The organism is Microbispora sp. H13382 (assembly GCF_014161445.1).
Lineage (GTDB): Bacteria > Actinomycetota > Actinomycetes > Streptosporangiales > Streptosporangiaceae > Microbispora.
Map to the genome: position 1 here is coordinate 225,999 of NZ_JABBXA010000007.1, position 57,671 is coordinate 283,669.

The following is a 57,671-nucleotide window of genomic DNA, read 5'->3' on the forward strand; positions in this document are numbered from 1 at the left end:
GACACGGCCCGGCGCCGGAGCCGCCTTCCGCGTCGTGCTGCCGGGCGCCGCGTCGGATGCCCTCACCCGTACGGCCGGGCGCGCTGGCCGCGCGTGACGTCCTTGACGAACACCATCCCGTCGTAGCCGGGCAGGTGGGCCGGGTCCAGCGGGGCGTAGCCGAACCAGGGGGACTCGCGGGGGGCGGGCGGCGCGTCGGCGAGGGCGGCGGCCAGCCGGCGGACGTCGACGACGTAGCGCTCCTGCGGGAGCGCGTACAGGAGCCCTTCGAGCGTGTCCGCCGGCGGGGTGTCCACCCCCTGGTGCCGGATCGTGCCGAGGGCCATGGACAGGAAGGCGTACCCCTCGCCCAGATGCGCGTCCGCGATCGCGCCGGAGCTCCACCACTCGAACGGCACGTCGCCCATCCGCATCGTGCTCCTGTCCCGCTGGAGATGGCTGTTGTGGGCGTACACCAGCACCGGGCCCCGCTCGGCGACGGCGAGGAGGTTGGCGGCGATCATCGAGCTCCGCAGGCCCAGTAGCCGCGGCATGCGGCCCGGTGACGTGTCGGCCATCCAGTAGTGGTAGCGCAGCAGGCCGGTGGCGGCGCGTCCGTACAGGCGCGCCCGGTCCCACTCGTCCTGCGTGGACGTCGCGAGCAGGCGCGGCGTCTCCGCGTCGAGCAGCGCCACGAGATCGTCGGCGAGCAGTCGCAGCTCCCCGGCCTCGGCCGACCGCCCCACGGATCGGGACGGATCCATCATCGTGGCGGGATCGGCCCAGCGGTCGTCGGCGCCGAGCAGGCGGTCGAGCGTTTCCGCATCGCAGGGGAGCATATCCGCGCCCACCCGGGCCGCGAGGTAACCGTGGAGAGCGGTGAGAGCCTGCCGGGGGCTCGCGGCGTGGCTGATCTCCAGCGGGCCGTCGAGACCGGCGAACCGCAGCCGCTCGCCCGCGGGCCGGCCCTCGTTGTACGCGCGCATCCAGCGCACGAGCTCGTGGTTGGCCGAAAACGCACCCCACCCGTGGCTGATGCCGCGCTCCACGACCTCGTCGAGGATGCCCGCGCCCAAGGCGACGTGGTCGTCCACGACCAGGCCCATCAGGCAGTCGCTCTCGAGCGCGATCGTCCGGTAGCCCTCCTGCTCGACGAGCTGCCGGAACAGCTCGTTACGCAGGTCCAGCAGTTCGTTGTCGCCATGGGTGGGCTCGCCGAGGGCGAGCACCCGCGGCCGGGCCGGGAGCAGCCTCATGACGGAGGCGGCGTCGACGGCGTGGACGGTGTCCGTGATGTCGATAGCCATACCTTCAACGGTATCGTTGAACTAATTCGTGAAGACTTCTCCGCCGATCCACCAGGACCAGAGGAAGAAACCCTCAAATCACGGGTTCAAGCCGGTCGGCGGGCGCACGGACCGGTTGGGATGCGAGATGTGCCGGAGTGATCCCTGTGGAGGGGCTCAGGAAAGGTGCGCGGTGTCGTTCAGCGCGCGTACGACCGCGGGCCCGTCGGCGTAGTAGTCGATCACCGACAGGCAGGCCAGGTCGAGGTGCATCCGGTAGAGGGCCTCGGGCGGCGCGCCCAGCGCGAAGCGGACGAGCATCTTGATCGGGGTCACGTGGGAGACCACGACGACGCTGCGGCCCTCGTGGGCCTTCACGATGCGGTCCCTGGCCTGCTCGACCCGCCGCGCGGTCGCCGCGAAGCTCTCCCCGCCGGGCGGGGCGACGTCCGGGTCGGCCAGCCAGTCCGCCAGTTCCCGGGGCCAGCGCTGCTGGATCTCGGCGAACGTGTGCCCCTCCCACGCGCCGAAGTCGGTCTCCCGGAGATCGTCGTCGACAAGCACCGTGAGGCCGGTCCCGGCGGCCACCGCCTCCGCCGTCTGCCGGGCGCGGGTGAGCGGGGAGGTGACGATCACCTCGACCTCGTACGGCTGACGCGACAGGCGCAGGGCCGCGGCCTCGGCCTGGGCGAGCCCGGTGGCGGTGAGCGACGGGTCGCCGAGCCCGGAGAAGCGCTTCTCCACCGACAGCGGCGTCTGCCCGTGCCGGAGCAGGAGCAGGGATGTGGCGACGCGCGTGGCCCGGGGCATCCATCCGTGCCCGCGCCGGTCATGGGAGGTGGCGGTTCCGGCCGCCGTGTCCTCGGTCCTACCGGCTGTGCCCGCGTCCGTCGCGCGTCCGCCGGCGGTCCCCGCAACGGTCGCGCCGGAAGTCACCGTACGCCCATCGGCGACGGCCGGGGCAGGGGCGCCGAAAGCCTCGTCGAACAGCGTGGGCGCGTCGGTGTTGGGCGGCTCGGCCCCGGGCTCGACGGCCGGGACGGCCTCTGGCGCGGAGGTGATCTCGCTCGCCTGCCAGGTCTCCCCCCGGGCCGCGGCGTCCATCGCCTCGTTGGCGAGCCGGTCGGCGTGGCTGTTGCGCTCGCGCGGAATCCACGTCCAGGTGACGCGGAAGCGCCGGGCCAGGCCCGCCGCCTCCAGGGCGAGCGGCCGCAGGCCCTCGTGCTTGACCTTCCAGCGGCCGGCCATCTGTTCGATGACCAGCTTGGAATCCATCCGCACCTCGACCCGCCCGCCCTCGGCGCCGAGTGCGAGCAGTGCCCGGAGCCCGGCGATGAGCCCGCGGTATTCGGCCACGTTGTTGGTCGCGGTGCCGATCGACTCGGCGGCCTCGGCGAGCACCCGCCCGGCGTCGTCCTTGACCACCGCGCCGTACCCGGCCGGGCCGGGGTTGCCCCGCGACCCGCCGTCGGCCTCGACGACGTAACCCCCCGTCGCGCCCATCGCCGCCGTCACAGCCCCGACTCGGCCGTACGCACCAGGATCCGGCGGCACTCCTCGCAGCGGACCACCTCGTCGTGCGCGGCGGCCCGGATGCGGTTGAGGTCGGCGATCGACAGGCTCGTCCGGCAGCCGAGGCACCGGCCGCCGTGCAGCATGGCGGCGCCGACGCCACTCTGCTCGCGCATCTTCTCGTACAGCGCGAGCACGTCGGCCGGGACGTCGGCGGTGATCGCGGACCGGCCGCCGGCCAGCTCGCCGTGCTCCTTGTCGATCTCCGCGAACGCCGCGTCGCGGCGGTCCTCGGCGGCGCGCAACGTGCCGGTCACCTCGTCCCGCTCCGACTTGAGCGTGGCGACCCGGGCGTCGGCCGTCTCCCTGCGTTCCATGATCTCCAGCACGATCTCCTCCAGGTCCGACTGCCTGCGCCGCAGGGAGACGATCTCGGACTGGAGGCTCGCCAGGTCCTTCGGCGAGGAGACCTGCCCGGAGTCGAGGCGCTTGGTGTCCCGGTCCACCCGCACGCGTACGGCGTCGACGTCGGACTCGGCCTTGGCCTGGTCCCGGGCGAGGTCGCCGGCCTCGGTCTCGGCGGCGATGATCTGCGTCGAGACCCGGGCCAGCCTCTTGGACAGCTCGTCGATCTCGGCGAGCTCCGGCAGGCTGCGGCGGCGGTGCCGCAACCGGTCGAGACTCGTGTCGAGCTCCGCGAGATCGAGCAGACGCTTCTGTGCTTCCGGTGCGGCCTTCATCCCAAATCCCTCAAGATGCTCGGGGGTCCAAGTCGGTGATCGTCGCCGTCCAGGCGTCGGTGACGGCGTCGGAGACGCGCGCCTCAACAGTAATGCCCCCGGCCGCCAGCACTGACGTCAGACGCCGGGCGGCGTCCGCGAGCCACGGCCATTCTGTGGCCCAATGGGAGGCGTCGACCAGCGCGGGCCCGTCCGCCTCCAGGTGCTCGCTGGCCGGGTGGTGCCGCAGGTCGGCCGTCAGGAAGACGTCCACGCCCGCGGCCCGTGCCGTCCCCAGCAGCGAGTCGCCCGCGCCGCCGCAGACGGCGACCGTACGCACCGGCCGGTCGAGATCGCCCGCGACCCGCAGTGGGCCGGCCGTACGGGGAAGCCCGGATGCGGCCAGCGCGGCGAACTCCCGCAGCGGCATCGGGGCGGGCAGGTCGCCGACGCGGCCGAGCCCGCGGCGCGGGTCGGCGACGGAGGGCTGGAGGGGCCGCAGGTCCCCGGTCAGGCCGACGGCCCGCGCGAGCGCGTCGGAGACCCCGGGGTCGGCGACGTCGGCGTTGGTGTGCGCGGCGTAGAGCGCGGCGCCGCCGCGGATGAGCCGGTGCACGACCCGGCCCTTGAAGGTCGTGGCGGCGACGCTCGTGGTGCCGCGCAGGTAGAGCGGATGGTGGGTGACGACGAGGTCGGCCCCCCAGTCGAGGGCCTCGTCCACGACCCCGGCGACCGGGTCGACCGCGAACAGGATCTTCCGTACGGCCTGCTCCGGGTCGCCGCAGACGAGGCCCACCGCGTCCCAGGATTCGGCCCACGAGGGGTCGTACAACGCCTCCAGGCGTTCGACCACCTCGGCGAGGGTGCAGGAGATCGATTCCACCCGCGCACACTACAGCCTGCTGGCGGAACGTTCCGGGAAGAGTAACGTCCCCTTTGACGCCCCGCCGCCAGGAAGGATCCCCAGCGTGCCCGTTGATCAGCAGAGCCTGCACGTCAGGTCCGTGGTCGCCGACACCCACAACGACCTGCTCATGGCCGTCTCCGCCCGGCCGCCCGCGGCATGGGCCTCGTTCTTCCGCGAGCAGTGGCTGCCCCAGCTCGTCGAGGGCGGGGTCGACGTGCAGGTGCTGCCCGTGTTCGTGGAGAGCCAGTTCCGCCCGGAGGGCGCGCTGCGCCAGACCCTGCGGATGATCGAGTGCGCCCACGTGCTGGCCGAGGGCAACCCCGACGCGGTGGCGCTGTGCCACGACGGGCAGCAGATCGACGAGGCCCTCGCCCTCGGCAGGATCGCCCTGGTGCTGGCCCTGGAGAGCATGCCGGGGATCGACGAGAGCGTCGAGCTGATCCCGGCCCTGCACCGCCTCGGGGTCCGCGTCGCCTCGATCGCCCACTGGGGCCGTACGGCTCTCGCCGACGGCAGCGGCCAGGACGGCACCGGTTCAAGGCTCACCAGTCACGGAGTCGAGGCGCTGCGCGAGATGGAGCGGCTCGGCATGCTCTTCGACATCTCGCACCTGGGCGCCACGGGCGTCGCGCACGTGCTGGAGATCGCGACCCGGCCCGTCATCGCGACGCACTCCTCCGCGCGCGCCCTGCGCGACCACCACAGGAACCTCACCGACGAGCAGCTCAGGGGCGTCGCCGCGGGCGGCGGCGTCGTCTGCGTGAACTTCCTCGCCGCTTTCCTCATCGAGGACGCCCGCTCGGCCACGGTCGACCATCTCGTGGACCACATCGAGCACATCGCCGGCGTCGCCGGCATCGACCACGTGGGTCTCGGCCCCGACTTCGTACGCGAGGTGTACGCGGACCTCACCCCGCCGTGCTGCGAGGGCTTCAGCTACTCCGGGATCGACGCCAACGCCGCCGTCCCCGGCCTGGAGGGCCCGCGCGGACTTCCGCTGGTGACCGACGCGCTCCTCAAGCGGGGGTTCGCCGACGAGGAGATCCAGAAGATCCTGGGCGCCAACGTGATGCGCCTGTTCCGCGCCGAGCTGGGCCGCACGGCGCGGGAACGGCAGTAGCGGTGGACCCGGAGGCCATGCTGGCCGACCTCGAGGAGCTGGTGCTCTGCGAGTCGTACTCCACGGACCACGAGGCGGTGGCGCGCAGCGCCCGCGTCGTGGGGGCGCTGGGCCGCAGGCTGCTCGGCGCCGAGCCGGACACCCTGGTGATCGACGGGGCCACCCACCTGCGCTGGTCGTTCGGCACCCCGCGGGTCCTGCTGCTGGGCCATCACGACACCGTCTGGCCCGTCGGCACCCTGCGCGAGCACCCCTGGGAGGTGCGGGACGGGGTGGCGCGGGGGCCCGGCGTGTTCGACATGAAGGGCGGTCTCGTGCAGCTCTTCCACGCGGTCGCCTCACTGCCGTCCCCCGAGGGTCTGACCGTGCTCGTCGTCGGGGACGAGGAGCTCGGCTCGCCGACCTCCCGCCCGCTGATCGAGTCGATCGCGTCGCGGTGCGCCGCCGCGTTCGTGCTGGAGGCGAGCGCGGACGGCGGCGCGCTGAAAACGGCCCGCAAGGGCATCTCGCGGTACGAGCTGACCGTGCACGGCCGGGCCGCGCACGCCGGCCTCGAACCCGAGCTGGGGGCCAACGCCGGCGTCGAGCTGGCCCACCAGGTGCTCGCCATCGCGGGCATCGCGGCCCAGGTCGAGTCGTCGTCAAGGGCGGGGGCCACGTCGGTGACGCCCACCATGCTGACCGCCGGGACGAGCACGAACACGGTCCCGGCGCGGGGCCGGGTGGCCGTCGACGTACGCGTGCCCGACCGGGCGGCGCAGCGGCGGGTGGACGAGCTGATACGGGCGCTGACCCCGCGCACTCCGGGTGTCCGGCTGGAACTGCGCGGCGGGCCGAACCGCCCGCCCCTCGATCCCGCCGCCTCCGCCGGGCTCTTCGACGTCGCCGTACGGCTCGCGCGCGAGCTGGGCATGGCGCCGCTGCGCGGGGCGGCCGTCGGCGGCGGCTCGGACGGCAACTTCACCGCCGGCGTCGGCTGCCCGACGCTCGACGGCCTGGGCGCGGTGGGCGGCGGCGCGCACGCCGCCGGGGAGCACGTCGTGGTCGCCGAGATGCCGGGCCGCGCCCGCCTGGTCGCGGCGCTGGCGGCGTACGTGCTGTCGGGCGGGCCGATCGGCCCCGGCGACGACGCGGACCGCGCGGCGCGGGACACGAGGCGGACCGCCCGGGAGACCGCGTGAACCCGGAAGAGCGCGTGAACCGCGTGAACCGCGAGGACCGCGCGGGCGCCGTGGACCCGGGGGACGCCGTCGTCGCCCGGGATCAGGCGGCCGCGGCCGCCGCGGGCCGCGGCCTGCGGATCGCCGAGCTGCGCACGATCGCCGAGTTCGCGCGGGTGGTCCGGCTGTTCGACGGCATCTGGCACCCGGAGCCGTGGAACCCGCCGATCACGGCGGAGTTGATGCGGGCGCTGACCCACGCGGGCGGGTACGTCGCCGGGGCGTTCGACGGTGCGGAACTCGTCGGCGCCGGGGTCGCCTTCCTCGCGGCGCCCGCGGGACGGGCGCTGCACTCGCACGTGACCGGGGCCGTGCGTCCCGGCGCCGGATTCGCGCTCAAGCTGCACCAGCGGGCCTGGGCCCTGGAGCGCGGCCTGAGCCGGATCACCTGGACCTTCGACCCCCTGGTGCGCCGCAACGCCCACTTCAACCTGGCCAAGCTCGCCGCCCTGCCGGAGGAGTACCTGCCCGACTTCTACGGGCCGATGGGCGACGCGGTCAACGCCGGCGACGAGTCCGACCGCCTCCTCGCGGTGTGGCGGCTGGACGACCCGCGGGTGGCGCGGGCGTGCGACGGCCTGCCGTACCGGCCCGCCGGGGCGGACGGCGCGGTGGCCGCGCTCGCCGAGCGGGACGGGCGGCCGGTGGCCCTGGGCACGGACGCCCCGGCGGTGCTCGTCGCCGTGCCCGCGGACGTGGAGTCCCTGCGCCTCGCCGCTCCGGAGACGGCCAAGGCGTGGCGGCACGCCGTACGCGACGTGCTGGGCGGGCTGATGGCGGAGGGCCGTCCGGTGACGGGCTTCGCCGGCGGTTGCTACGTCGTCGGACGGCGCTCCCCCGCGGCGGGGTGAGCCGACACCGCCGCCGCGTACGGGGCGGAGCGGGGAGGGACCGGACAGCGACGTCCCCGGCGACTGCGGCGATCACCGGCAGAGGTAACGTGCCAGATGAGCCGGGTGGGGAGGCCCGGCCGCGGGTCACGAGTCCTTATTGATCATCTGATTACCGGGGGGAATCAGATGAGCGGGTGGCGGGGATCCTCGGTGCGGATCCGCTTGACGGTGCTGGGGAGCGCGGTGATGGCGCTCCTGTGCGCCGTCGCCGTGCTGTTCGTCCTCCTCGTCCTGCGCGGCACCGCCGAGCAGTACAGGACCGACGAGATCACGACCGCCGCCGTACGCCTCGCCTACCAGGCCAAGCGCGACCGGCTGCCTCCGGTGCTCCTCGATCAGGACCTGGCCGGGGTGCAGGTGATCGACCACGGCGGCCGGATCGTCTCCGTCAGCGACAGCCTCGTGGGGCACCCGCGCATAGCCGCGTTCCGGCCGGAGCTGACGAGCCCGGAGACGAGCAAGACGCTCTGCGACTCCCCGGCGTTCCCGGGCCGGTGCGTGGACGTCGTCGCCTTCCGCTTCCACAACAGCGGCGGCCTGTGGACGATCTACGCGGCCGACGACCCCGTGCCGTGGTATGTCAGCGGCCCGCTGCTGGCGGCGCTCCTCGGCGGTTCGCTCCTGCTGGTCGGGGTGACCGCGCTCGGCACCTACCAGACCGTGCGCAGGGCGCTCGGCCCGGTCGAGGCGATCACGAGCAAGCTGGCCAGGATCACCGCCACCGACCTCAGCCAGCGCGTGCCGGTGCCGAAGCACCACGACGAGATACGGCGGCTCGCCGAGACCGCCAACCAGACCCTGGACCGGGCGGAGACGGCCGTCGAGCGGCAGCGGCGCTTCGCCTCCGACGCCTCCCACGACCTGCGCAGCCCGCTCACCGCGATGCGCACGGAGATCGAGGAGGCGCTGCTGCACAGCGAGGACGCGGACTGGCCCGCCACCGGGCGCGCCCTGCTGGGCAGCTGCGACCGCCTGCAGGCGCTCGTGACCGACCTGCTCCAGCTCGCCCGGCTCGACTCCGGCGCCTCACCCCGGCGCGAGCCCGCCGACCTCGGCGGCCTCACCGCCCGTGAGCTCGACCGCAGGCCGCGCAAGGTCGAGATGGTGCGGCACCTGGCGCCCGGCGTCATCGTGGTCGGCAACCGGATGGCCCTGGCGCGCCTGCTCAACAACCTCCTGGACAACGGCGAGCGGCACGCGGCCTCCACGCTGACGGTGACCGTGCGCCGCGAGGACGGCAAGGGCGTGCTGGAGGTGCTCGACGACGGCGCGGGGATTCCGCCGGACAAGCGGGAGCTGGTCTTCCAGCGCTTCACCCGGCTCGACGCCGCCCGGTCGAAGGACGCCGGGGGCACCGGGCTCGGCCTGTCCATCGCCCGCCAGATCGCCCAGGCGCACGGGGGGACGCTCACGATCGAGGACAGCGACCGGGGCGCCCGTTTCGTGTTGCGGCTCCCGCTCGCGCCCGCCCGCTGACCGCCGTCCTAAGTCGTGTCTGGCAAATCAAGCCCTGCTGCGCGTGGCCCAGGCTCGCGACGGGCAGCATTTGTCAGACACTCCCTACTCCTCCTCGGGCACGACGATCACGGTGGGTACCGGAACGCGCAGGGCGTCGGCGACCGCCTCCTCCAGCTCCCCCGGTGTCTTGACGGCGCGGCCCCGCGCGCCGTACGCGGCGGCGAGGGCGGGGAAGTCGGGCGCGTGCAGGTCCACGGCGACCGGCCGCATGCCCCGCTCCCGCATCTCCTCGCGGATCTCCCCGAAGCCGCCGTTGACGGACACGACGACCGGCAGGCTCAGCTCCAGCTGCACCGCCGTGGCCAGCTCCTGCAGGCTGAACTGGAAGGCCCCGTCGCCGGCCAGCGCCACCACGGGGAGGTCGGGCCGGCCGAGCTTGGCGCCGATGGCGGCCGGCAGCGCGAAGCCCAGCGTGCCGAAGCCGGTGGGGAACAGGAACCGCCCGGGCGGGTCCATCGGCATGCCGACGAGCGCCCCGTGGTAGACGAACATCGAGTTGTCGCCCACCACGACGGTCTCCGGCGGCAGGGCCCGGCGCAGCGCCGCGAGCTGGCCGGACCATCTGCGGGTGAGCTCCTCGAGCTCCGCCCTGTGGCCCGTGCCGGGATGCCGCTCCCGGCGCGGCCACGGCACGACGCCCTGCCGGTCGAGCCGCTCGGCCAGCCCGCGCATGGCGAGCTCCGCGTCCGCGACGATCGCCACGTCGGCCACGTGGTCGCCGTGCATCTGCCCGGGGTCGATGTCGATCCGCACGAGGCGGCCGGACAGGGCGAAGGCGTCGTCCCACAGGTCGGCCGGGCCCAGCTCGGTGCCGACGGCCAGCACGACGTCGCACGCGGCGAGCCATCGGCGGACGTCCGCCAGGTGCAGTGTGGCGCCGAGCACCAGCGGGTGGCTCTCCGGCACCGCGCCCTTGCCGTTGACCGTGGTCACGACCCGCGCGCCGAGCCGTTCCGCCAGGCGCATCGCCAGGCTCCCCACCGGCGGGGCCTCGCCGGCCGGGCTCCGCCGGCCCGGGCACTGCGCACCGCCGCCGAGCACGAGACCCGGGTGGCGCGCCGCCTTCAGCAGCCCGGCGGCCGCGTCGAGGGCCCCCGGATCGGGCTCGCGGCGCGTGATCAGGTACGGCGGGACGACCTTGACCTGCCCCTCCAGGTCGAGCAGGTCGAAGGGGATCTCGACGTGGACCGGGCGGGGGCGTCCCTCGGCGAAGCGCCCGAAGGCGCGGGCGACGGCGGCGGGAATCTCCCGCACGGTCGTCACGCGGTGGCTCCAGGCGCACAGCGCGTCGATCGCCCGCGACTGGTCCCTGCTCTCGTGCAGGTAGCCGCGGCCGTCGCGAGGATGGCCGGTCGGGACGCCCGGGGAGACGAGCAGGATCGGGGAGGAGTCGGAGTACGCCTGCCCGAGGGCCGTGGCCGCGTTGACCACGCCGGGGCCGGTGGTGGTGACGACGACGCCCGGCCTGCCGGTCACCCTGGCGTACCCGTCGGCGGCGTATCCCGCGCCCTGCTCGTGCCGTGGCGTCACGCACCGCACGCCCGCCCGGTCGAGCTCCTCGTAGATCGCGAGGTTGTGGGTGCCGGGAATGCCGAAGATCGTGTCGACGCCGTGCAGCCGCAGCGCCTCGACCAGGGCGCGCGCCCCCGTGGGCGTCGTGATCGTCCCCGCCGGGGGGATCGGGTCATGGCCGTCCACGTATCACTTCCCGGGAGAGCGGAGGGGTTTCTCTTGGGTTTCCCAAATGGTTTCCCCTTTTCGCGCGCCGCCCTACCGTTCCGCGTGCCGGATTTTTCCTCCGGTCATCGGAAACGCGGCCGGGGACGCGATCCCACCTCGTGTTCGTCCGATCCGTACGTCAGCACATTCCCGATGGAGTTCACGGCCTGGCGCACCATCCGGTGCATCGCCTCGGCGGTGTGGGAGGCGATGTGCCCGGTGATCAGAAGGCGGTCGGGGAAATCCCGCCGCAATTCGATGGCCTCCTCGCATTCCGGGTCGTAGAAACCGTCGAAGACGGCCATACCGACGCGGCCCTTCTCCAGGCCGGCGTACAGGGCGCCGGGGCTGACGATGGCCGGGCGGGCGGTGTTGACGAGGAGCGCGCCCTCCGGCATCCGGCCGATCACCGTCGAGTCGACCATCGCCCTGGTCTCGCCGGTCTCCGGCACCATGACCACGAGGATGTCGCTGGCCGCGGCCAGGTCGAGCAGGGGCAGGTAGGAGATGCCGAGGTCGCGCTCGGCGTCGGGCCTGCGGGTGCGGCTGAAGTAGGACACGCGGACGCCGAAGCCCCGGCGCAGGATCTCCGCGATCCGCCGGCCGTTCGCGCCCATCCCGATGATGCCGACGCTGCGGGCGGCGAGCTCGTGCGGGAGTTCTTCGGAGCCGTGCCAGCCGGGGACCCGGTCGCCCAGGTGCCGGGGAATGCCGAGGTTGGCGTTGACGATCTGCGCGACCGTGAACGTCGCGACCGCGTCGGTCGCCGCCCCCGGCGTGTTCGTGACGGCGATGCCCAGCCGGTCGGCCGCCGCGACGTCGACGAAGTTCTCGTAGCCCACCCCGAGGAAGGCCACGACCCTCAGCGTCTCGCGCGCCTCGCGCAGCGCCCGCGCCGTCGCCCGCTCCTCGCCGCCGTGCAGGTAGGCGACCGCCCCCACCAGCTCGCGCGCCAGCTGGTCCTCGGTCAGCGGCGACGCGGGCCGCCGTACCGTGAGTCCCTGCCGGGCGAGCGGCTCCAGCAGCGCCGCGTCGATGCCCGTCCCCGTGACCAGGACCGTCCCGCCTTCGCACTCCGCTCCGGCCGCAGGCCGCGGCTGCGCGGGACGACAGTCCGTTATATCCCTTGGAGCCACGATTTGGGACATTTCAAATATCTCTCAGACTTGGGACATATATGTCTGTTTTTCTCTGGGGTATCTCTCCAATCACAACAACCAGGCGGCGTACGAAATACCACGGATGGTCCAGGCGACGGAGCAGGAATCCAATGGTATAAGGGTTGTGGTGGTTCCGTCTCCACCTGAGTCGGAAAAGGAAACCCCTAGGGAGGGTCTGGGGGACCCCGGCCTCGGTCCCGCCCAGCCACACGTGCGTCCGTTTCCGCGCCCACGGCGGTACGGAAAGGGCGCGCGGCAAGGACGGCGCAGCGCAGAGAGGGCCACGAATGAAACTCCAGCCGCGACAACAGCTTCTGGAGCTGTGGGAGGCGGCCGCGCGCGCCTCCTACCGGGACGGCGCCTGGGCGTGGGGAGGCCGGGACGGGTCGAACTCGATCTCCGACGCCGAGCAGCTCCTGTGCTTCATGTATCCGGCCTCCGAACTACCCGGCTTCCGCCTGGACACACCGGACGAGACGGCCGACGACGTGCTGGCCGCGCTGTCCGTCCTCGGCGACGCGGTCGAGATCCCCAAGCTGCTGCTCAAGATCATCGGACAGTACCTGCGCACGTACACCGCGGACGACGGCCGCCCGCTGTTCTCCGGCGGCAGCTACTTCCGCCCGGTGGACGACGAGGCGAAGGTCGCCCCCGAGCAGCTCCAGCTCGACGTGGTCGACTCCTTCTCGATGTCGGTCACGCTCATGCTCGGCACACTCGGCTTCCTGAAGGTCTTCCGGCAGAGCGTGCGGCGCGAGCCCATCCGCCGCGAGATCCGCGAGCTGGAGGACCTGGCCAGCAAGCGGCTGTCGGCCGCGATGGCGGGCCTGCTGCGCAGCTTCACGGTCAACGCGTTCGACCCCGGCTCCACGGCCGGCCGCGCGCTGCTGCGCACCGTCAACCAGACCGGCGCGCCCACCCGCCGGGTGCTCGACGACCTGCGGCGCGAGCTGCGGCCCGTACGGGCCGGTCTGCGGGACCTGACCATCGGCTCGGGCAGCCAGGTCGACCTGGACAACGAGAACCTGCTGTTCGAGTGCGGCTGGACGTGGGGCATCGTGAAGGACGCCCCCGACATCGTCACCCCGCTCGACATCGGGCCCCAGCCCAAGGGCGTGGCCGCCGACACGCCGTTCCTCTACTTCACGGTCAACGCCCTCGTCGGCATCGCCGACCTGTTCACCTCCCGCACCCGCGTCCTGAGCCTGCTCAACGACGACCAGATCACCCTCGCCCAGGCCATCCAGCGCCGCTGGGACCTCACCCAGTCCTACTGGCGCACGATCGCGACGTACGGGCGGGGCACCTGGCCGCTGGAGGACATCCCCTGGCGGACGGTGGACGAGAAGGAGTCGGACTACTACAGCCTCGGCGTCACCGCCATGGTGGTGCAGAGCCTGGTCAACAACCGGGCGGCCGACCTGGACCTCGGCCGGGTCGCCGCCGTGCTGGAGGAGCTGGCCATCCGCGCCAGGATCATCCGCAGGGCCGTGCCGGGCGACCCGCCCGTGCTCATGCACTCCCCCGGCGTCCCGATCAATCTCCACGGCAGCGACGCGCTCGGCCCCCACCTGGTCTGGGTCGTCTCCGACTTCGCCATCACGCTGCTCAAACGCACCATCTGGGCCGCCTCCATCGCGCAGAACACGCGGATGCGCGAGCGGCTGGTCGCCCTCGCCGACCAGATCTGGCGGCACATCATGCTGCGCCGCCACGCGGACGGCCCGGCCGCCGGCCTGTGGGACCAGCCCGGCAACGTCTTCGCCGACATCCAGGCGCGCGACGAGGATCCGTCGTGGTACTTCAGCGAGCGCGTCGTCGAGTTCCTCGTGTCCGCCGCGACGTCCAGCGGGGAGCCGCCGCTGCGCAGCCCCCAGCTCGTCGAGCTGGCCTACCAGATGCTCGGAGAGGCCGAGCACCTGCTGGACCAGGAGCTGGTCACCCGGCCGCTGGTGGCCGGGCAGACGATCCAGCCGAAGCTCCGCACGATCCAGGCCTCGCTGCAGCGGGCCAGGGTCATCGTCAGCGACCGCCCCGCGACCGCGCAGGCCCTGATCAACAGCGCGCTCCTCGACCTCGAACGGCTCGCCGCCGCCCGCGACAGCGCGTCGGAGGCGATCTGAGTTGCTCGTCTTCGCGATCTCGGACAAGGGCGGGACCGGGCGCTCGGTCACCGGCACCAACATCGTGTACCGGCACGCCCTGCAGGGCAACGACGTCTGTTACCTGGACTACGACTTCGGCTCGCCGACCGCCGGAGCCATCTTCAGCGTGAGCGGGGTGGCCCGCGGCACCCGGCAGAACGGCCTGCACGAATACCTGCGGGGCGAGTGCCCGCAGCCGCGGCGTGTGGACGTGTGGGCCGAGTCCGACCGCGAGGGACTGCGCACGCGCCCGCCCGGCGCGGGACGGCTCGTGCTGCTTCCGGGCAGCGAGGGCGGCGGCGAGCTGTCGGCCCTCACCGACGAGATCATCGGCCGCTGCGTCCAGCTGTTCGGGCGGCTGGAGGAGGAGTTCGACCTCTGCATGATCGACGTCAGCGCCGGCCGGTCGTTCACCGCCGAACTGGTCCTGGCGGCGACCGTGCGGATGCCGGCCGTCCCGTTCCGGTGGCTGGTCTTCCATCGCTGGACGCGTCAGCACATCATCGCGGCCGCCGGGCTCGTCACCGGCGCGGACGGGCTGCTCGACGTCGGCACCAGGTTCGGCCACGACGCCGACGACCTGCGCGACCGCATCCGCTACGTGCGCACGGCCGTGCTCGAACCGGACTCGGCGGAGCTCGTCGGGCTGCGCGACGAGCAGCGGGCCTGGCTGAGCGCGTGCGACAGCGAGCTGCGCGAGCTGGCCGGCCGCCACAGCGTCGGCCGTACCGCCATGCTCGGCAAGATCCCGCTGGATCCGGTCCTCCAGTGGCGCGAGCAGCTCATCACCGACGAGGACGTGCTCGCCAGCAAGATCGCGAACGCGGAGACCGCCGCCGCGTTCGACGAGCTGGCCAAGAAGATCGTCGACGACAACGCGTGGGAGGGCCTGTGACGCCGGTGCACGCGACGTTCGGCGAGGTGGCGGCCGAGCGCAGGATCGCCTCCGTCCCCCTCTCCCACGTGTCCGTCGAGCTCGGGCACCTCTACATGGAGGACTTCGAGGCGGGTCCGGCCCGGCTGCGCGAGCAGTTCCGCAAGGTCGCGCCGTGGCTCGCAACGGTCCGCTCCTTATGGCGTGAGCGGGTGCCCGGGGGCCGGGCCCGGGTGAGCACCTGCTTTCTCGTGGACGACTACTTCAGCCGCTTCAGCACTCCCGCCGAGCTGGTGCCGATGGTCCTCGATGCGGCGGCCGAGCACGACCTGACCATCGACTACCTGGCTCGCGAGTCCGCCTGCGCGCAATCCGACGGCGTCGAGCTGGCCCGGCTGGTGGAGGACCGGCTCGTCGACGACCCGCCGCCGGAGACCGACGGGTCGCGCCCGCCGGTGAAGGAGACGGGCTGGCTGTGCAACGGCTCCCGCTCGCCCCGCACCGCGCCCGTGCAGGCGATGGGGAAGGCCCGGCCGTGGGAGCCGCCCGCGCAGAACGCCAAGCGCGGCCACTCGATCTTCGTGGACGTCGAGCTGTGGGACGAGAGGGGGCCGCGGCGCACCTGGTCGTGCCCCTTTCTCGCGGCCGTCTGGCAGCTCCTGCGGCTGGGACTGCTGCGCAGCGACGGCCGGGTGCCGCTCCCTCCGGTGACCCTGGACGGCGGCTGGCCCCGCGACTGGGACGAACTGCCCGCGGTGGTCCGGCTCGACCCCCAGGCCGCGCCGTTCAGCGCGTACACCACGCTGTCCGTCCTCTCCCCCCGGTTCCTGCCCGTCGAGCTGGCCGTACGGACGATCCTGAGCCAGGTCGCGGTGGACGACGAGGTCCTGCGGCAGGTCGCCGGCCGGAGCGAGGGCGAGGGAGTCCGGCTCGAAGAGGAGCTCGTCGACCGCATCTCCTACGTCTTCGTCTGAGGGGCCCGATGCTGGTGATGGGGGAAGTCCACACCGGGCTGCTGCAGAACTCCGGGGAGATCTCCGAGTCGACCTGCCGCCAGGTGCTCGGGATCACGGCCGGGGAGACCGTGCGGGTCTCCCGTCGTCCCATCGTCCACGCTCTGTCGCCCGAGCGGCTGACCGGGGTGGACTGCACGCTGCCCGCCGCCTCCCGTTCCCGTGTCAGGGGCGTGGGCACGGTCGTGTCCCGCTGCGCGGTGACCGGCGGCCGGGTGGCCCAGGGCTCGTCGTACGTCAGGGTGGTGCGCTCTGAGGCCGACCGCAGGCTGCCCTGGTCGCACTACCTCGCGCGGCCGGGCGTCGTGGAGGTCCTGGGGAAGGCGAAGGCGGCCGACCTCGCCGAAGGATTCACCGGCGACCCCACGCCCGGCTCCCCCGACGGCGCCTGCCTCAACCTCGGAGCCGTCAGCGGGCGCTTCCTCGACCTCGTACAGGCCTCCCCGCTGCTGGATCGGCGGGCCCCCTTCAAGATCCCGCGTACGAGTTTGCGGTGGGTGGCCGAGACCGGCGAGCCGTCGATCCGCTTCACCCTGCACACCGAGCAGGAGCGGACCCTGCGCCTGACGCACCCCGGCCCGTTCACCCCCGCCGTGGTCGACCTGTGCGAGGACCTGGCGACGCATGACTGGCTGCTGACGTCGCTGCTGGTCATCGTCGAGCGGGCACGGATCGGGACGACGCCGGGGGCTGCGGCGGTGGCCCGCCTCGCGCCCGCCATCGACCACCTGCTGCACCTGTGGATGCCCGCCGCCCGGGTCGAGGAGTGGCTGACGCCGTTCTGGGACAGCCTGGAGCGGCGGCCGGGGTTCACCCGGCAGTGGCGCTCCCTGGTCGACCGGGTCCGCGACCAGGTCGCGGTGAACACCCTGGCCCTGCTCAGTGCGTCCGCCGAAACCGGACGGAGGTGACCGTGACCGGAGAAACACCCGAGCCGTCGCACGCGCTGGTCCCGAGGATCGTGCGCAAGGTCCTCGTGACTGTGCTCGTGGGCGGCGTGAGCTACCTCGTGAGCAACGCGCTCATCCACGGGCCGAACGAGGACCTGTGGAGCCTGCTGCTCGCGACGTTCATCAGCGGCGTCGTCTTCGTCGTGCAGTTCCTCGCGGACGTGGACGACCAACTCGAGACAGTGCTGCAGGAGCAGCGCAGGCAGCACACGAAGACCCACAATCTGGTGGCCGACAGCTTCTCCAAGATCAACGAGGCGAGCAAGCTGTTCGGCGTCGTGGAGATGTCCGCGCTGGAGACCAGGGGCGTGGCCGAGCTGGTGCAGAACGCCGCCAAGATCCGCGACGACATGCCCGACCTCGTCAAGAGCCTGGTCCACCACGAGGTCACCCGGATGGCGAAGTTCCTCGGCGAGCTGTCCGACGGCAGGTACGCGTTGTACGAGGGCGAGGACCGCGACTGGCTGCTCGCGCTCGCGCGCAACACGCGGATCAGTCTCGACGCGATCAGCCTCACCAGCGTGGACGCCCGCGACACCGAGTTCGGGAGCGGCTTCTGGCACACCGACCTCGGGCAGCGCTACGTCCGGCTCCAGCGCGACCTCGTCCAGCGGGGGGTGCGGGTGCGCCGGCTGTTCGTCGTGGATCGTTCCGAGCGGCTCGACTCCGAGGCGTTCCGCCGGGTGTGGAAGTGGCAGACCACGGTCGGGATCGAGGTGCGCACGCTCCTCCTCACCGACGCGCCGCCCCTGCTGCGCGGCTCGCTGTCGGACTTCATCCTGTTCGACGGGGTCGTCTACTACGAGTCCAACCCCGCCCCTCAGGTCGGCGACGGCATCGCCCCGGTGATCCACAGCACGATCCTCGTACGGGACCAGGAGAGGGTGCGGGAGCGGGTCGAGCGGTTCGGCGAACTGTGGGACGCGGCGACACCCGCGGCCTAGCCGGAAGCAGGCCGGACGCTTCAAACAACGGCGTCAGGCACCGGCGGCGCCGGGGGGAAGGGGCGGTCGGGACGGCAGACGGCGAGCAGTTCCCGCTCCTTCACGCCGGCGGTCCCCGCGACCAGGGCCGCCACCAGCTCCGCCGTGACGGGGGCGAGCGTGATGCCGAGGCCGCTGTGGCCGGTGGCCGCCACGACGCGGCCGTGGTCGTCCACGTGGCCGAGGATGGGCATGTGGTCGGCGCTGCCCGGTCGCAGTCCGGCCCACCGCCGGCCGATCGGCCAGGTTGCCGCGGTGGGCATGAGGGCGGCGACGCCCCGCCGGATCTCCTCGATCGCCTCGGCGGTCACCGTCACGTCCCCCACGTTCTCCTCGTAGGTGACGCCTACCGCCACCCTGCCGTCGTACCGCGGGACGAGATAGGGGAAGTACTCCCGGCCGTCCTGCCTGATCTCCGCGAAGACGTGGTGGCGCAGCGGGTAGGTGACCGCCCCGGGCGGGCGGACGTCGAAGGCCACGCCCTTGATGGGAAACAGGTGCGCGCGATGGCGGGGCAGGAAGACCCCGCTCAGGTGGCCGGCCGCGACCACGGCCGTCTCCGCGGACACCCGGCGGCCGTCGTGGAGGTCCACCTCGACACCGGCGGGCCCGGTCCGCAGGCCGGTGGCGTACACCGCGTTCAGCACCCGGATCGGCGTACGGTCCGACAGCACGGCTCCCGCCAGGGCGGTCATGAGCACCCGCGGGTCGAGCGCGAGCTCCTCCGGCAGTAGAAAGCCGCCGACGACGCGCTCGCTCAGCAGCGGTTCGAGGCGCCTGGCGTCGGCCGCCGTCAGCCGCTCGACGGCGAACGGCGAGTTCTTCCACTGCGGCAGCACCGTGGACTCCAGGCGCTCCATCTCGGCCTCGTCCAGCGCCACCTGGATGTCGCCGCCGTCCAGCACCGGGACCTCGACGCCGGAGGCCGCGTGGAGCTCCTCCAGCCATCCCGTATACATGTCGCGGCTGCGCTTGATGACGTCGCTGAGCGGGCCGAGGCAGGAGGGCTCCGTCTGGGTCAGGATGCCGCCCATCGCGCCGTCGGAGGCGCCGAGCCCGAGACGCTGCCCGGCGTCCACGAGCACCACGCTCGTGCCCCGCGCGGCCAGCCGGTGCGCGATGGCGCAGCCGATCACGCCACCACCGATGATCACGACGTCGCAGGTCTCAGGCACGCGGGCTCCCAGTTCGCCGTCCTCGCTTCGACAGTAGGCGAGGGAGGGCCGTTCAAGAAGGCCACACACCGGTGACCTCGCCGAACTGTACCGCGACGGAATCTTGCCGGCCGGGAAATCCGCCGAGTCGCGACACGCCAGCCCCTTCCCGAGTTATTGGATGAGCCGTACAATTACGGCGCCGGAAGGGAGGGCCGCATGTCCGCCGCGCCGAAGACCACCGCGACCAGCGAGAAGGACGAGCACGTCGCCGGCCGGAGCGCGTACGAGGCCGTCATCGAACGCCTGTCGAAGGCCTCGGTCGACAAGCACTGGGAGCCGTACGTCGACATCCCCTGGGACGACCCCGAGTTCCACGTGGACCGGACCGACCCGCGGTGGGAGCTGCCGCCGGCCGACAGGCTGGGCGGCCACCCCTGGTACCTCGCGCAGCCGCCGGAGGTCAGGGCGCGCATCGGGCTCTGGCGGGTGGCGACCGCCATGAAGATCGGGCTGCAGTTCGAGAACCTGCTCAAGCGCGGGCTGCTCAACTACGCCTACCGGCTGCCGAACGGCTCCCCCGAGTTCCGGTACGTCTACCACGAGATGATCGAAGAGGGTCATCACGGGATGATGTTCCAGGAGTTCGTGAACCGCACGAAGCTCCCCATCCGCGGCATGCCCGGCCCGCTCAGCCTGCTCGCCCAGGTGGTGCCGTGGATTCCGCTGATCTCCACCGAGCTGTTCTTCGTCTTCGTGCTGGGCGGCGAGGACCCGATCGACCACGTGCAGCGCGCGACGCTGAAGAGCGGGCGGATCCGGCATCCGCTCGAAGAGACGATCATGCGCATCCACGTGGCGGAGGAGGCGCGGCACATCTCCTTCGCCCGTCACTACCTGCGCCGGCGGGTGCCGCGCATGCCCCGCTACCGCCGCCTCGTGCTGAGCCTGCTCACGCCGCTGGTCATCGGCCTGATGGCGCGGATCATGCTGTCCCCGCCCGGCTCCATGATCAGGGCGTTCCGGATCCCCGGCGACGTCGTGCGCGAGGTCTACGCGGACAACCCCGAGACGGCCGCGCAGACCCGCGACTCGGTGGCCAGGACGAGGGAGCTCTGTGCCGATCTGGGCATGATGAACCCGATCAGCCGCCGTCTGTGGCGGGCCATGGGCATCTGGGACGAGCCGAAGGCTCGGGCGAGGAGCAAGGCGTGAGGAAGACCGCCGTCGTCACGGGCGGGGCGTCGGGGATCGGGCGGGCCGTCGCCGCCGAGCTCGTACGGCGCGGCGTCCACGTCACGATCGCCGACGTCCGGGGGACCGACGACGCCGCCAAGGAGCTCGGCTGCGCGGGCGTCGTGTGCGACGTCTCCGACGCGCAGGCCGTACGGGAACTCGTCACCGGGGTGGCCGGGGAGCACGGGCGGCTCGACTTCCTGTTCAACAACGCCGGCATCGCGGTGGGCGGCCGCGCCGAGGAGTTCACGCTCGACCACTGGAACCGGACGATCGACGTGAACCTGCGCGGGGTGGTCCACGGCGTGCACACGGCGTACCCGCTCATGATCGAGCAGGGCTTCGGGCACATCGTCAACACCGCGTCGCTGGCCGGGCTGACCCCCGCGCCCATGATGCTGCCGTACACGACGACCAAGCACGCCGTCGTCGGGCTGTCGCTCGCGCTGCGGGCCGAGGCGGCGGCGCACGGCGTGCGGGTCAGCGTGGTCTGTCCCGGGTTCACCGACACGCCGCTGCTGGACAACGCCAACCCCGGGCTGCCGCAGACCGAGATCGGCCTGCGCGCCCGCACGTCGGCCGTGCGAGCCCAGGGGCGCCTGTATCCCGTGGAGTCGCTCGCCCGCGACGTGCTGCGCGGCGTGGCCGCGAACCGGGCGCTCATTGTGGCGCCCGCGTCCGCCCGGGCCACCTGGCGGGCCGTACGGCTCTCGCCCGCCCTGGCGGTGCGGGCGGCCGGGACGGCCTTCCGCCGGATCATGCGCTGATTCCCGGCAGGCTCACGGACTGAGCGGCAGGTACTCGAACCAGTCGAACGCGGCGACGTTGGAGCTCGGGCGGCCGTTGGAGCTGGCGTACATGCCGACGTAGGCGCCGGTGAAGCCGCCGGCGACCGCTGTGCTGAGGATCCTGCCGTCCACCGGGTCGCCGAGGTCGGTCCACTCCCCCGCCGTCACGGCGTACCTGGCCTGGTAGGCCTGCCCGCGCGCCTCCACGCCGAGGTACAGCCGCCGCTGGCCCGGCACCCGTACGGAGGCGAGCAGGTCGTCGCCGCCCGCCTTCCTGCGGACGAGTTCGAGGCCGCGCGGGGTCCGCACGAGCAGCACGTGATGGTCGTCGTTCTGCACCAGCGCGAGCCCGGCGCACTCCCCGGCCGCGGGCGTGAAGTCGAGCGCGGCGTGGACGGCGAAGTCCATGTGCTGCTGCCGGCGGGCGACCAGGCTCGGGTTGACCCGCTGGGCCAGCGTCTCCGGCCGCAGCCGCAGCCGCAGCCGGCTGTCGCCGAGGCTCCAGTAGGGCGTGCGCGGGGTGCGCAGGTGGTTCCAGACGGGCGAGAGCCGGCCGGCGTCGAAGTGGTCGCAGGCGGGGACGGCGGGCCAGCGGTGCTCGGGCAGCGCGGGCCCCGCCGCCACGGGCTCGACCCGCGCGGCGACCGGCCAGCCGTCCTCCCAGGTGACCCGGGTGAGGAAGGTCTCCCTGCCCAGGTTGTCGCCCCTCACGTTGCCGGCGCCCAGGTCGCCGGGGGTGCCGTACGGGCGCGTGGCCAGCAGCACCATCCACCACTCGCCGTCCTGGGTCTCCACCAGGTCGGCGTGGCCCGTGCAGGCGATGGGGTGACCGAGGCCGAGATTTCGGTGGGTGAGGATCGGGTTGCGCGGGTTCGGCTCGTACGGCCCGGTCACGTGGTCGGCCCTGGCCACCACGACCGCGTGGTCGTACGACGTGCCGCCCTCCGACGCCAGCAGGTAGTACCTGCCGCCGACCTTGTACAGGTGGGGGCCCTCGGCCCACACGGCGCCCCGCTGGGCGGCCTCCCAGACGACCCGCTCCTCACCGCGCGGATCCAGCGTGGCCGGGTCGAGCTCCAGGAGGTAGACCTCGGTCTCGCCGGGGTAGCGGGCCGCCTCCCTCTCCCTGGTGCCGGTGAACCAGACGCGGCCGTCGTCGTCGAACAGCAGCGAGGGATCCATACCGCGGGTGCCCGGCAGCCATCGGGGCTCGCTCCAGGGGCCCGCGGGGTCGGCGGCGGTGACGATGAAGTTGCCCCGCCCGTCCACCAGCGTGGTGACGACGTAGAAGACGCCGCCGTGATGGCGGATGGTGGCGGCGTAGACCCCGCCCGAGGGCCGCACGCCGTCCAGGTCGAGCTGGGACGGGCGGTCGAGCACGTGCCCGAGCTGCCGCCAGTTGACCAGGTCCCGGCTGTGGAAGATCGGCACCCCGGGGAACCACTCGAAGCTGGATGTCACCAGGTAGTAGTCCTCGCCCACCCGGCACACCGATGGATCAGGGTGGAACCCGGGGATGACCGGGTTCCGGTACTCCCACCCGTCGACTGCGTCGATCATTCGTCCCCTCTCTCTCAAGCGTGACCGGCCCGGTTCCCCTTCCGGGGAACCGGGCCGTCCGGCACGGACACGGTGCGCCAGAGCCTCCCAGCGCGGGGCCTCCCTGCGCCAGGCCCCTACGGCGGATCCGGCTCCGGTCATCGGTGTCCGGCTGGATGCCGGGGCTCAGCGCCGAAGTCGGAGCACGCCCCAGTGGCTGGTGTCCCGGTAGCCCTGCCCGGTGGCGTCGCTCCAGGTCACCGCGCTCGTACGGGCGGTCCCGGCGGCGTCGTTGACCTGGACGTCGAAGCCGAGCAGCGCGCCGTCCTCCAGGGTGACCGTGGGCAGTTTCACGGCCGCCTCGACGACGTATCCGCCGGGGACGACCTTGGCGGCGGCCGTCAGGTTGTCCTTCACGCCCGCGGCGTCGAAGGTGCCGCCGACGCTGGTCTTACCGGAGAAGCTGATCCGGTACTGGCCGTCGTCGTCGCCGTAGCCCCTGGTCTTGCCGTTGCCGGGGTCGACGAAGAACTCGACCGAGTCCTGCTCCCAGGGGTTGGCCGACTGCTCGCTGAGCGTGCCGTCGGCGACCTGCGCCAGCAGGTAGAGCGTCCCGCCGCTCCACAGGGCCCGGGCCCGCGCGGTCGCCCCGGACGTGCCCTGGATCCACGTGGCGGTGCGGATCTCCGGCGCCTCCGCCCAGACCCGGTCGACGGCGCCGTCCACCACGGGCTGCCGCCTGGGCGCCGTGGTGAGCTTCACCGCCGGCACGGCCGTCACCGTGCCGGTCCACGTGGTCTCCGACCCGCCGGAGGCGTCCCTGACCACCACGCCGACGTCGGTGCCGAGGGGAAGCCGCGCCTCCACCCGGTAGCCGCCGGACGTCTTCTTCACGGCCGCGTCCACGCCGTGCGGGTGGCTGCCGTCGCGCCCGACCGCGTACGGCCTGCCGCCCACGGTGAACGTCACCCGGTCGCCCCGGTCGTCGCCCGGGTCGCGCACCTCCGCCAGGACGTACAGCCACTTGGCCGACGAGCGGGCCTGGAACCCGGCCGACACCTGACCCACGCGGGCGATGGGGACGTCGGGCAGCAGGTCCCATTCGAGGTCGCGCCCGCCGTCCACCTTCGGCGTCGCGGCGGGGGCCTCCAGCCTGCGCATCAGCGGCGGCAGCTTCGCCGGGTCCACGATCCCCCAGTACGCCGGCTTGGCCTGGAGCTCGTCGTCGAAGGGCAGCGGCGCGTTCAGCCGGGTGATCGGGAAGGTCGACAGCCACGTGCCGTCGTCGGCCAGGCCCCAGACGGTGACCGAGCTGATCTCGCTCTTGTGCCTGCGGAAGACGTCGAACAGCTCCTTGTAGCGGTAGCCCTGCTCGGCGAGCACCTCCGCGGGGATGGTGTCCCAGGTGGAGACGAAGTCGGGGTAGACGCTCACGTCCAGCTCGGTGATCTGCTGGTCCACGCGGAGCGTCGCGAACTTCTCGATGGTGGCCTCGACCTCGGCGGCGGGCGGCTGCTCGATGTTCAGGTGGAGCTGGTGGCCGACGCCGTCGATCGGCACGCCCTCCGCCCTCAGCTTCTTCACCAGGGCGTACAACGCCTGCCGCTTGCGCGGGAACTCGGTGTTGTAGTCGTTGATGAACAGCTTGGCGGCCGGGTCGGTCTCGCGCGCGACGCGGAAGGCCGTGCGGATGAAGTCGAGGCCGGTGATCTGGAACCACTTCGACCGGCGCAGGCCGTCGGGCTGGTTCTCGTCGATCACCTCGTTGACCACGTCCCAGACCGCGATCTTGCCCTTGTAACGGCCGACCAGGGTCTTGACGTGGTTCTCCAGCCGCTTCAGCAGCAGCGCCTTGTCCTGCGCGGAGGAGGTGAGGTCGCGGTCGCCGTCCTTGAACACCCAGTCGGGCGTCTGGCTGTGCCAGGCGAGCGTGTGCCCGCGGAAGGTCAGCCCGTGCCGGACGGCGTAGTCCACCAGGTAGTCGCCCTCGGCGAAGCTGAACTCGCCCTCGCGCGGCTCGGTCGCGTCCCACTTGAGGTCGTTGCCGGGGGTGACGCCGCCGAAGTGCTTGAGCAGCAGGTCGCCGTGCTCGCCGAGCGTCTGGGCGCGGGAGATCGCCGCCCCCAGGGTGAACGGCACCTCGTCCTTCAGCGAGGGGATGCCGGTCTGGATCGGCTTGGGCTCGACGTACGTCAGCGTGAAGTCGTCCAGGTAGAAGGGGAACGTCCCGTCGTCGGACTCCACGTAGACGCTGAGGAAGTCCACGTCGTAGGCGAGGGTGTAGGTGCCGGTGAGCTGGACCCACTGCCCCGCCGGGACCGCCTTCGGCGCGGCCACCCGCTCGTAGCTGGGCGTGCCGCCGGTCCGGCGCTCGATCGACAGGCCGAGGTTGCCCGAGGTCGTGTCCGGGCCGAGGCGCACCCAGGCCGACAGGGTGTACTTCGCCCCCTTGGCCATCTTGCCCAGCACGCTGATCGCCGGGCCGTCCCACGAGGCCGAGCGGCCGGTGACGGCGAGGCTGCGCGTGCCGCCGTGCGCCGCCTCCGGGCTCGCCGTCAGGGACGCCGAGGCGCGCGGCGACCAGCCCTGCGCCGTGCCGGTCTCGAAGTCGGTGGTGAGCCCGGAGCGCGAGGGGTCGCTGTCGGAGGTGACCACGATGTCGTCGATGTAGTACTTCGCGGTGGCGTCGGAGCTCTCGGCGTAGAGCTGCAGGCCGGTGGAGTCGGCTCCGAAGGAGTAGGTGCCCGACAGCTCGGCCCAGCCGCCGTCGGTCACGGTGGCGGCGGCGACCCGCTCGTAGGTGGTGTCGCCGCCGTCAGGGGTGCGCTGCATGGTCAGCGCGATCGTGCTGGACGGCTCCCCGCTCACCATCCGCGCGTACGCGGTCACCTGGTAGGTGACGCCCTTCTCGAAGGGCGGGCTGATGGACGCCCCGTGCCAGGTGGCGGTGCGGCCGGAGGTGAGCAGGGAGCGCGACCCCGAGTGCGCGGCGTCGGAGGTCGCGCCGACCTCGACCCCGTCGCCTCTGGGCCCCCATCCCTGGGTGGTGCCGTCTTCGAAGTCGTACTTCGCGACCTGCACGGCCGCGGCGGCGGCGGGAGTCGCGTTCGCCACGACCGCCGGCAGTCCCATGAGTGCGCACAGCACGGCCGCGACAGCGGGCCGGACTGCAAACGAACGCAGCACGGCCGCGGCAGCGGGCCGAAGTGAGAGCGATCGCGGGACTACCGCGGCCGTCCGGGAAAGGAGGCTGCGCATCGGGGGGTCTCCTCGTGCCGCGCTAGCGCGCGGACAGGTTGTCGGCGAGAAGCCGGATCAGAGGCTCGCGCCGGGTGCAGTCGGACAGGGCGAAGGAGTCGGCGAGCGCGATCAGCTCGTCGTCGTCCAGCCCGCGGAACAGATCGGCGTACTCGGGGAGGAGCGCCTGTGCGATCAGGATGTGCCGGATGAGATCGTCGGTCTGGTAGCGGGCGCCCCACGGGTAAGGGTCCCAGCTGGGGAACTCGGTGTCGATCAGCCGGTGCAGCGGCGCGAGCTCGCCCGCCGTCTCCTCCATCGTCGAGCCCCACCGGTCGGCGCCGAGCCGCTTCTTCTTCGCCATGAACGGCCCGAACCGCTCCATGTACGACCCGCCGGCGCAGACCAGGCCCTGCAGGCCGACGTCCTTGTAGGTCCAGATGGACCAGCCGGCCTCGTACGCGTCGAAGATCTCCAGCTGGTCGCGCAGGATCTGGTAGCGCTGCTCGTCCACGGAGGGGTCACCGGTGTAGACGGGCCCGAACTCCCCGACCCAGATCGGCGTGCCGGTCTCCCGCTGGAAGGTGGTGCGGCGGGCGAAGGTGCGCTCCAGTTCGTCGCGGTCGCACCACTCGCCCCTGGTGAAGCCCGGGTAGGGGCCGCCGTGGGCGAACCCGGCCAGCGCGTAGTCGTGACAGACGAAAACGGTGTTCTCGTAGACCTCGTGGAAGACCGAGAAGTCGGTGGAGTAGGTGTTGCCGTCGAGGAACAGCACGTGGGCGGGGTCCACCGCGCGCAGCGCCTTGACCAGACGGTCGTAGAAGGGCCCGACCACCCTGCCGCTGGGGTCGCCCGGCTCGTTGATCGGGTTGTAGCCCGCCACCCAAGGGTTGTCCTTGTAGTGGTCGGCCAGCGCCTCCCACAGGTGAACCGCGCGGTCCTGGAAGTGCCGGTGCTGCCAGAAGGAGGCGACGTGGGTGGGGTTGTCGGAGTGCCAGTGCTGGTTCTGCGCCCCCGGGAGCGCGTGCAGGTCGATGACGCTGTAGACGCCGCGCTCACCCAGCATCCCGATCACGCGATCGAGATGGCGGAAGCCGCGCTCGATGATCTCCATCGGCCGGTCGTCCGTCTCGAAGTGACGGTAGTTGACCGGGATCCGCACGCAGTTGACGCCCATGTCCCGCAGCAGGTCGGCGTCGGCCTCGGTGAAGAACGAGGTGAGGAAGCGCTCGAAGAACAGCTCGTAGCGTTCCTCGCCGAGCGCTTCCAGCACCGCCGCGCGCATGGAGGACTCGTTGGCCGCGTAGCCGGTGATGAAGTTCTCCATGTTGAGCCAGCCGCCCAGGCCGACCCCCCGCAGCCGGACCGTGCCGCCCGTCTCGTCTACCAGCCGGGATCCGGACACACGCAGCAGCGTCATCGATTCTCCTCAATCTCCGAAAATCCTCGAAACCGGCGGCGTGGCCGGAGGGCGACGGCCCCGCTTCTCCTCGGCTACCCGCTGCTGAAAAGTTTCGGCCAGTATCCGAATGTTTCGTGGTCCGGAGGATAAGTAAAGCTGAGGTTAAGCGTCAAGGGCGCTGTCGGCTTGATCACGACGATGAACCGTCTCATCAGGAGGAACCGGTTCAGGTATCCCGAAAGTTTCGGCTACGATCTGCTTCATGCCAGTGAAAAGGCGGGTGACCATCGCCCAGATAGCGGAGGAGGCCGGAGTCTCCGTTCCGACCGTGTCCAAGGTGATCAACGGCCGTCCCGAGGTGGCGCCGGAGACCCGTCAGCGAGTGGAGCGCCTCCTGCAGAAGCACGGCTACCAGCGCAGGACGGGACAGGGCGACGGCCCGGTCGGTTTACTGGACCTGGTGTTCGCCGAGATCGAGAGCCCGTGGGCCATGGAACTGGTGCGCGGGGCCGAGCAGGCGGCGCACGAGGCCGCCGCGAGCGTGGTGATATCCGTGCTGCACACGCATGCGGGCCCCGGCCGTGACTGGCTCGAGCGCATCGCGGCGCGGCGGACGGACGGTGTGATCATCGTCAGCTCCCGGCTCTCGGTGCGGCAGCAGGGCCAGCTCAGCGCCCGCTCGATCCCGTTCGTCGTCGTCGACCCCGAGGGCGAGCCGCCACCCGGCGTGGCGTCTGTCGGCGCGACCAACTGGCACGGCGGCCTGGCGGCCACGCGCCACCTCCTCGACCTCGGACACACCCGGATCGGCATGATCGGCGGCCCGCCCGACATGCTCTGCAGCCGGGCCAGGATCGACGGCTACCGCGCCGCGCTTGAGACCGCCGGGGTGTCCATCGACCCCGAGCTCATCCGGTACGGCGACTTCCTGGTCAACTCGGGCCACGACGCCGGTCACGCGCTGCTCTCGCTGGACAACCCCCCGACCGCCATCTTCGCCGGCAGCGACATGCAGGCGTTCGGCGTGTTCGAGGCGGCCAGGCAGCGGGGCCTGCGGGTGCCCGAGGACCTCAGCGTGGTCGGCTTCGACGACCTGCCGCTGTCCCGGTCCGCGTGGCCGCCGCTGACCACCGTGCGCCAGCCGCTGGAGGAGATGGCCGCGCTGGCCGCGCGCATGGTGCTGGCCATGGGCCGGGGCGAGAACACCGAGGCCCGCCGCGTCGAGCTGTCCACCGATCTGGTGATCCGGGAGAGCACCGCAAGTCCCCGGTGAAAGCCCGGCGGAACGATGAAACCGCAACCGGTCCCATGATCGTCCAAAATGGGAGCGCATGGACGAACGGGGGCGCGATGGCCGACGGACACGCTAAGGTTTCTGCGGATATCGCCGGGTTCGCGGGACGGGGCTGACGGTTGCGGAGTTGGGGTGGAGCGGCCGTCACGGCATTCGCCGCGGCACTCGTGCTCCTGGGAGGTTCCGGGTCGGCGGCCCTCGCGGCGCCGGCCCGCGACGAGGCCGGGACTGTGCGGACCACGGCTCATGGGGCGGTTGGGGCGCACGCGGCGGCCGCCTCGGCGCCGATGGTTCCCCGGGCGACCGGGGCGGCGGAGCCGTCCGTCGAGGAGCGGCCCTGCCCGGTCGCCGTGCCGTCCGGCACGACCTGCGGCTACCTCCTCGTCCCCGAGCGGCGCGACGTCCCCAACAGCAGGACCATCAAGGTCGGCTACGCGGTGCACCACGCGCCGGAAGCCTCGGGTCAGCCGGCCGATCCGGTCGTCTACATGAGCGGCGGCCCGGGATCGGCCTCGCTCCAGCTCACCGGATTCCTCACGCAGATGCTCCCCGGCCGCGACGTGGTCGTCCTCGAACAGCGCGGCGGCCGTTACTCCGAGCCCAGGCTGAGCTGCCCCGAGATCGCCCGCGGGATCGTCGACACCCTGCGCGGACCCGGGCCGGGAGCGGCCGAGAACGTCCCACTCGCCCGGCAGGCGCTGGCCTGTCAGTCGCGCCTGGAGGCGGAGCAGGTCGACCTGCGCGGCTACCGGACCACCGAGATCGCGGCCGACGTCGTGGACCTGCGGGCCGCGCTCGGCTACCCGGGGTGGCACCTGTTCGGCGTCAGCTATTCCACCCGCCCGATGCTGCTGGCGGCGGCGCGCGACCCGGAGGGCACCCGGGGGGTCGTGCTGGACTCCCTGCTTCCCGCGCGCGCCCACTGGTACGACGAGGCGTCCGCCGCGCTCTCGGCGACGATGACCAAGCTGGGGATCGCCGCCAGGTTCGACGCCATGGTGAAAGCGCTCAACGCCCGCCCCGCGACGTACGAGACCCGGGACCCGCTCACCCGCGAGCGGCTGACCGTACGGCTCAACGGGGACGACGTGGCGACGATCCTCGCCGAGGCGCTGCACGAGACCGACGTGATCCCGATCGTGCCGGCCCTCGTGGACGGGCTGGCCGCCGGGCGCACCGAACTGCTGCAGCCGCTGGTCGACGCGGCGGGCGACGGGCTGACCTCGCACGAGTGGGGGCTGTACTACGCCGTCCAGTGCCAGGACGAGGTGCCGGACAACACCTTCCCCGAGTCGCGGAGCCCCCGGCTGTTCACCGGGGTCGTCGACGCGGCGGTCTGCGACGCCTGGGGGCTGCCCGCCGCGCGGGCCGAGGCCGACGCGCTGACGCCCGGCGCGACCGCCGCCCTCGCCTCCGCGGGAGGCGAGACGGGAGGCACGGCCACCGGGAGCGCGGAAGGCACGGCGGCCGGGAGCACGGAAGGCACGGCCGCCGGGAGCACGGCCCCGCCGATCCTGGTCCTGGGCGGCGGGTACGACCCCACCACCCCGCCGGAGGCCGCGCGTGAGGCGGTGTCGGCCGTGCCGGGCGCGCGGTTCGCCGAGTTCGCCGGGACCGGGCACGCCGTGTTCCTGTCGAACGGCTGCGCACGCCGGACGATCGCCGCGTTCCTCGACGACCCGGCAGCGACGGCGCGCGCCTGCGATCCCGGCGCCGCGCCGCACGCGCTCGTGCGGCCGGGCGATCTCGCCCTCACCTCCTCGGTCTACCGGCTGCTCCGGTCGCCGATCCCGCTGGCGGTCCCCGCGGCCTTCCTGCTCGTGTCGGTCGTCCAGCTCCTCGCGGCGCTGGTCTCCCTGATCCGCAGGCGCGGCGGCGGGTTGAGCGCGCTCGCGGGCCTGGCGGGCGTCGCGCTGTGCGGGCTGTCGGCGCTCAGCCTGTCGGCCATGGAGGACTGGACCGCACTGGCGATCGGGGTGCCGCACGGCCTGGCGTGGTACGGCCTGCTGGCCCTCGTCTCCACCGGGCTGTCGATCGTCGAGGCGTTCCGGCTGAACGCCGCCGCCGCCCGGATCGTCCCCGCCCTGACCGGTCTGGCACTCATCGCCTGGCTGTACGGCTGGCTGCTCGCCTGATCAAGCAGGCCTCAAGAAAAAGTTAAAAGGAAAGTTTCTTATTAGAGAGGATTGACGGGGCAGCTCACACCGGCTTACCTTCCGATCAACCCCCTGGGGGCGGGGTGTGGAACGTCGGCACTTCGCCTGTCGGAGGTGTGGCTGTGCGCCTTTCCCTGTTCTCCCGGACCGCACTCGCGGTCTGCCTCACGCTCGCCGCCGGGGCCGTGGTGCTCGGCGGCGGCACCGCCGGGGCCGCCGCCGGCGACGAGGCGTGCCGGCCCGACGGGCTCTACCGGACGCCCGGGGTGGACGTCCCCTACTGCCTCGCCTACGACGAGAACGGCCGGGAGAAGATGGGCGCCGGCCATCCGCGCCGCATCATCGGCTACTTCACCGGCTGGCGCGACGGATCCAACGGGCAGACCCGCTACCTCGTCACGGACATCCCGTGGGGCAAGGTCACCCACATCAACTACGCATTCACCCACGTGGGGGCGGACAACAAGATCTCCGTCGGGTCCGGCACGCCGAAGAACCCCGCCGTCGGGATGACCTGGCCGGGCGTGACCGGCGCGGAGATGGACCCCGCCTACTCCTTCAAGGGCCACTTCAACCTCCTCGCCAAGTTCAAGAAGCAGCACCCGGACACCAAGACGCTGATCAGCGTGGGCGGCTGGGCCGAGACCGGCGGCTACTTCGACGACGCGGGGAACCGGCAGGCGAGCGGCGGCTTCTACACGATGACGTCGACCCAGGCGGGCATCGAGACGTTCGCGGACTCCGTCGTGTCGTTCCTGCGCACGTACGGGTTCAACGGCGTGGACGTCGACTACGAGTACCCCACCTCGATGAAGGACGCGGGCAATCCGCTGGACTGGCCGACCGCCAACGCCAGGCGCGCCACCCTCATGAAGGGCTACGCCGCGCTGATGAAGACGCTGCGGGAGAGGCTGGACGCCGCCTCCGCCGCCGACGGCAGGTACTACATGCTGACGGTCGCCGCGCCGTCCAGCGGCTACCTGCTGCGCGGCATGGAGACCTACCAGGTCACGCAGTACCTCGACTACGTGAACATCATGTCCTACGACCTGCACGGCGCCTGGAACAAGTACGTCGGCCCCAACGCCTCGCTGTTCGACGACGGCAGGGACGCCGAGCTCGCCGCCGCCGGCGTGTACGGCACGGCGCAGTACGGCGGCATCGGCTACCTGAACACCGACTGGGCCTACCACTACTTCCGCGGCGCCCTGCCGCCGGGACGCGTCAACATCGGCCTGCCGTACTACACCCGGGGCTTCAGGAACGTGCAGGGCGGCACGAACGGCCTGTGGGGCACGGCCCCCTCGTCCACCTGCCCGGCCGGGGCCGGCCTGACGAGCTGCGGCGACGGCGCGATCGGCATCGACAACCTGTGGCACGACCTCGACACGGCCGGCAAGGAGTCGCCCGCGGGGTCCAACCCGATGTGGCACGCCAAGAACCTGGAGAAGGGCGTCCTCGGCGACTACCTGGCCTCCTACGGCGTCACCGACACGTCGCTGACCGGCGCCTACACGCGTCACTACGACTCCACCCTGGTCGCGCCGTGGCTCTGGAACCCCGCCAAGAAGGTGTTCCTGTCGACGGAGGACGAGCAGTCGGTGGGGGCCAAGGCCGACTACGTGGTCTCCAGGGGCCTCGGCGGCACGATGGTCTGGGAGCTGGCGGGCGACTACGGCTGGAACGCCGCCAAGGGCCAGTATGAGCCGGGGTCCACGCTGACCACGCTGATGTACGACACGTTCAGGACCGCCGCGCCGTACGGGAACGTGCGGGCGACCACCCCGATCCCGGCACAGAAGCTGGACATCTCGGTGGAGTTCCGCGACTTCGCCCTGGGCGACAACAACTACCCGATCAACCCCAAGATCCACATCACCAACAACTCGGGCGTGACGCTGCCGGGCGGGACGGAGTTCCAGTTCGACTACGCCACCTCGGCGCCGGGCAACGCGGCCGACCAGTCGGGCTTCGGCTCGACGATCGTCCGCAGGGACCACACCGCGCAGAACAACGTCGGCGGCCTGAAGGGCGACTACAACCGGGTGTCGCTCAAGCTGCCGAGCTGGCAGACCCTCGCGCCGGGCGCCTCGGTGGACGTCGCCTTCGTCTACTACCTGCCCACCTCCACCCCCTCCAACTGGACGGTCTCCTTCGGCGGCACGACGTACGGGATCACCCAGGACCTGGCCAGGGGCGGCGTGACGGCCTCCCCCTCCGTGTCTCCCCCGGTGTCACCCTCGGTGTCACCCTCGGTGTCACCGTCCGTGTCCCCCTCGGCGTCCCCCTCGGCCTCCCCGTCGGCCGGCGCGTGCACGGCCCCCGCGTGGTCGTCCACGACCGTCTACACGGGCGGCCTCGTCTCGTACGCCGGTCACACCTGGAAGGCGCAGTGGTGGACCCTGGGCGAGACGCCGGGCACCGCGCAGGTGTGGCTGGACCAGGGACCCTGCGCGTCAGCGTCCCCTTCGGCCTCGCCGTCCGCGTCCCCCAGCGCTTCCCCGAGCGCCTCGCCGTCCGCCTCGCCTTCGGCCTCGCCGTCCGTGTCGCCTTCGGCCTCGCCCTCGGCATCGCCCTCGGCGAGCCCGGGTTACCCGGCCTGGACCGCCGGTACGGCGTACGCGGCGGGCGCCCGGGTGACCTACGGCGGCGCGGTCTACCAGTGCCGGCAGTCGCACACCGCGCTGGCGGGCTGGGAGCCGCCGAACGTCCCCGCCCTCTGGACCAGGATCTGACCTTCGCCCGTGCCCGCACGTCCGGCGGCGGCCTCCGCCCGGACGTACGGCCAAGCCTCCGGGCCGTGCCGGACCGGTGACACCGGCACGGCCCGGAGCCGATGCCCGGCGGTCTCCAGCCCATCACCGGGCTGGAGACCGCCGGGCGTCACACCGTCCGGTGTCCTTTCTCACGCCCCCGTGCTTCGGGCACGGCGGGCCACGTGCCGGGTGACCAGCAGCATCCCCCCGACCGAGGCCAGCATGCCGGCGACGATGACCGGCACGACGGCCCCGAACCCGGAGGCGCCGGCGACGAGACCGAAAAGCGGGGGGCCGAGGAGCGCGCCCACGCTGCCCATCTGGGCCACCATCCCGGTGCCCACGTCGGCGTGGTCGAGGCGCTCTAGCACCAGGGGAAGGGCGGCGAAGGCGAGGGCTCCCAGCAAGCCGTTCTCCAGGGAGACGACCCCCGCGCCGGCCGCCGCGACGGCCAGCGGCCCGTCGGCGACGTAGGTCAGCCAGGCGGCCGGCACGACCAGCAGCCCCGACGCGGCGAGCGCGGCGAGCGGCACGCCCCGCCGGAGCAGGACTCCCACGGACAGCCCGCCGAGAACGCCGGCGAACGAGATGGCGGAGGTCAGGGCCCCGGCGGCGCCGGCCGAGCTCGCGTGCCGGTCGATCAGCAGCGTGGGCAGCAGCACGACCACCGGCATCGTCACCAGCACCATCAGGCAGAAGGACACGGTGAGGAGCGCGGGCCACGCCAGCGCCCGCGCGCCGGGCACGGGCCCGGCGACCGCGCCGGAAGCGGACGGCCGCGGCAGCCGCACCCGGACGGCCACCGTCGTCAGCAGCGTCAGCCCCGCGATCAGCAGCACCCAGCCGCGCCAGCCGAGGGCCTCCCCGGCGGCGCCGCCGGCGAGCGTGCTCACTCCGATGCCGACGGGGACGAACGTCGCCCAGACGGACAGGGCGAGACCCCGGTCCCGTTCCTCGGCGAGTTGGAGGATCAGCGCCGGGCAGGCGATGGAGACCACGAGATAGCCGGCGCCCTCGGCGACGCGGGCGGCCAGCAACCAGGCGAAGCTCCCCGCGGCCGCGCTCAGCGCGCTCGCCGCCGCCATCAGCGCCAGGGCGGCGACCAGCGCCCTGCCCGCGCCGGACCGGCGGACCAGATATCCGGCGGGCAGACCGGCGACGGCCCCCACCCCGACCACCGCCGAGATCACCCAGCCCAGTTGCGACAGCGACAGCCCGAGCTGATCGGCCATCGACGGCCCGACCGAGGAGAACTTGCCGTAGCTCATCGCCGCCACGACGCCGGCGAAGTAGATGACGAGGATCGTCAGCCACGGCGAGCGCCGCACCGGCGCCGCGTTCCGCTCGGATCCGCCTACCGTCGGCTGGGGGGTCATGGCTCTCCTTCGTGGCGGTCGTTACAGCGGGCGTACGGTCCCAAATGGCGAATCCGGCTTGTTGTTCACTCAATCAGGAGAAGGCGTACGCCGCCCGGCACATCACCGAAGCCGATCACCACGGCACCGTCCGCAGCGGTCGGGGGTCCACCGTGGGCGTGGGGAGGTTCCGATCAGTGGGACCATGGCTGGGTCTGCGCCCGGTGAAAAGGAAGGCAAGGCAGGTGGACCAGGTCGCCCGGATGTGCAACGACGCCCCGGCCCCGCGCGTCGGTCGGCGAACGACCGGACAGACCGCCCCGCCCCCGGCGGCGGTACGCGCCGCCGTGCCGCGTAACCGTCTGCGGCTGCTCGCCGCGCCGCTGCTGGCCCTGCTCGCGGTGCTGCTGGTCGCGACGCCCGCACGGGCCCACGACGTGCTCGTCGCCAGCGACCCCAAGGACGGCGCGGTTCTCGGCGCGATGCCCGCCGCTGTGACGCTCACCTTCAACCAGGTCGTACGCCGCGACTACGCGAGGATCGCCGTCACGGGCCCGGACGGCGCCCACTACGAGCAGGGCGAGGTCAGGGTGGACGGCCCGCGTGTGTCCATCGGCGTACGGACGGGCACCCCCGCGGGGGCCTACGCGATCGGGTACCGCATCGTGTCGAACGACGGTCACCCGGTCACCGGCACCGTGAAGTTCAGCGTGACCGGTGCGGGCGCGGCCCCCGGGACGGCCGCCCAGCCGACGGATCCGCCGGCGGCCGGGGCGGCGGGCTCCGGCGCGGCGACCGGTCAGGGCGGCGGAAGCTGGGTCTGGGGCCTGCTGGCCGTCACCGCCGCGTTGCTGGCGCTGTGCGCCCGCGTGCTCGTGAAGCACGACCGTCGGATGCGCGAGGGAATGGTCCCGGCTCCCCCGGCAGCGGACACGGCGGCGGGCACGACGGCGGGCACGACGGCGGACACAGCAGCGGACACGGCGGCGGGGCCGGCGCGGGCGGCCTCTCCCGCCGGTACGACGGGCGGCCCTCAGACAAGCGGCCCGAAGACAAGCGGCTCGGCGACGGGCGGCACGGCATGACCGCGACCTCGGAGCGCCGCGTCCCGGCGCGCCGGTCCGGGCCCGGAGCGGAGCGGGCCCGCGCCCGGGTCCCGGCGGCCGGGCTGACCGCCGGCGGCGTCCTCGCGGTCGTGATCGCGACCTGGCTCACGGTGCCCGGGGCGGTGCCGGGGCTCCCCATGCCGGGCACGATCGTGCAGTACGGCCTGCCCGTCGTCCGCCTCGTGCTCGACCTCGCCGCCACCGCGACCGTCGGGCTCAGCCTGCTCCCCAAGCTCCTCGGCTTCGACGACCCGGACAGGACCGAGCCGGTCGCCGCCAGAGCCCGGCACTGGGCCGTGCTGTTCTCGCTGGTCTGGTGCGCGGCGGCGCTGACGTCGGCCGTCCTCAGCGCGGCCGAGATCACTCCGGGCGGCGTTCCCGACGTGGCGGCCTACGTCGACGGCATCGGCGCGGGGCAGGGCATGATCGTGAGCGCGTCGTGCGCCCTGGCCAGCGCCGCCGTGGGGATGCTCGCGGTGCGGTTCGGCGAGAAGGTTCCGGCCGAGTTGCGGGTGCTCGTCGCGGGGTTCGGGCTGCTGCCGCTTCCGGTCACCGGGCACGCCTCGAACTGGTACTGGCACGACCTCAGCATGGTCTCGATGGAGTTGCACGTCATAGGCGCCTGCGCCTGGGTGGGCGGCCTGGTCGCACTCGCCGTCCTGCTGCCGCGCCATCGCGATCTGCTCGCCCGCACGCTGCCCCGGTTCTCCCGGCTGGCGACGTACGCGCTGATCGTCGTGGGGCTGTCCGGGCTCTTCAACGGCCTGGTGGAGCTTCTGCTCACACCCGGTGAGAGCTTCCCCGCGTCGCTGGTCACCACCGGCTACGGCCGGCTCGTGGTCGCCAAGACGGTGTTCACCGCGCTGATCGCGCTGCTGGGGGCCAACATCCGCTGGCGGCTGCTGCCCGCGGTCACACGTCAGGCCCCGGCGGCGTTCGCCGCCTGGGCGGCCCTGGAGCTGACCGTGATGGGCCTCGCGTACGGCGTCGCGGTCGCACTGACCAAGGCCCCGGTGGCCTGACCCACGGCCCTGCCCGGCCACCGGGACACGAGACGATGGCATCGGACACCGGAACGCCGAAGGGGCCGCACCCGCGAGGGAGCGGCCCCTTGACATCAGAGTCGGCAGAACCCGCAGGTGCGGGCGGCGGCCGTCAGGCCGTGGGCTCGGACACGGCGGCGGGCGCGGGCGCCGCCTCCGACGCCGCCTTGGACCCCGCCTTCGACGCGGCATCGAGCGGCGTGTCCGGCTCGGCCGCTATCTGGCTGTCCCCGGCCCGCCTCTCCTGAGCGATCCTGTCCTCCGCCGCGGCGGCCGTCAGGCCCTGGCGGCCGGCGAACCACTCCACCGCGTACCACACGACGGCCAGCGCGACGAGCGCCACCGGCCAGAACTCCGGCGCGTACGGCGGGGCTTCCAGCACCCGGTCCTGCGCCAGCAGCCCGCCGTACACGCCCGCGGTGGCGAGCACCGCGCCCGCGAGCGGCCGCAGCAGCCTGACCGGAACCAGGAAGGCCAGGTCGACGCAGAGGCCCGCGAGCAGGAAGAAGAACGGGATGGTCGACGGCGGGAACCCGCCGCCGACGAGCAGCGGCCAGATCAGGCAGCGGTAGGCCACGTACGACGCGGCGACAGCGGTGGCGGTGAAGCGCCGGCCGATCATGACGCGGGCGAAGACCAGGATCCCGATGCCCACCACGCCCGCGTACACCGCGTAGACGACGTCCGGCACGGGCAGCGAGAACTTCAGGACCATGGCGCGGTCCACGGCCTGCCCCATCTGCTCGGCCGCGAAGTTGAGCAGCGTCGGCTCGGCGTACGGCTGCCCCCGGTCCCAGGAGGCCAGCTCCAGCACGCCGTACTCCTGCTGCAGCTCGGGGAAGTGCGCGTTCTCCAGGAAGAACGCGAACAGGCCGCCCAGCACCAGCGCGCGCCGCCTGCCGGAGATCTCCGCGTAGCGGCCCGAGCCGATGTACCAGCCGCGGATCACGCCGGCGAGCATCAGCGCGGTGCCGATGTACAGCAGCGCGTGCGACGGGCTCCAGGCGGTGATGTCGATGCCGTTGACCCGGTGGTTGATCAGGTCGAGCGGGATCGCGATGAGGAAGACCCCGCTGCCCCACACGATCAGGCGGGAGGCCGTGCGGTCCACCCCGTAGCCGGTGTACCAGTGGACGATGGTGAGCGCCACGGCGATCACCGTGCCGGCCGTGTTGAGCAGGTGCGGCGGGGCCAGGTCGTCGCGCAGCCACTTGAAGTGCCACGACACGTCCCAGCTCGACCCGAGCACCTTGAGGACGAACGCCGCGAGCCAGCCCAGGTAGAGCACCCGGAAGAGGTCCTCCGGCGTCTGCCTGCCCGCCTCCCCTCTCGTCCAGTAGGGAAGGGCCCACTCGATCACGCGAGCGGGGACTTGCTTGAGCGGCGTTCCATTCACGCGCGAAATGATGCCGCTCCCCATGGTGGGGCGCAATCAGGGATTACCCCGATCCATCATCACGATTCGTACCTCTGCTCGGGTGCGGACGGGCGAGGCACGGTCATCCACAGGCGCGGCGGGCTCCTCAGCTGTCTCTCAGGAGTGACGAGTAGCATCTCGACATGGCTTTCCCGGGTGGGCGGCGTGCCCTCGCGATCGTGGTCTCGCTGGTCATCCTGATGGCCGCAGGCGTGACGTGGGCTCTGTGGCCCTCCGACCCCGTGGTGAAGGATCGTGACCTGGTCATCCCCGTCATGGACGGACCGTCGGACGACCAGCGCGTCGACCTCGACGCCACCTTCTATCCCCCCGCCTCCGGCGGCAGGGCTCCTGCGGTGCTGCTCGCCCACGGCTTCGGCGGCAGCAAGGAGAGCGTGCGCGAGCAGGCGGGACGGCTCGCGGGGCAGGGCTACGCCGTGCTCACCTGGTCGGCGCGCGGGTTCGGCCGCTCGACCGGGCAGATCGCGCTCAACTCCCCCGACTACGAGGTCAAGGACGTGCGGGGGCTGATCGACTGGCTGGCCCGGCGGCCCGAGGTGCGTCTCGACGCCCCGGGCGACCCGCGCGTCGGGATCGCCGGCGGCTCCTACGGCGGCGCGATCGCGCTGATGACCGCGGCCTACGACAGCCGGGTCGACGCGATCGTCCCCCAGATCACCTGGTACGACCTCGCCGACGCGCTCTTCCCCGACGCCTCGGGCAAGGGGCCGGTGAACGGCGTGTTCAAGAAGATGTGGGCCGGCATCTTCTTCACCTCCGCCGCCGACCGGCTGGCCCCGGGCGGCGGCTCCGGCGCGGGCGGTCTCGCCGGCCTCGCCGGCGCGGCCGCGCAGCCGCCCGGCGGATCCGGGGGCCGGGAGGCCGGACAGGGGGCCAGGCAGGGGGCCGGACAGGCAGGCCCGGCGACGCCCGGGCCCGACCAGGTGCGGTGCGGGCGGTTCCTGCCGCAGATCTGCGAGATGTACCAGAAGGTGGCCGAGACCGGCCGGGCCACCCAGGATGCGGTCGACCTCCTTCGGCGGTCGAGCCCGGTCTCGGTGCCCGGCAGGATCAAGGTGCCGACACTGCTGCTCCAGGGCCAGCATGACTCGCTGTTCCCGCTCTCGCACGCCGACGCCAACGCCCGCGCCATCGCCGCCACCGGCGCTCCGGTCGAGGTCGCCTGGTTCAACGGCGGCCACGACGGCGGCGACGGCGAGGCCGACTGGCTGTCCGGCCGTACGACCGGCTGGTTCGACCGCTACCTCAAGGGGACGGGCTCCCCGACGGGTGACGGCGGCTCCGCCGCGTTCACCGTGACCAGGGACGGCGGGCGCGACCCGGGCACGCGCCGGCCCGTGCTCCTGCACGCGACCGGGGACCGCTACCCGGGTCTGACGGGCGGGGAGCGGACGACCGTCGCCCTCGACGGCCCCCAGCAGCCGATCGCCAACCCGGCGGGCGGGTCACCCGCGTCGATCTCGGCGGTCCCCGGCCTCGGCGGGCTGCTCGGCGGCACCGGCGGCGGGTCGATCGCGCTGGACATGCCCGGCCAGGCGGCCGTCTTCGAGTCCGCCCCGCTGGCCAAACCCACGCAGGTCACCGGCAGCCCGACCATCACGATCAGGGTGTACGGCACGGGCGAGGCCACGTTGTTCGCCAAGCTCTACGACGTCTCCGGGGGGGCGCTGCCGGTGCTCCCGTCGAGCCTGGTCGCGCCGCTGCGGGTCACCGCGAGCGAGGCGGGCACGCCGGTCACCGTGACGCTTCCGGCCATCGACCGGCGTTTCGACGCCGGGCACAGGATGCGGCTGGTGGTGTCCACCACCGACCTCGGGTACGCGACGCCCGCCGCCCCCGCGGTCTACCGGGTCGCGCTCGACACCCCCGCGCTGGAGCTGCCCGGGGACGCTGCGCTGCGGACGCCCGCCACCGGCCCCGCGTGGTGGACGTGGGCCCTGCCGCTCGTCGCGATCGTGGCCGCCGCCGTGCTCCTGCTGACCGGCAGGGCCAGGCGCGGCACGCACGCGGGCGACGCCCCTGACGCCGAGTCGGCCGGGGTGCCCTTGGTGATCAGCGGGCTGGGCAAGCGCTACCGCAACGGAGAGAAGGCGGTCGACGACCTGTCGTTCCGGGTGGAGAAGGGCCAGGTGCTCGGCCTGCTCGGGCCGAACGGCGCGGGCAAGACCACCACGATGCGCATGCTCATGGGCCTCATCCACCCCGACGAGGGCGAGATCCGGATCTTCGGCCACCGCGTTCGCCCGGGCGCTCCGGTGCTGTCGCGACTGGGCTCGTTCGTCGAGGGGCCCGGCTTCCTGCCGCACCTGTCCGGGCGGGCCAACCTGGAGCTGTACTGGCAGGCCACGGGACGGCCGCCGCAGGACGCCCACATGGAGGAGGCGCTGGAGATCGCCGGGCTCGGCGTGGCGCTGGAGCGCGCGGTGCGCACCTACTCCCAGGGCATGCGCCAGCGCCTGGCCATCGCGCAGGCCATGCTCGGCCTCCCCGACCTGCTCGTGCTGGACGAGCCGACGAACGGCCTCGACCCGCCGCAGATCGCCGAGATGCGCCGGGTGCTCAGGGCGTACGCCGAGCGGGGGCGCACCGTCATCGTCTCCAGCCACCTGCTCGCCGAGGTCGAGCAGACCTGCAGCCACGTCGTCGTCATGCACCGCGGGCGGCTGGTGTCGGCCGGGCCGGTCGGCGACCTGCTCGGCACCGCGGCGGCCGTCAACGGCGGCGGGCCACGTCTGGAGGACGTGTTCCTCGACCTGATCGGAGAGAGCCGTTGAGCCCGAATCGACCGGCCACGGACCTGACCGGAGACGTCCCCGCCGACGGACGCGCCGCGCCGGTCGCCCAGGACGGACCGGACACGCGCGGGGGCGACGCGGGGGGCCGGGCGCCCGGCTACGCGCCGGGGCGCACGCTGCCGCTCCGCGTGGAGTTCGTGCGGCAGTTGCGGCGGCGCCGGACCATGGGGATGTTCGGCGTGCTGCTCGCCCTGCCGTGGGTCCTGGTGGTGGCGTTCCAGTTCGGGCCGGCCGGGCAGGGTCAGAGCAGCCTGCGGCTGTCGGACCTCGCCACGGCGGGCGGGCTCAACTTCGCGGCCTTCGCCCTGTCGGTGTCGGCCAACTTCCTGCTGGTCGTCGCCGTGGCCCTGTTCTGCGGCGACACGGTGGCGAGCGAGGCGAACTGGTCGTCGCTGCGCTACCTGCTCGCGGCGCCGGTGCCCCGCGACCGGCTGCTGCGCCAGAAGCTGGTGGTGGCGCTGACGTACTCGGCCGCCGCGGTGACCGTGCTCCCGCTGATGGCCCTGCTCGCCGGCACGCTGGCCTTCGGGTGGAACGACATCACCGTTCCGGGGACCGGCGAGGTGATCCCCGCCGCCGACGTGCTGCCCAAGTTCGCCGTCGTGATCGGGTACGCCCTGGTCAGCCAGCTGGTGGTGGCCTCGGTCGCCTTCCTGCTGTCGGTGGGCACCGACTCCCCGCTCGGCGCGGTCGGCGGGGCGGTCGGCCTGGTGATCGTCAGCACCATCCTGCAGGCGGTCGAGGCGCTGGGTTCGCTGCGCGAGTTCCTGCCCACCTTCTGGAACACCGCGTGGCTCGACGCGCTCGCGCCCGAGCCCGACTACAGCGGCATGGTGAAGGGCGTGGCGGTCTCCGTGACCTACTCGGTGATCCTCGTCGCCCTGGCGTTCCGCCGCTTCCGGCGCCGGGACGTCGTGTCCTGACGGGACTCCGCGCGTCCCCGGGCATTCCAGCTAGCAGGAAGGCCCGGGGACGGCTGACGGTGGGACGGGAATGGAGGCTGCCAGCGCAGACAGGACGGCGCCGGCAGGAACAGGGTGGTATCGAAGCCGCCCGGGACATCCGGGCCGACGTCCCTCACGCCCGGCGTGGTGGTCCTCGATCGGCCACAGCCGTACGGCCCCGCCGGACGTTCGAGAACGCGACAGCACCACGACCGCAGTCGGAGGTGACCAGGTGCCGAGGACACTCCCGGACCCGACCGCTCCCTGGCCTGGCCGGGCGCCTTCTCCGAAGGCGCTCGCGCCGCCTCGCGGGCGCCGCACGCCGCCTCACGGCCGGGGCGGGCCTGCGGGGGCCGCGACACCGACGGCAGCGTCCCGATGAGCGTCATGTGCCACCACGACCCCGCCGCCACCGGTGATCCGAGCACCCGCGGCCCCGCCTTTCCCGGCGAGGACGAGGCCGCTCTGCCGGTACACGCCGCAGAGAGAATGCCGGCGGGGCTCGCGGACGCCGGAACGTGCTTGGATCGCAGGGCCGAGCAGCGGCGCCGGTTCCTGGCCGGCGCCTCGCACGAGTTGCTCACCCCGCTCGCCGGGCTGCGGGCGCAGTTGGAGGAGGCCCGGCTGCACCCCGCCGAGACCGACGTCACCGAGCTCGTCGATTGCTCGCTGAGAGACGTGGACCGTCTGCAGGCGGTCGTATCCGACCTGCTGCTGCTCCTGAAGGCGGGGGCGAAGCCGCCCCTCGGGAGAAGAGCGGCCGACCTGGCCGAGCTGGTGCGGACGGAGGTCTCCTGCCGGGCGCACCGGTCACCGGTGCTGCTCCGGCTCATCCCCGGCGTGGCGGTCCACGCCGTCGAGCACGAGATCCACCGCCTGCTGGGCAACCTCCTGGACAACGCGCAACGCCATGCCAGGAGCAGGGTGCTGGTGGAGGTGCGCCAGGAGGACGCCCACGCGGAGCTCGCCGTCTCCGACGACGGAGGCGGCGTCGCCGAGGCCGACCGGGAGAGGGTGTTCGAGCCGTTCACCCGGCTGGAGGAGTCCCGTGGCCGCGGCCGGGGCGGCTCGGGCCTGGGCCTGACCATCGCGCGGGAGATCGTGCGAGCGCACGGCGGGACCATCGGCGTGGAGGACGCGGCGGAGGGCGGCGCCCGCTTCGTCGTCCGCCTGCCGCTCGCCGGTCCTCCGCCCGGCCGGGGGGAGTGACCGCTCCGTCAGCCGTCGCCGACCGGGATCACGGCTGTCAGCGCGGTGCCGTGGCCGATCGGGCTGGTGACCTCGATCGCACCGCCGAGCGCCTGCACCCGGTCGATGAGGCCGATCAGCCCGGAACCCCTGCCCGGGTCGGCGCCTCCTTTCCCGTTGTCGCGGATCCAGACCCTCGCCGCGTCGCCCGCCGCCTCGACCTCGACGCACACCAGCGAGGCCCGCGCGTGCTTGGCCACGTTCGTCAGGCACTCGGAGACGATGTAGTAGACCGCCACCTCGACCCGCTCCGGCAGGCGTCCGTCGACCCGTACGTTCAGCTCGACGGGGACGGCCGAACGGCGCGCGAGCATCTTCAGAGCCGGTCCAAGGCCTCCTTTGGACAGGATCGCCGGGTGGATGCCGCGCGACAGCTCTCGCAGGTCATCCAGCACCAGCGTCAGGCCCTCCGCCGTGTGGGACAGCTGTTCCTTGAGCTTCGGCAGATCCGGCGGCACGGCGGTCTCCGCCATGCGCAACTGCAGCCCCAGGGAGACGAGGCGCTGCTGGGCTCCGTCGTGCAGATCGCGTTCGATCCGGTGCCGGGTCTCGTCCGAGGCCGCGACGACGCGGGCGCGCGAGGCGGCGAGCTCGTCGCGGGCCTGGGCGTTGGAGATCGCGGTGGCGACGAGTTCGGTGAAGTCCCGCATGCGCTCCTCGACCCCTTCCGGCTGCGGCTCCCGAGCGCGGAAGAAGGCGATCATCACGCCCCACAGGCGCGCCTCGACGACGATGGGGCTGGCGACCGCGGAGGTGATCTCCTTGTCCTCGGCCCGCCCGTCCAGTTCTCCGGCTGCTCCCTCCTCCACCGTCATCCTGCCGGGCCGTCCCGTCCGCAGGACGAGGGCGGACAGGCCACTGTCCCTGAGCGGGCGGCGCGTGCCCACCGGCGGCGGGGAGCCGCGGTCCGACGCGCTCCAGGAGCTCACCAGGACGACCGTCCGGTCGGGCTCGTAGCGTTCGATCGCGGTGAGGTCCGCCTTAACGATCAGGCCCATCTCACGTGCGACGGCGCCGAAGATCTCCGTCGGCGAGACCCCCCGCGCGACCAGGGTGGCGACCCTTCGCAGGGCGGCCTGCTCCTCGGCGATCCTGGCGAGCTCGTCCCGGCTCACCGCCAGGGCGGTGCTGATGGCCTCGCGGTCGCGCGCCGCAACCAGCACCGCTTCCAGCGAGGGCACCACCCGCTCCCGCAGGCGTCGCATCGTGGCCGTCGGCAGGTCTGCGGGCGCGACGAGCGTGCCGATCCCGGCACCGTCCTCGGTCAGCGGCAGCGCGGTGTGGCGCGGGTCGTCACCGACCGGCCCGAGTTCGATGGCCAGGAACGGCAGACCGAGTCCCTGCGCCAGGCGCCGGGCCACGATCGGCAGCGCCGAGCCCAGATGTTCGGCCCGCAGGAGGAGCCGGGCCGTCCTGGCGTCGAGATCGGCTTCGCGGCGGCGTTCCTCCGCCTCGATGAGCAGCGCTCGCATCAGCACGGCGGCGACGCTGACCAGCACCCCGACGACCAGGAAGATCAGCAGCGGCATCCACGTCCAGGAGCTGAAGACAGTGATCCGGTTGACGGGCTCCACCAGGAAGAAGTCATAGACGAAGCCGCTCGCCAGCGCGGTCAGTATGCCGAGCGGCAGGCCCCACAGGTACGCGACCACGAGAACGCCGACCAGGTAAACTACGTCCAGGGCGCTGGTGGGCGCCACCTGCGCCAGCGCAAGGGACATGAACGTCTCGGCTGCCACGCATGCGGCGCCCGTCAGGATGCCCCACAGGAGGGGCGGGCGGCTCGCGCGTAGCAGCAACGACAGCAACCGCGCGCGCACAAGGCCACATTACTCCCGCTCGGCGGATAGGGGTACGGACGAAAGCCCAGGTCAACGCCGTCGCTCGCCATGCCTGACCGACAGCCCCGGCATGCGAAGAAGGCGGCAGAGCGGTGGACGAGACTCCGACGCGAGTGGTGCTCGCGGACGACGACGTCCTGCTGCGCGAGGGGCTGGCCAGCTTGCTGGAGCGATCGGGGTTCGAGGTCGCCGGCCAGGCGGGAAACGCGGCCGAGCTGCTCGCCCTCGTGCGGGAACGCCGTCCGGACCTGGCCATCGTCGACATCCGGATGCCTCCGGCGCACGCCACGGAAGGCGTCGAGGCGGCCAAGGTCATCCGGGCGGAGTTTCCCGAGGTGGGCATCCTCCTGCTGTCGGCGCACGTCGAGGTCGAGCAGGCGATGGAGCTGCTCGCCACCGGGCACCGGGTCGGCTACCTGCTCAAGAGCCGGGTGACCGCGCTGTCCGACTTCGTCGAGACGCTCCAGCGCATCGTCCACGGCGGCTCGGTCGTCGACCCCAGCCTCGTGGCCGAGCTGTTCAACGCGCGCCGCCGGCGTGATCCGCTGGAGGAGCTGACCCAGCGTGAGCGCGAGGTGCTCTCCCTCATGGCGGAGGGCCGCTCGAACGCGGGGATCGCGCACAAACTCTGGATCACCGAGGGCACGGTCGAAAAGCACGTGCGCAGCATCATGTCGAGGCTGCGGCTGCCGGAGACGGAGGACGACCACCGCCGCGTGCTCGCGGTGCTCGCGTTCCTCGACGCCCGCTGATGACGCCCGCTGATGACGCCCGCTGATGGCGCCCCCTGATCACGCCCCCTGAGACCGGCCCGATGTCGCCGGCCCGGCCCGATTCACGGGGCCGGCTCAGGCCTCCGCGCCCCGCAGGATCTCGCCGATGGCCCGTCCCGACAGGAACGGCTTCGACAGGAAGGCGACGGCCGGGCTGGTCGCGATGAGCTCGGCGAAATCCTGCTCGTCGTACGTCGAGATCAGGATCACCGGCGGCGGCTCCCCGCCGCCCGCTTCGTGCAGACGCCGGGCCAGGTCGAATCCGTTCTCCTCGCCCAGGTCGATGTCGACCAGCACGACGTCAGGCCGGAGCTCGCCGAACCGGCCGAGCGCCTCGGCGATCGTGGACGCGGAACCGACGACAGCGACGCCGTCCGCCTCCAGCAACAGGCGGGCGGCCTCCTTGAAGTGGTCGCTGTCGTCCACGATGAGACACCGCAGGGGCACGTATTCACAGTGACATCGGAGCACGTCCGTGTCATTGCAGCTAGCTGGCATGCCAGGGTGCCGTGCCCACGCCCTTGAGATGGGTGCTGCCAGCGCAGACGGCGTGGCCCCCAGAGGCCATCGTGGGAAGTGTCAGCGGGCGACCGCGCGGTGGGTGAGATCACCCGAGGCTGGAAGGAGGCGGGCGATGCTGACCGACAGCCACGAGGCGTGGGCCGGCGAGGCCACCGGCCGGGGCTCGGCCGCGCCGATGCCGGGCAGGGCCGGCGCGGGCCCGGAGCGGGCCGGCGGCACGTCCCGGATCGTCGTGGCCGACGACGGGGTGGAGCTGTACGTCATGGTGGACGGCCCCGCCGGCGCCGAGACGACGATCGTCTTCTGCCACGGCCTGTCCTCGTGCCTGGACTGCTGGGAGAACCAGCGGACGGCCTTCGCCGGCAAAGCCCGTGTGGTGACGTACGACCAGCGTGGTCACAACCGGTCGGGCCGGGGCGTCGCGGGGTCGGCCACAATCGCGCAGCTCGGCCGCGATCTCCATCGGATCCTCGACGAGGTCGTCCCGGCGGGGCCGGTGGTCCTGGTGGGACACTCGATGGGCGGCATGACGATCATGGCGTTGGCACAGGCGCACCCGGAGCTGTTCGGCCGGCGGATCACGGGCGTCGCGCTGCTGGCGACCTCGGCCGGCGGGCTGGACGGCGTCACCCTGGGCCTCCCGGCGTACGGCGCGCGGCTGCTGCGTCCGCTGGTGCCGGCGCTGCTCAGGCTGCTCGGCGACGACCCGCCCCGCCCCGGGCGCCACGCCGTGGACGAGATCGTGCACCTGCTGGTGCGGCGCTACTCCTTCACCTCCCAGGCGCCGTCGGACGTGCGGGAGGCCGCCGTCCGGCTCATCTGCTCCGCCCCCGCGCAGGTGTTCCGGGATTTCTACCCGGCCCTGATGGCGTACGACGGGTTCGCCGCGCTCGCGGCGCTGCGGGAGATCCCCACCCTGATCTTGGCCGGCGGCGACGACCTCGTCACGCCGGCCGGGCACAGCGAGGCGATCGCGCGCGCCCTGCCTTCGGCCCGCCTCGTGGTGCTGCCGGAGACCGGCCACAACCTGATGCTCGAACGGCCTTTGAGCGTCAACGCCGCGCTCGGCCGCCTGCTCCGCCTGGTCGCCCGGCCAGAACCGGCTCTTCGCGAACTGTCCGCCGTCTGCTGAGGGATCGAGGTGACACGCATGTGCCCACACACCCCGCCGTGCCCGCCCGCGTACGCCCCCGACCACGACGCCGCCCGTCTCGTGGCCTTCCACCCCGAGCAGGGGTGGGGGCTGCTCTGCAACGGTGTCGTCGTGTTCGAGGACACCGGCGAACTCCTGCCCGACGGCCGGAGCCTGCTCCCACACCGGGCCTGCTGTGCACAGGCCGCGTGAGTTCATGGGCGTGACCACGCTCGTCCCCATGGCGCGGCGGCCGGACGGCGCCTTGCCGGGGGAACGGCTCCCGGCGGCGCCGGACGACGTAACGGACGACGGCATGCCGAAGGCCCGCCGGGCCTCCTGGGTCCTCCCCACCGACGGGTCCTCAACGGGCCGGGCGCGCCGGTTCGTCCGCGCCGCGCTGCGCGATTGGGCGGGCAGCGCGGACGGCGAGGTGCCCGATGTGGCCGAACTGCTCGTCAGTGAGCTGGTCGCCAACGTCCTGGGACATGGTCGGGGGGAGCCGATCCTCACGCTCCTGCTGCGGGACGGCGTCCTGCGGTGCGAGGTCGAGGACGAGGCCCGCGTTCCGCTGCGGGCCCGCGACAGGTCACCGGACGACGAGGGCGGCCGGGGCCTGCTGATCGTCGAATCCCTGTCCCGCGACTGGGGCGTGCGCCCGACGCGCAGGGGAAAGGCCGTCTGGTTCGAGCTGGCGGTGCCGCTCTGGGCGACGCGACGGGGCGAAGACCGGCGGGAGAGGCACTAGTCCCAGTGAGGGGGGCGTTCCTCCAGCAGGCGGGAGACGTTGGAGTCAGAGCGCCATTCGCCCCACCCGAGATCGGTGTCGTCGCTCGTCTGGTCAGGCAGCACCGGCAGCCCCTCGTCGAAGAGGTCCACCGGACGCATGTCATCCGGATGCTGCGCACTCACGCACCCAATGCTACTGGCATCGCCGCGTGCCGTGGAGCCGGTGCGGCCACCGTGGGCGGCGCGCCGGGCTCCTTCCCCGGAGGGGAGATTTCGCCCGTCTCGCCGCCGGGCAAAGGTCACGCTCGTACCACCAGACAGCCAACCGCACCCAAAGGTACGATGCGGGAGCAGGGAGCACGCCGGACGAACCCCCCGTGAGGCGGCATGGCAACGCCAGCAGGATGGCGGCAAGAGGGCAACCTGCCCGTGGAGCTGACCAGCTTCGTCGGGCGGACGCGATTGCTCGCGTCACTCAGACAGAGACTGCAGGAGCACCGGCTGGTCACCGTCACGGGCATCGGCGGGGTCGGCAAGTCCCGCACGGCGCTGCGTCTCGCGCACCAGGTGCGGCGGCAGTTCCGGGACGGCGTCTGGTACGTCGACCTGGCCCGGCTGCAGGACCCGGCGATGGTGTACCACACGATCACGGCCGCGCTCGGCATCGCCGACCAGTCGCCGCGTGAGGGCTCCGACACCCTCACCGAGTGGCTCGCCGACCGGGAGCTCCTGCTCATCCTGGACACCTGCGAGCACCTGGTCGACGCGTGCGCCCGGCTCACCCAGGACCTGCTCGGCACGGCGCCGCACCTGCGCATCCTCGCGACGAGCCGGCGGTCTCTGAACGCGCCGGGCGAGTACACGGCCGCCGTGCCACCGCTGTCGGTGCCCGGCGACAACCCCTCGGAGAGCCCGTTCACCAACGAGGCCGTCGAGCTGTTCGGCGCGCGGGCCTCCGCCGTCGTGCCCGACTTCGTGGTGGACGAGGACAACATCACGGCCGTCGCCGAGCTGTGCCGCCGCCTCGACGGGATCCCCCTGGCCATCGAGCTGGCCGCCGTACGCCTGCGCACGCTGTCGGTCGAGCAGATCCTCGCCCTGCTCGCCGACCGGTTCAGCCTGCTCGCCGGGGCCAGCCGTACGGCGCTGCCGCGGCACCAGACGCTCCGCGCGGCGATCGGCTGGAGCCACGAGCTGTGCGAGCCGGCCGAGCGGCTGTTGTGGGCGCGGCTGTCGGTGTTCGCCGGCGACTTCGAGCTGGACGGAGCCCGGCAGGTCTGCGCCGGCGACGCCCTGCCCTCCGAGCGGATCCTCGACGTGATCGGCGGCCTGGTCGACAAGTCGGTCCTGCTGAGCTTCCCCACCCCGGCGGGCCAGCGCTACCGGCTGATCGACACGCTGCGGCAGTACGGCGGCGAGTGGCTGGACAAGCTCGGCGAGACGCAGGACCTGCGGCGCCGCCACCGCGACTACTACCTCCAGCTCGCCGAGCGCAGCGAGCACTCGTGGTCGGGCCCGCGCCAGGTCCACTGGTACACGCGGATGCGCCAGGAGCACGACAACATCCGCGTCGCGCTCGACTTCTGCCTGTCGACTCCGGGCGAGGAGCGCGTCGGCCTGGAGCTGCTGTCGGCCCTGTGGTTCCTGTGGGTCGCCTGCGGTTTCGCCCGCGAGGGCGTGGTCTACCTGGACCGCGCGCTCAAGGCCAGCCCCTCGCCGAGCAAGGAGCGCTGCAAGGCCCTGTGGGTGCTGGCCTACATCCGCAGCGCCCAGGGCGACATGGCGGGCGCGCTCGGCGCGGCCGAGCAGTGCAGCACCGACGCGGTACGCGTGGGCGACTCGGGCGCGGTGCTGCTCGCGACCAAGATGCAGGGCACCGCGGCCATGCTGCAGGGCGACGCGAAGAAGGCCACCGCGCTGCTCGGCGTCGCGATCGAGTTCCACCGCGGCGGACGGGAGCTGAACCCGGGCCTGCTGCCGGCGATCGTCGAGCTGTCCATGGTGCTGCTCGCGCAGGGCGAGTTCGCGGAGGCGGAGACGCTGCTGGTCGACTGCCTGCAGGTCTGCCAGGAACGCGGTGAGCTGTGGCTGCGCTCCTACGCCTGGTACGTCTCCTCCCTGGTGCACCGGGCCACCGGCCGGCGCGACGAGGCGCTGGTGGCGTGCAAGGAGTCGCTGCGCATCAAGCGGCACTTCCACGACGTGCTCGGCATCGTCCTGTGCGTGGACAACCTCGCCACGCTGAGCCTGGAGGCCGGCGACCCGGAGCGGACGGCGGTCCTTCTCGGGGCGGCCCAGGCCAACTGGCGGACCTTCGGGCTGCCGCAGTTCGGGTCGCCTTTCTTCACCACCGAGCACGAACAGTGCGTCAAGGAGTGCAAGAAGCTGATCGGCGACGCCGCCTACGAGGAGGCCTACACCGTCGGAGCCCGGTACAGCCTGGGCGACCTCGTCGAGTACGCGCTGGACGATCTCGACGACTTCCACCTGGACTGACCGGGCCCCGGATCAACCGGCGGGGGTCCCGGCAGAGATCACTGCCACGCGCCGACGTACCGTGAGCTGGTCAGCGAGTAGTCCACGCTGCCGCTGATCCAGTACTTCAGGCCGTTCACGTACGCGTCGACCGCGGGCGAGCCGAGCGCCTCGGTGGCCGGGGTGAGCGCCGCCATCGCGGCCACCGCCTCGTCGCGCATCGCGCCGATCCGGTCCATCGCCTCCTGGACCGTGCAGCCGGTGTGCCCGACGAGCACGCTGACGAGGTTGTTGCGGATGTTCGCCTCACCCCGCTCCTTGGCGTACGAGATGAGGTCGTTGTCCCAGACGACCACGTCGTTGGCGTGCTCGGTCATCTCGTGCACGACCGGGTCGCGCCACTCGTCCACGGTGAGGCGGACCTCGGCGGCCACGTCGATCAGGGCGAAGACGGTCAGCATCGCGCCGGTCCTGCGGCGCATGAAGATGTAGTCGTCGATCGTGGGGACGACGTCGTCCTCCCGGTTGGCGGCCTCCCACACCTGCGCGAACAGGTAGTCCTTGGTCATCGCGCACCAGCGGTCGAGCTGGTCGGCGGTGGCGTGGGCGGCGATCCTGGTCCTGATGTCGAGCAGCGCCCGGGCGAAGACGTTGTCGACCGGTTCCGCGTGCTCCTCGACGACGCCGTAGAGCTGGGGCAGGGCCCGGGCGATCTCGGCCGCCCGCCGGTCCGACTCGCAGTAGGCGTCGTCGAACGCGAACAGCCACACGCACCAGTCCGTGACGAGCTGGCACAGCTCCCGGGAGGCGTACGGGTAGGTCCGGGCACCGAGCCATCCGTAGTGGGCGAGCCGGAAACGCTCGAACTGGTCGTCGTCGGCGATCATACCGGAGGCGGCCAGCCAGGCCAGCGTGTCCCGGTTCACCTCGTCGACGTGCGGGTTCACCGCACTCGGGAAGGGGCAGGTGAGGGAGGGAAGGCGGAGGGGGCGCCCGCTGAGGGAATCCGCTTTCGCAGTAGCCATCCGACAAGCATGGTCCTACCGGTTGGACGACGCCAGACCTCCCCTAATTACGGACACACCAGTCAGCCGGGTCGGCTCGGCCGGTTCAGCCCTCCAGAAGCGTGACGATCTCCGCGTCCCCGAACATGCGTGCGGCGTCGACGGCCGACGGCGTCCCGGCGTAGCGGTCGGCTCCCAGCTCCAGCAACGCCCGCACCACCTCGGGCTCCTTCTTGAACACCGCCCCGGCGAGCGGGGTCTGCCCGCGGTCGTTGGCGAGATCCGGGTCCGCGCCCCGCTCGCCCAGGGCGCGGACCGTGGCCGCGTGCCCGTGGTAGGCCGCCAGCATGAGCAGGGTGTCGCCCTTCTGGTTGCGCAGGTTCACCGGCACGCCCGCGTCGACGTAGGCGCACAGCGCCTCGGCCCGCCCCGACCTCGCGAGGTCGAAAAGCCTGGTGGCGAACTCCTCCAGCTCCGGGTCCGGGTCCATGTTCCCCATAGTCCAACGGTAGGGTCGCCGCTACCGCCCCTGCAGCGAGCACGGTGTCGAGCACGGAATCGACCGGGGATCCCGTAGGTTCAGTAGGTAAAGACTTCGTGAGAAAGGCTGGGACACGTGTCCGACCCCACGGATCTCTATCGGCTCGACGGGGACCTGCCCGAGCTGACCGATCCGGTGCTGCTCTACCACTTCGAGGGGTTCGTCGACGCCGGTGCCGCCGGGCGGCTGGCCCTGGGGCACCTCCTCGCCGAACTGGAGCACCGGGTCATCGCGACCTTCGACGTGGACCGGCTGATCGACTACCGGTCACGCCGCCCGCCGATGACCTTCGACACCGATCACTGGAGTGACTACGACACTCCTGAGCTCGCCGTCTACCTGACCAAGGACGTCACCGGCACGCCGTTCCTCATCATGAGCGGCCCGGAGCCGGACCGGGAGTGGGAGCTGTTCACCGAGGCCGTCGGCATGCTGGTGACCCGGCTCAACGCCGGCAGGCTCGTGACCGTGCACGGGATCCCGATGGGCGTCCCGCACACCCGGCCGCTCGGCCTGACGGCCCACGCCACGCGTCCCGACCTCGTGCACGGGCAGACCAGCCCGTTCGGCAAGGTCCGCGTGCCGGGGAGCCTCGCCGCGCTCATCGAGTTCCGCCTCGGGGCCAAGGGCCACGACGCGCTCGGCTACGCGATCCACGTGCCCCACTACCTCGCCCAGGCGGAGTATCCGCAGGCCGCGGTGACGGCGCTGGAGGCCGTCACCCGGGGCACCGGGCTGGTGTTCCCCATGGACGCCCTCAGGGACGCGGCCGACAAGACCAACACCGAGATCGAGGAGCAGATCGCGGCGTCCGAGGAGCTGGCCGGCGCGATCCGCGGCCTGGAGCAGCAGTACGACGCGTTCCAGTCAGGCGCCGAACGGGAGAGCCTGCTGGCCGAGGAGACGCAGATGCCCACCGGTGACGAACTCGCCGCCCAGTTCGAGGCGTTCCTCGCCGAGCGGGACGACCGCGACGGCTGAGCGCCGGGGAACCGCGAACGGCGCCCCCTGAGCATCCGAATAAAAAGGACCACCTCCCTCCATGTCGCTCTCCGACGCCCCCGAAATCCGTGTCGGACTGGCCGGTTTCGGTCCGGCCGGATCCTTCTTCCACGCGCCGTTGATCGCCGCCACGCCGGGACTGCGCCTGACCGCCGTCGTCACCCGCGACCCGGCCAGAGCCGAGCGCGTCCGCGCGGACCATCCCGGTGCGGACGTCGTCCCGGCCGCGCAGGCCCTGTGGGACCGCTGCGATCTCGTGGTGATCGCGACGCCGAACCGCACCCACGTGCCGCTGGCGGCCGAGGCGCTGAAGGCCGGTCTTCCCGTGGTCGTCGACAAGCCGCTGGCCGGCACCGCCGCCGAGGCTCGCGACCTCGTACGGCTCGCGCGCGACCACGGGCTGATGCTGACGGTCTTCCAGAACAGGCGCTGGGACGGCGACTTCCTGACGCTGCGCCGGCTGCTGCCCGAGCTGGGCGAGGTCCACCGGTTCGAGTCGCGGTTCGAGCGGTGGCGGCCGGCGCCCAAGGGCGGCTGGCGCGAGTCGGGCGGCCCCGAGGAGATCGGCGGCACCCTCTACGACCTCGGCAGCCACCTGGTGGACCAGGCGCTGCGGCTGTTCGGGCCGGTCTCCCACGTGTACGCGGAGACCGACGTCAGGCGGGCCGGGGTGCGCAACGACGACGACGCGTTCGTCGCGCTGACCCACCGGAACGGGACCCGGTCTCACCTGTGGATGAGCGCGGTCGCCGCGAACCTCGGCCCGAGGTTCCGGGTGCTCGGCTCCCGCGCGTCGTACGTCAAGTGGGGACTGGACCCGCAGGAGGAGCGCCTGCGCGCGGGCGAGCGCCCGGGCGGGGGCCCCGGCGAGGAGGCGGGCTGGGGCGCCGAGCCCTCCGAGCACTGGGGCACGCTGGGGGTGGAGGGCGACGCCCGCCAGGTCCGCACCGAACCCGGGGCGTACCAGCGGTTCTACGAGGGCGTCGTGGCCTGCCTGCGGGATGGCGCCGCGCCCCCGGTCGAGCCGGACGACGCGGCCGAGACCATCGCCGTCCTCGAGGCCGCGGTCCTGTCGGCCACCCGCGGCCAGGTGGTGCCCCTCCCTCAGCGGGAGGAGTAGCCACCGGGCCGCCGCGGCCCTGTTCCTCACGGCCGGCAACCACGTCACCGGCCAGGTCGTCACGGTCGACGGGCGGGGAGACCCTCGTCCGACCCGGGCCCCGTCCACGTCATCGCTGTCAGTCGCGCAGGCGGCCGCGCAGTGCCTCGGTGTCGGTGTCCGTCCAGCCGTGGGTGCGCAGCCAGCCGAGGGCGCCGCCGAACCGGGCGTCCAGCGTCGTCAGGAACTGGTCCATGTACTCCGGCCGCGGCAGGTGGCTGTCGGCCGGCTTCGCGTCGAGGTCCGCGCGGTAGGTGTGGCTGGCGCGCAGCCGGGCGAGGATGCCCTCCAGACGTTCGCCGGTGGCGACGTAGTCCTCGATGATCGCCTCCCGGGTGGCGCCCGCCACGGCGAGCGCCAGGGCGCAGACCACGCCGGTGCGGTCCTTGCCCGCCGCACAGTGCACCACGGCCATGCCGTCGTCACGGGCGAGCACGCGCAGGGCGGTCACCACGGAGTCGGGCCGATCGCGCAGGTAGCCGTAGTAGTAGCCGGTCACGCGGAGCTCGGCCAGGTCCTTCTCGTCGCGCTCCCCCTGCCACGGCAGCGCCCTGTCGTCGACGGTGTCGGCCTCGACGTCGGTGAGGCGCCCGCCCTCCGCGAACAGGCTGTGGTGGTGGATGCCGACCTCCGGCAGCAGGGTCAGCGGGCCGGGCCCCTCCAGGCGTACCTCGGTCTCCGATCGCAGGTCGACCACGTGCCGCAGCTTGAGGTCGCCCACGAGCAGCGCGACGTCATCCTCGGTCAGGCCCTGCAGGTTGTCGGCCCGCAGGATCCGGCCGGACACCGTGGTCCCGCCGTCCGCGGTCGGCAGACCCCCGAGGTCGCGTACGTTAGCCGCGCCTCGCAGCACAATCCAACGCTCGTATGCATTCATCCTGCCGAGCCTATCCGTCCCTCTATGACGGAAAGATGAGTGCAGAGTGAAGGTCTGCACCCGCTGTCGCATCGATACCGCTACATGTCTCAAGGTCCCTTCCGCACCTGAGGAGGCTCGAGCACCGCGCCCGCGGCGGTCGCGAGCGTCGGGTCAGGTCCGGGTGACGCGGTCGAGCAGGGCCTGGGCGCGCGAGACGCCGGTTTCGTTGCCGAGGCTGCGGTAGATCTCCAAGGCCTCGGCGACGGGCTCGTGCGCTTCCTCCCTGCGGCCCGCCTCCAGCAGCACCTCGCCGAGCGTGCGCAGGCCGCGTGCCTGCCACCAGCGGTCGCCCAGCTCCGCGAACTCGCCCACGGCCTCGCGCAGCGCGGCGACCGCCTCGTCGGCGCGGCCCAGCCTGGCCAGCGCCGCGCCCTCGGAGGACCGGGTCCTGGCCACGCCCCAGGGGTCCCCCAGCTTCTCGAGCGTCTCCTTCGCCAGGCGCACCCCGGCGTACTCGCGCAGGCCGTTGTGCGGGTCGCCGATCTCGCCCGCGGCGCGCAGGCAGCGGGCCTCCTCCCACTCCTCCCCACGCTCGTGGAACGCCCGGATGGCGAAGCGCAGCGCGTTGCCCGCAAGGACGAACCTCCGTTCGGCCGCCGCGGCGTCCCCGTCCTTCAGCAGTTCGCGAGCCTCGGCGGCCAGCACCTCCCCGAGCACCCGCTGGGTCTGCGCCTCCGAATAGCGGTTGCCCCCGCTCTCGAAGACCGCGAGAGAGTCCTCCAGGAGTTGCCTCGCCTCGGCGAGCCTGCCCTGGGCCAGGCGCAGCTCGGCCAGGTTGCGCTGGGTGCGCGCCTGCCACCAGCGGTCGTCCTCGGCTTTGAACGCGGTGATCGCGCCGGTGAGGTACCCCTGCCCGCGGTCGAGGTTCCCCTCGCCGAACAGCGTCATCCCGACCGTCCGCATGGCCCGCGCCGCCCACCACGACTCCCCCAGACCGGTGAAGATCTCCAGCGCCCGCTCTGCGTCCGCCCTCGCCGCGGCGGATCTCCCGCTGCCGCCGACGACCGCCGCCCGTTCCATCAGCGCGATCCCCACGGCCCTGGAGTCGCCGGTGCGCTCGGCGGCCTCGCAGACCAGGTCGGCGACCTCCCGCCAGTCGGACCAGTAGGCGCGCAGCGAGTGACACAGCGAGCAGAAGGCGCGCCCGGTCGCCCAGGCGAGGTCCCACAGCTCCTGCGACCCGGCCATGTGGACGGCGGACAGCAGGGCGAGCCGTTCGGCCGTGAACCAGGCAGCCGAGGAGACCTCGCCGCTTTCTCCGCTCTCGGCGCCGGAGCGCATGCCGCGCCGCCGCCAGTCCTGCGGCCAGCGCTCGGTGGCGGCGCTCTCCGCCCGGCGGCGGTAGCCGTACAGGACCCGCTCGATGGCGGCGCGGCGGCGGTCCTCGGGCTCCTCCCGTACGGCGACCTCACTGGCGAACAGCCGGACCAGGTCGTGCAGGCGGTAGCGCATCCGGCCGACGGCGTCCCGGCCCGAGCACTCGGCCAGCTGCGCGTCGACCAGGGCCTCCAGCTGGTCGGCGCCGTCGAGCTCCGAGGCGCCGAGCAGGTCGCCCGCCACCCACGCCTGCACGTCCGGCGCGGGCAGCAGGCCGAGCAGGCGCAGCAACCGGCGCTGGATGCCGGTGCAGTCGTCGTAGCTGAGCTGCAGCGAGGCCCGCACGCTGCGGTCGATCTGCGTGCCGACCTCCAGCTGACCGAGCCTGCGCCGCTCGTCGGCGAGCCGGTCGGCCAGTTCCCGCAGGGACCACCGCTCCCTGGTCGCCAGGCGGCCGCCGCAGATGCTGATGGCGAGCGGCAGCCGATCGCACAGCCGTACGATCGCGAGGGCGGAGTCGAGGTCGGCGGCGACGCGCTCGTCTCCGGCGAGCCGGGCGAGCAGCTCGACCCCCTGCGCCTCGGTGAAGACGGCGAGCTGCCGGTCGTAGCGGTTGCGCAGGAACAGCGGCTGCCGGGACGTGACGATCACGGCGCAGCCCGGTTCGGGCGGGATCAGAACCCTGACCTGCTCACCGCTCTGCGCGTTGTCGAGGAATATCAGGACGCGCCGGTCCTTGGTCCACGTCCACCAGAGCTTCTGCAGCTCA

46 protein-coding genes and 1 pseudogene (2 of these 47 cut by a window edge) are annotated in these 57,671 nt (G+C 72.7%); 28 read left to right on the forward strand and 19 right to left on the reverse strand.

Annotation, left to right across the window (positions count from 1 at the left end):
- Positions 1 to 97: the final stretch of a cell wall metabolism sensor histidine kinase WalK gene (locus HHX41_RS16885; RefSeq protein WP_182906698.1), read on the forward strand. Its footprint begins 1,463 nt before the window's first position; the window shows 97 of its 1,560 coding nt (coding positions 1,464-1,560); its start codon lies beyond the left edge, outside the window; it ends in the stop codon at positions 95 to 97.
- On the opposite strand, the gene HHX41_RS16890 is transcribed toward HHX41_RS16885, so the two are convergent.
- The 4 genes from HHX41_RS16890 to HHX41_RS16905 all read right to left on the reverse strand — a co-directional run bounded on the left by HHX41_RS16890 (position 63) and on the right by HHX41_RS16905 (position 4,379).
- Positions 63 to 1,286, reverse strand: coding sequence for an erythromycin esterase family protein (locus HHX41_RS16890; RefSeq protein WP_182906699.1), 1,224 nt, complete (start codon positions 1,284 to 1,286; stop codon positions 63 to 65). The genes HHX41_RS16885 and HHX41_RS16890 overlap by 35 nt on opposite strands.
- 156 nt (positions 1,287 to 1,442) lie before the next feature.
- Positions 1,443 to 2,768, reverse strand: coding sequence for a bifunctional RNase H/acid phosphatase (locus HHX41_RS16895; protein ID WP_182906810.1), 1,326 nt, complete (start codon positions 2,766 to 2,768; stop codon positions 1,443 to 1,445).
- An 8-nt stretch (positions 2,769 to 2,776) separates the two neighbouring features.
- Positions 2,777 to 3,517 (reverse strand): zinc ribbon domain-containing protein, encoded by a 741-nt coding sequence (locus HHX41_RS16900; RefSeq protein ID WP_169980096.1) that lies wholly within the window; start codon positions 3,515 to 3,517, stop codon positions 2,777 to 2,779.
- 10 nt (positions 3,518 to 3,527) lie between these two features.
- Positions 3,528 to 4,379, reverse strand: a complete 852-nt coding sequence (locus HHX41_RS16905) for a Nif3-like dinuclear metal center hexameric protein (RefSeq protein WP_182906700.1) — start codon at positions 4,377 to 4,379, stop codon at positions 3,528 to 3,530.
- An 85-nt stretch (positions 4,380 to 4,464) separates the two neighbouring features.
- Between HHX41_RS16905 and HHX41_RS16910 the strand changes: the two genes are divergently transcribed.
- The 4 genes from HHX41_RS16910 (at position 4,465) to HHX41_RS16925 (ending at position 9,112) form a co-directional block, all read left to right on the forward strand.
- Positions 4,465 to 5,523 (forward strand): dipeptidase, encoded by a 1,059-nt coding sequence (locus HHX41_RS16910; protein WP_310742025.1) that lies wholly within the window; start codon positions 4,465 to 4,467, stop codon positions 5,521 to 5,523.
- A gap of 2 nt (positions 5,524 to 5,525) precedes the next feature.
- On the forward strand, positions 5,526 to 6,704 hold the full coding sequence (locus HHX41_RS16915; RefSeq protein WP_310742026.1) for a M20/M25/M40 family metallo-hydrolase: 1,179 nt from the start codon (positions 5,526 to 5,528) through the stop codon (positions 6,702 to 6,704).
- On the forward strand, positions 6,701 to 7,594 hold the full coding sequence (locus HHX41_RS16920) for a GNAT family N-acetyltransferase (RefSeq protein WP_310742027.1): 894 nt from the start codon (positions 6,701 to 6,703) through the stop codon (positions 7,592 to 7,594). Before HHX41_RS16915 ends, HHX41_RS16920 begins: the two co-directional genes overlap by 4 nt.
- Positions 7,595 to 7,786: 192 nt before the next feature.
- Positions 7,787 to 9,112 carry a HAMP domain-containing sensor histidine kinase gene (locus HHX41_RS16925; protein ID WP_310742028.1) on the forward strand — a complete coding sequence of 442 codons (1,326 nt, stop codon included), beginning with the start codon at positions 7,787 to 7,789 and terminating at the stop codon, positions 9,110 to 9,112.
- An 84-nt stretch (positions 9,113 to 9,196) separates the two neighbouring features.
- Here the strand turns inward: HHX41_RS16925 and HHX41_RS16930 are convergent, their stop codons facing one another.
- Together HHX41_RS16930 and HHX41_RS16935 are read right to left on the reverse strand one after the other, a co-directional pair.
- Complete coding sequence (locus HHX41_RS16930; protein ID WP_211591626.1) at positions 9,197 to 10,852, reverse strand: thiamine pyrophosphate-binding protein; 1,656 nt, start codon at positions 10,850 to 10,852, stop codon at positions 9,197 to 9,199.
- A 104-nt stretch (positions 10,853 to 10,956) separates the two neighbouring features.
- Positions 10,957 to 12,009: a 2-hydroxyacid dehydrogenase gene (locus tag HHX41_RS16935; protein WP_220504121.1), complete on the reverse strand. Its 1,053-nt coding sequence runs from the start codon at positions 12,007 to 12,009 to the stop codon at positions 10,957 to 10,959.
- A gap of 311 nt (positions 12,010 to 12,320) precedes the next feature.
- Between HHX41_RS16935 and HHX41_RS16940 the strand changes: the two genes are divergently transcribed.
- Genes HHX41_RS16940 through HHX41_RS16960 form a run of 5 tightly spaced genes read left to right on the forward strand, consistent with a single transcriptional unit; the run spans position 12,321 to position 17,958 of the window.
- Positions 12,321 to 14,156 (forward strand): SCO2524 family protein, encoded by a 1,836-nt coding sequence (locus tag HHX41_RS16940; protein WP_169980090.1) that lies wholly within the window; start codon positions 12,321 to 12,323, stop codon positions 14,154 to 14,156.
- Between the two features lies 1 nt (position 14,157).
- Entirely contained in the window at positions 14,158 to 15,072 is a 915-nt protein-coding gene (locus HHX41_RS16945; RefSeq protein ID WP_182906702.1) for an SCO2523 family variant P-loop protein, read from the forward strand.
- Positions 15,069 to 16,025 carry an SCO2522 family protein gene (locus tag HHX41_RS16950; RefSeq protein ID WP_220504122.1) on the forward strand — a complete coding sequence of 319 codons (957 nt, stop codon included), beginning with the start codon at positions 15,069 to 15,071 and terminating at the stop codon, positions 16,023 to 16,025. Before HHX41_RS16945 ends, HHX41_RS16950 begins: the two co-directional genes overlap by 4 nt.
- 8 nt (positions 16,026 to 16,033) lie before the next feature.
- The gene (locus tag HHX41_RS16955; protein ID WP_182906703.1) at positions 16,034 to 16,975 is read left to right on the forward strand and encodes an SCO2521 family protein; all 942 of its coding nucleotides are present in this window, start codon (positions 16,034 to 16,036) and stop codon (positions 16,973 to 16,975) included.
- Positions 16,976 to 16,977: 2 nt separating this feature from the next.
- Positions 16,978 to 17,958 carry a phosphatidylserine/phosphatidylglycerophosphate/cardiolipin synthase family protein gene (locus HHX41_RS16960; protein ID WP_182906704.1) on the forward strand — a complete coding sequence of 327 codons (981 nt, stop codon included), beginning with the start codon at positions 16,978 to 16,980 and terminating at the stop codon, positions 17,956 to 17,958.
- Between the two features lie 20 nt (positions 17,959 to 17,978).
- On the opposite strand, the gene HHX41_RS16965 is transcribed toward HHX41_RS16960, so the two are convergent.
- Positions 17,979 to 19,172 carry an FAD-dependent oxidoreductase gene (locus HHX41_RS16965; RefSeq protein WP_182906705.1) on the reverse strand — a complete coding sequence of 398 codons (1,194 nt, stop codon included), beginning with the start codon at positions 19,170 to 19,172 and terminating at the stop codon, positions 17,979 to 17,981.
- 198 nt (positions 19,173 to 19,370) lie between these two features.
- Here HHX41_RS16965 and HHX41_RS16970 point away from each other — a divergent pair, with 198 nt between their 5' ends.
- Both HHX41_RS16970 and HHX41_RS16975 read left to right on the forward strand, forming a co-directional pair.
- Entirely contained in the window at positions 19,371 to 20,366 is a 996-nt protein-coding gene (locus HHX41_RS16970) for a diiron oxygenase (RefSeq protein ID WP_182906706.1), read from the forward strand.
- Positions 20,363 to 21,154 carry an SDR family oxidoreductase gene (locus HHX41_RS16975; RefSeq protein WP_182906707.1) on the forward strand — a complete coding sequence of 264 codons (792 nt, stop codon included), beginning with the start codon at positions 20,363 to 20,365 and terminating at the stop codon, positions 21,152 to 21,154. Before HHX41_RS16970 ends, HHX41_RS16975 begins: the two co-directional genes overlap by 4 nt.
- A gap of 12 nt (positions 21,155 to 21,166) precedes the next feature.
- Here HHX41_RS16975 and HHX41_RS16980 read toward each other — a convergent pair whose 3' ends face one another.
- The 3 genes from HHX41_RS16980 to HHX41_RS16990 form a co-directional block, all read right to left on the reverse strand.
- Entirely contained in the window at positions 21,167 to 22,735 is a 1,569-nt protein-coding gene (locus HHX41_RS16980; RefSeq protein ID WP_182906708.1) for a glycoside hydrolase family 43 protein, read from the reverse strand.
- Between the two features lie 165 nt (positions 22,736 to 22,900).
- Positions 22,901 to 25,846: an endo-1,4-beta-xylanase gene (locus HHX41_RS16985; protein ID WP_182906709.1), complete on the reverse strand. Its 2,946-nt coding sequence runs from the start codon at positions 25,844 to 25,846 to the stop codon at positions 22,901 to 22,903.
- A gap of 148 nt (positions 25,847 to 25,994) precedes the next feature.
- Positions 25,995 to 27,371 (reverse strand): glycoside hydrolase family 5 protein, encoded by a 1,377-nt coding sequence (locus tag HHX41_RS16990; RefSeq protein WP_182906710.1) that lies wholly within the window; start codon positions 27,369 to 27,371, stop codon positions 25,995 to 25,997.
- Positions 27,372 to 27,615: 244 nt separating this feature from the next.
- On the opposite strand from HHX41_RS16990, the gene HHX41_RS16995 reads away from it, so the two are divergent.
- The 3 genes from HHX41_RS16995 to HHX41_RS17005 all read left to right on the forward strand — a co-directional run bounded on the left by HHX41_RS16995 (position 27,616) and on the right by HHX41_RS17005 (position 33,538).
- Entirely contained in the window at positions 27,616 to 28,626 is a 1,011-nt protein-coding gene (locus HHX41_RS16995; RefSeq protein ID WP_169980060.1) for a LacI family DNA-binding transcriptional regulator, read from the forward strand.
- A gap of 308 nt (positions 28,627 to 28,934) precedes the next feature.
- Entirely contained in the window at positions 28,935 to 30,782 is a 1,848-nt protein-coding gene (locus tag HHX41_RS17000; protein WP_182906711.1) for an alpha/beta fold hydrolase, read from the forward strand.
- A 143-nt stretch (positions 30,783 to 30,925) separates the two neighbouring features.
- Positions 30,926 to 33,538 (forward strand): chitinase C-terminal domain-containing protein, encoded by a 2,613-nt coding sequence (locus HHX41_RS17005; RefSeq protein WP_182906712.1) that lies wholly within the window; start codon positions 30,926 to 30,928, stop codon positions 33,536 to 33,538.
- Positions 33,539 to 33,708: 170 nt separating this feature from the next.
- Here the strand turns inward: HHX41_RS17005 and HHX41_RS17010 are convergent, their stop codons facing one another.
- Positions 33,709 to 34,935, reverse strand: coding sequence for an MFS transporter (locus HHX41_RS17010; protein ID WP_169980056.1), 1,227 nt, complete (start codon positions 34,933 to 34,935; stop codon positions 33,709 to 33,711).
- A gap of 224 nt (positions 34,936 to 35,159) precedes the next feature.
- Between HHX41_RS17010 and HHX41_RS17015 the strand changes: the two genes are divergently transcribed.
- Positions 35,160 to 35,999 (forward strand): copper resistance protein CopC, encoded by an 840-nt coding sequence (locus HHX41_RS17015; RefSeq protein WP_310742029.1) that lies wholly within the window; start codon positions 35,160 to 35,162, stop codon positions 35,997 to 35,999.
- Positions 35,996 to 37,042 (forward strand): copper resistance D family protein, encoded by a 1,047-nt coding sequence (locus HHX41_RS17020; RefSeq protein ID WP_182906713.1) that lies wholly within the window; start codon positions 35,996 to 35,998, stop codon positions 37,040 to 37,042. Before HHX41_RS17015 ends, HHX41_RS17020 begins: the two co-directional genes overlap by 4 nt.
- Positions 37,043 to 37,175: 133 nt before the next feature.
- On the opposite strand, the gene HHX41_RS17025 is transcribed toward HHX41_RS17020, so the two are convergent.
- Positions 37,176 to 38,459, reverse strand: a complete 1,284-nt coding sequence (locus HHX41_RS17025) for a hypothetical protein (RefSeq protein ID WP_182906714.1) — start codon at positions 38,457 to 38,459, stop codon at positions 37,176 to 37,178.
- A 164-nt stretch (positions 38,460 to 38,623) separates the two neighbouring features.
- Here HHX41_RS17025 and HHX41_RS17030 point away from each other — a divergent pair, with 164 nt between their 5' ends.
- From HHX41_RS17030 to HHX41_RS17040, 4 genes and pseudogenes are all read left to right on the forward strand, one after another.
- The gene (locus HHX41_RS17030) at positions 38,624 to 41,275 is read left to right on the forward strand and encodes an alpha/beta fold hydrolase (RefSeq protein WP_182906715.1); all 2,652 of its coding nucleotides are present in this window, start codon (positions 38,624 to 38,626) and stop codon (positions 41,273 to 41,275) included.
- On the forward strand, positions 41,272 to 42,219 hold the full coding sequence (locus tag HHX41_RS17035; protein ID WP_310742030.1) for an ABC transporter permease: 948 nt from the start codon (positions 41,272 to 41,274) through the stop codon (positions 42,217 to 42,219). The genes HHX41_RS17030 and HHX41_RS17035 overlap by 4 nt, the downstream gene beginning before the upstream one ends.
- Before the next feature lie 510 nt (positions 42,220 to 42,729).
- Positions 42,730 to 42,957 (forward strand): annotated as a pseudogene (locus HHX41_RS42330) (histidine kinase dimerization/phospho-acceptor domain-containing protein); the annotation flags it as partial.
- Between the two features lie 3 nt (positions 42,958 to 42,960).
- Positions 42,961 to 43,449: a sensor histidine kinase gene (locus HHX41_RS17040; RefSeq protein WP_396794718.1), complete on the forward strand. Its 489-nt coding sequence runs from the start codon at positions 42,961 to 42,963 to the stop codon at positions 43,447 to 43,449.
- Between the two features lie 8 nt (positions 43,450 to 43,457).
- Here HHX41_RS17040 and HHX41_RS17045 read toward each other — a convergent pair whose 3' ends face one another.
- Complete coding sequence (locus tag HHX41_RS17045; protein ID WP_182906717.1) at positions 43,458 to 45,308, reverse strand: DUF4118 domain-containing protein; 1,851 nt, start codon at positions 45,306 to 45,308, stop codon at positions 43,458 to 43,460.
- Between the two features lie 113 nt (positions 45,309 to 45,421).
- Between HHX41_RS17045 and HHX41_RS17050 the strand changes: the two genes are divergently transcribed.
- Positions 45,422 to 46,081, forward strand: coding sequence for a response regulator transcription factor (locus HHX41_RS17050; protein WP_182906718.1), 660 nt, complete (start codon positions 45,422 to 45,424; stop codon positions 46,079 to 46,081).
- A gap of 96 nt (positions 46,082 to 46,177) precedes the next feature.
- Here the strand turns inward: HHX41_RS17050 and HHX41_RS17055 are convergent, their stop codons facing one another.
- Positions 46,178 to 46,549 (reverse strand): response regulator transcription factor, encoded by a 372-nt coding sequence (locus HHX41_RS17055; protein WP_220504123.1) that lies wholly within the window; start codon positions 46,547 to 46,549, stop codon positions 46,178 to 46,180.
- Positions 46,550 to 46,736: 187 nt separating this feature from the next.
- Here HHX41_RS17055 and HHX41_RS17060 point away from each other — a divergent pair, with 187 nt between their 5' ends.
- Genes HHX41_RS17060 through HHX41_RS17070 form a run of 3 tightly spaced genes read left to right on the forward strand, consistent with a single transcriptional unit; the run spans position 46,737 to position 48,504 of the window.
- The gene (locus HHX41_RS17060; RefSeq protein ID WP_169980041.1) at positions 46,737 to 47,756 is read left to right on the forward strand and encodes an alpha/beta fold hydrolase; all 1,020 of its coding nucleotides are present in this window, start codon (positions 46,737 to 46,739) and stop codon (positions 47,754 to 47,756) included.
- Positions 47,757 to 47,774: 18 nt separating this feature from the next.
- The gene (locus tag HHX41_RS17065; protein WP_169980039.1) at positions 47,775 to 47,969 is read left to right on the forward strand and encodes a DUF5999 family protein; all 195 of its coding nucleotides are present in this window, start codon (positions 47,775 to 47,777) and stop codon (positions 47,967 to 47,969) included.
- Positions 47,953 to 48,504: an ATP-binding protein gene (locus HHX41_RS17070; protein ID WP_182906720.1), complete on the forward strand. Its 552-nt coding sequence runs from the start codon at positions 47,953 to 47,955 to the stop codon at positions 48,502 to 48,504. Before HHX41_RS17065 ends, HHX41_RS17070 begins: the two co-directional genes overlap by 17 nt.
- Here HHX41_RS17070 and HHX41_RS17075 read toward each other — a convergent pair.
- Entirely contained in the window at positions 48,501 to 48,668 is a 168-nt protein-coding gene (locus HHX41_RS17075; protein WP_169979848.1) for a hypothetical protein, read from the reverse strand. The two genes, HHX41_RS17070 and HHX41_RS17075, sit on opposite strands and share 4 nt — an antisense overlap.
- Positions 48,669 to 48,872: 204 nt before the next feature.
- Here HHX41_RS17075 and HHX41_RS17080 point away from each other — a divergent pair, with 204 nt between their 5' ends.
- A complete protein-coding gene (locus HHX41_RS17080) occupies positions 48,873 to 50,981 on the forward strand; it encodes an AAA family ATPase (RefSeq protein WP_182906721.1) in 2,109 nt (702 codons plus the stop codon).
- 38 nt (positions 50,982 to 51,019) lie between these two features.
- On the opposite strand, the gene HHX41_RS17085 is transcribed toward HHX41_RS17080, so the two are convergent.
- Together HHX41_RS17085 and HHX41_RS17090 are read right to left on the reverse strand one after the other, a co-directional pair.
- Positions 51,020 to 51,985: a 4-epi-cubebol synthase gene (locus HHX41_RS17085; RefSeq protein WP_182906722.1), complete on the reverse strand. Its 966-nt coding sequence runs from the start codon at positions 51,983 to 51,985 to the stop codon at positions 51,020 to 51,022.
- Between the two features lie 85 nt (positions 51,986 to 52,070).
- Positions 52,071 to 52,463, reverse strand: coding sequence for an ankyrin repeat domain-containing protein (locus tag HHX41_RS17090; RefSeq protein ID WP_182906723.1), 393 nt, complete (start codon positions 52,461 to 52,463; stop codon positions 52,071 to 52,073).
- A gap of 117 nt (positions 52,464 to 52,580) precedes the next feature.
- Here HHX41_RS17090 and HHX41_RS17095 point away from each other — a divergent pair, with 117 nt between their 5' ends.
- Positions 52,581 to 53,486 (forward strand): proteasome assembly chaperone family protein, encoded by a 906-nt coding sequence (locus HHX41_RS17095; protein WP_182906724.1) that lies wholly within the window; start codon positions 52,581 to 52,583, stop codon positions 53,484 to 53,486.
- A gap of 61 nt (positions 53,487 to 53,547) precedes the next feature.
- Entirely contained in the window at positions 53,548 to 54,627 is a 1,080-nt protein-coding gene (locus tag HHX41_RS17100; protein WP_182906725.1) for a Gfo/Idh/MocA family oxidoreductase, read from the forward strand.
- Positions 54,628 to 54,745: 118 nt separating this feature from the next.
- Here HHX41_RS17100 and HHX41_RS17105 read toward each other — a convergent pair whose 3' ends face one another.
- Both HHX41_RS17105 and HHX41_RS17110 read right to left on the reverse strand, forming a co-directional pair.
- A complete protein-coding gene (locus HHX41_RS17105) occupies positions 54,746 to 55,543 on the reverse strand; it encodes a tyrosine-protein phosphatase (protein ID WP_182906726.1) in 798 nt (265 codons plus the stop codon).
- 153 nt (positions 55,544 to 55,696) lie between these two features.
- Positions 55,697 to 57,671, reverse strand: the 3' portion of a protein-coding gene (locus HHX41_RS17110) for a tetratricopeptide repeat protein (RefSeq protein ID WP_182906727.1). 590 nt of this gene lie beyond the right edge of the window; only the last 1,975 of its 2,565 coding nucleotides appear in the window; its start codon lies beyond the right edge, outside the window; its stop codon occupies positions 55,697 to 55,699.

What these genes read in the sequence shown, in the direction of transcription:
- HHX41_RS16890 (WP_182906699.1), bottom strand. Translation starts at nt 1,286, where the DNA reads ATGGCTATCGACATCACGGACACCGTCCACGCCGTCGACGCCGCCTCC.
- HHX41_RS16895 (WP_182906810.1), bottom strand. Translation starts at nt 2,768, where the DNA reads ATGGGCGCGACGGGGGGTTACGTCGTCGAGGCCGACGGCGGGTCGCGG.
- HHX41_RS16900 (WP_169980096.1), bottom strand. Translation starts at nt 3,517, where the DNA reads ATGAAGGCCGCACCGGAAGCACAGAAGCGTCTGCTCGATCTCGCGGAG.
- HHX41_RS16940 (WP_169980090.1), top strand. Translation starts at nt 12,321, where the DNA reads ATGAAACTCCAGCCGCGACAACAGCTTCTGGAGCTGTGGGAGGCGGCC.
- HHX41_RS16955 (WP_182906703.1), top strand. Translation starts at nt 16,034, where the DNA reads ATGCTGGTGATGGGGGAAGTCCACACCGGGCTGCTGCAGAACTCCGGG.
- HHX41_RS16970 (WP_182906706.1), top strand. Translation starts at nt 19,371, where the DNA reads ATGTCCGCCGCGCCGAAGACCACCGCGACCAGCGAGAAGGACGAGCAC.
- HHX41_RS16980 (WP_182906708.1), bottom strand. Translation starts at nt 22,735, where the DNA reads ATGATCGACGCAGTCGACGGGTGGGAGTACCGGAACCCGGTCATCCCC.
- HHX41_RS16985 (WP_182906709.1), bottom strand. Translation starts at nt 25,846, where the DNA reads ATGGGACTGCCGGCGGTCGTGGCGAACGCGACTCCCGCCGCCGCCGCG.
- HHX41_RS16990 (WP_182906710.1), bottom strand. Translation starts at nt 27,371, where the DNA reads ATGACGCTGCTGCGTGTGTCCGGATCCCGGCTGGTAGACGAGACGGGC.
- HHX41_RS16995 (WP_169980060.1), top strand. Translation starts at nt 27,616, where the DNA reads ATGCCAGTGAAAAGGCGGGTGACCATCGCCCAGATAGCGGAGGAGGCC.
- HHX41_RS17000 (WP_182906711.1), top strand. Translation starts at nt 28,935, where the DNA reads ATGGTTCCCCGGGCGACCGGGGCGGCGGAGCCGTCCGTCGAGGAGCGG.
- HHX41_RS17010 (WP_169980056.1), bottom strand. Translation starts at nt 34,935, where the DNA reads ATGACCCCCCAGCCGACGGTAGGCGGATCCGAGCGGAACGCGGCGCCG.
- HHX41_RS17020 (WP_182906713.1), top strand. Translation starts at nt 35,996, where the DNA reads ATGACCGCGACCTCGGAGCGCCGCGTCCCGGCGCGCCGGTCCGGGCCC.
- HHX41_RS17030 (WP_182906715.1), top strand. Translation starts at nt 38,624, where the DNA reads ATGGCTTTCCCGGGTGGGCGGCGTGCCCTCGCGATCGTGGTCTCGCTG.
- HHX41_RS17060 (WP_169980041.1), top strand. Translation starts at nt 46,737, where the DNA reads ATGCTGACCGACAGCCACGAGGCGTGGGCCGGCGAGGCCACCGGCCGG.
- HHX41_RS17065 (WP_169980039.1), top strand. Translation starts at nt 47,775, where the DNA reads ATGTGCCCACACACCCCGCCGTGCCCGCCCGCGTACGCCCCCGACCAC.
- HHX41_RS17080 (WP_182906721.1), top strand. Translation starts at nt 48,873, where the DNA reads ATGGCAACGCCAGCAGGATGGCGGCAAGAGGGCAACCTGCCCGTGGAG.
- HHX41_RS17085 (WP_182906722.1), bottom strand. Translation starts at nt 51,985, where the DNA reads ATGGCTACTGCGAAAGCGGATTCCCTCAGCGGGCGCCCCCTCCGCCTT.
- HHX41_RS17090 (WP_182906723.1), bottom strand. Translation starts at nt 52,463, where the DNA reads ATGGGGAACATGGACCCGGACCCGGAGCTGGAGGAGTTCGCCACCAGG.
- HHX41_RS17100 (WP_182906725.1), top strand. Translation starts at nt 53,548, where the DNA reads ATGTCGCTCTCCGACGCCCCCGAAATCCGTGTCGGACTGGCCGGTTTC.
- HHX41_RS17105 (WP_182906726.1), bottom strand. Translation starts at nt 55,543, where the DNA reads ATGAATGCATACGAGCGTTGGATTGTGCTGCGAGGCGCGGCTAACGTA.